Raw genomic sequence first — 57,671 nt, 5'->3', positions numbered from 1 at the left:
GAAGGTGGAGAAGCCGGTGGTGCATATTTCGCTCAACCCACATCCGGAGGATGTGTTGACCGATGCGGAATTGCAGGATATAGCCCGCGAGTATCTGGAAAAACTCGGTTTCGGCAACCAGCCTTATCTTGTTTTCAAGCACGAGGACATCGACCGCCACCACCTGCACATCGTGACGGTGCGGGTGGACGATAACGGGAAATGTATCAGCGACAAGAACAACTACTATCGTAGCAAACAAATCACCCGTGAGCTGGAGAAGAAATACGGGCTGCACGGCGCGGAGCGCAGGAACCGCCGGCTTGACACGCCGCTAAGCAAGGTGGACGCATCGGCAGGTGATGTGAAGAAGCAGGTGGCTGGCACTGTGAAGGCTCTGAACGGGCAGTACCGTTTTCAGACGATGGGCGAATACCGTGCGCTCCTTTCCTTATATAATATGACGGTGGAGGAAGCGAGAGGCAACGTGCGCGGACGGGAGTATCACGGGCTGGTTTATTCCGTCACGGACGACAAGGGTAACAAGGTGGGCAACCCGTTCAAGTCCTCGCTTTTCGGGAAGTCCGCAGGTTATGAAGCCGTACAGAGAAAATTTATCCGTTCCAAATCAGAGATTAAGGACAGGAAGCTCGCCGACATGACGAAACGCACCGTTCTTTCCGTGCTGCAAGGCACTTATGACAAGGACAAATTTGTATCCCAACTCAAAGAGAAGGGCATCGACACCGTACTGCGCTACACGGATGAAGGGCGTATCTATGGAGCGACGTTTATCGACCACCGCACAGGATGTGTACTGAACGGCTCTCGCATGGGCAAGGAGCTTTCGGCGAATGCCTTGCAGGAACACTTCACCCTGCCATACGCCGGACAACCGCCGATACCGTTATCCATCCCTATGGATGCTGCGGACAAGGCATACGGACAGACCGCATACGACCGTGAAGACGTATCGGGCGGAATGGGCTTGCTCACTCCCGAAGGTCCGGCGGTAGATGCTGAGGAAAAGGCTTTCATCCGGGCGATGAAGCGCAAAAAGAAGAAAAAGCGCAAGGGCTTGGGTTTGTAATCGGAGTATCAACAATTAAAAAATCAATGTATGTCACAACAAGAAGACGATTTGAGGGCATTGGCGAAAATCATGGATTTTCTGCGTGCCGTGAGTATTATTTTAGTGGTTATGAACGTGTACTGGTTCTGTTACGAAGTCATCCGGCTGTGGGGCGTGAACATCGGTGTGGTGGACAGAATCCTTCTGAACTTCGACCGCACGGCGGGGCTGTTCCATTCCATACTGTACACAAAGCTGTTTGCCGTCCTGCTGCTTGCCCTGTCCTGTCTGGGTACAAAGGGGGTCAAGGGAGAGAAAATCACTTGGGGAAGAATATGGACGGCACTCGCCGCCGGGTCCGTGCTGTTTTTCCTAAACTGGTGGATACTGGCTCTGCCGCTTCCGATTGAGGCGGTGATGGGGCTGTATGTCCTTACCATCGGTACGGGCTATGTCTGCCTGTTGATGGGAGGTCTGTGGATGAGCCGTCTGTTGAAACACAATTTGATGGAGGATGTTTTCAACAACGAGAACGAGAGTTTCATGCAGGAAACAAGACTCATCGAAAGCGAGTATTCGGTCAATTTGCCGACACGCTTCTATTACAAAAAGCGTTGGAACAACGGTTGGATCAATGTGGTGAATCCCTTCCGTGCGTCCATCGTGTTGGGTACGCCGGGCAGCGGCAAGTCATACGCCGTGGTAAACAATTTTATCAAGCAACAGATTGAAAAGGGCTTCTTGATGTACGTGTATGACTTCAAATTCAGCGACTTGTCCACCATTGCCTACAATCATCTGCTGAACCACCCTGACGGCTACAAGGTGAAGCCGAAGTTCTATGTGATCAACTTCGACGACCCGCGACGCTCTCATCGGTGCAATCCCATTCACCCGGATTTTATGGAAGATATTACGGACGCCTACGAGAGTGCCTATACAATAATGCTCAACCTCAATAAAACGTGGGTGTGACCTGTAAAGTCGCGTAATTGATTGTTAAACAGTGATATTAGTTGCATGATTTAACCCGCTGTTCCGTCAGCGGTAGCCTACTATAAGGTGCATCTCCAGTGATGGGTTGTGCCAAGCTTATAGGACAAAGTACACTCTCCGAAAGGACAAGACTGAACCGTGAGGGAACGTCAAGGGCGGTTAGTATCATACTGCCGAGTGGCGAGGCTGGATAGCATGGTTAACATAAGTGAACTGTCTTTAGCCATCGTGAGGTTTGAAGGAGCGGAAGATACTTTAGCTCTCACCAAAAGGTAAGCAGTCGGATAACCCCTGCCCATGTTGGGGTTACACGGACATGGCACTGCCGGTGGACTTGACAGAACCTAAACTATCCTTTTGTCAATTACGTGGAACAGGGCAAGCCTGTATCTCTCTCGTAACAACGCGAGTAAGCGAACCGCAAGGCAAGCCGAAAGGGGTGCAGGTATGAGATAACGGAGAAAGCGAACGCCTCCCTGTAATGGGGAGGATACGGATTGAATCGACATCACGGGCTGATTGTGGATAACATCATCCGACACGAAAGTGGGCAGACTTCCGTATATGGTAACTCTTTACAAGATAACTTTTAGAACTTTCAAAAGGAGGAAAGCAAATGAACGAAACTAAGACATCGTGTGCGCCTGCTGACAACAGGAATCTGACTTGGGACGGTATGAACTGGTCCAAGTGCGAAGCCTATGTCCGAAAGCTTCAAGCGCGTATTGTAAAGGCTCAGAAAGAAGGCAGACATAACAAGGTGAAAGCCTTGCAATGGATGCTCACTCACTCTTTTTACGCCAAGGCATTGGCTGTAAAGAGGGTTACTTCCAACAAAGGGAAGAAAACGTCTGGAGTAGATAAACAGCTTTGGGACTCTCCCAAGCGCAAGTACAAAGCAATCAGTGAACTGAAACGCCGTGGCTACAATCCGCAGCCACTCCGTAGGGTTCACATCAAGAAAAAGAACGGTAAACTCCGACCGTTGGGAATACCGACCATGAAAGACAGGGCGATGCAGGCTTTATATCTCATGGCATTGGAACCGATAGCCGAAACGACAGGCGACCGTTTCTCCTACGGCTTCCGAAAGAAGCGCAGGACAATGGACGCAATCCGTCAGATTGATACGGTTTTAAACCGCCAACATTCTCCCGAATGGATTTTGGAGGGAGATATAAAAGGCTGTTTCGACCACATCAGCCACGACTGGCTCATTGAGAATATCCCTATGGATAAGACAATACTCAGAAAATGGTTGAAATGTGGAGCTGTGTTCAACGGAAAACTATTCCCGACAGAAGAGGGTACGCCACAAGGAGGTATCATATCACCGACACTTGCAAACATGGTACTTGACGGGCTTCAGCCGCTCTTGGCTAAAAGATTCAAAAGACTATGGCGTAACAACAAGACATTCCATTACAAGGTAAATCTTATTCGCTATGCTGACGACTTTATAATCACAGGCCGAGATAAGGAACTATTGGAAAACGAAGTCAAACCAATAGTGATAGAATTTCTCAAAGAAAGAGGTCTTACCTTATCCGAAGAGAAAACTACTATTACGAACATATATGACGGATTTGATTTCTTGGGTTTCAATGTAAGGAAGTTCGGCAAAAAGCTATACACATCTCCGTCCAAAGACGCACAGAAACGCTTTAGGGCAAAAATCAGTGACATAGTCAAAGGACATAAGATGTGTAAGCAGGAATCGCTGATACGAATGCTCAATCCTGTAATCACAGGATGGGGTAACTATTACCGATATGGTGCATCGACCGATGCTTTTCATGGTTGCGACTACCACATTTATAATCTCACGAAGAAATGGGCCTTACGTCGTCACCCTAAGAAACGCAAGTCTTGGGTCGCAGACAGGTATTGGCATGAAATTCGGGGACGCAAATGGACGTTTGCGTGGAAATATGAAACGAAAAGTATGAAAGTGAACTACCTGACCCTTAAAAGATTGTCGGATATACATTATACTCCGTACAAGCAAGTCAAGGGAGAGGCAAATCCTTTTGACCCGGAATACGATGATTATTTCTCTCAGCGTAAGGAGCAACAAATGCTGGAATCTCTCAAAGGACGTAAGTCTCTCTTATATTTATGGAACAAGCAGAACCGGATTTGTCCGTTATGTGGCAAGGAAATAGACTGTACAAAAGCATGGAACGTCAACGAAATATCTGTTGGTGGTTCGATTGTACGGCAACTTGTCCACAACAACTGCTACAAGCGAAATAAACGAAAATGTTGAAAGTATGAGCCGATTTCTAACAACAAATAGAAATATTGAGTTGCTTGAGCCGTATGAGGGGAAACTCTCACGTACGGTTCTTAGGGGAGAAGGGGGCAGCAATGCCCTTGACTTACCCGATGTGCAAAAGCAGGGTGACTTCTTTGTGGAATCACCTATCATTTTGTTCGCCAGTATTATATGGTATCTTAAAATCTATCAGAACGGGAAATATTGCACGTTTCCCCATGCCATCGAATTTTTGAACCGCCGCTACGAGGATATTTTTCCGATACTGACTTCCTATCCCGAACTGGAGAACTACCTTTCCCCGTTCATGGATGCGTGGCTCGGAGGGGCTGCGGAGCAGCTCATGGGGCAGATAGCGTCGGCAAAAATTCCGCTTTCGAGGATGATTTCACCGCAGCTCTATTGGGTGATGTCGGACAGCGAGTTTACGCTGGACATCAACAATCCCGAAGAGCCGAAAATCCTATGCGTGGGCAACAATCCCGACCGTCAGAATATCTACGGGGCGGCTCTCGGATTGTATAACTCCCGCATCGTGAAGCTCATCAATAAGAAGGGGATGCTGAAGTCGTCGGTCATCATAGACGAGCTGCCGACGATATATTTCAAAGGGTTGGACAATCTTATAGCTACCGCCCGAAGCAACAAGGTTGCCGTGTGTCTGGGATTTCAGGATTTCAGCCAGCTGGTGCGCGACTACGGTGATAAGGAGGCGAAAGTGGTGATGAATACGGTCGGTAACATTTTCTCCGGGCAGGTGGTAGGTGAAACGGCAAAGACACTATCGGAACGATTCGGTAAGGTGTTGCAGAAACGGCAGTCTATCTCCATCAACCGGCAGGATGTTTCCACCTCCATTAACACGCAGATGGACGCGCTTATCCCGCCCAGCAAGATTTCCGGTTTGACGCAGGGAATGTTTGTCGGTTCGGTGTCCGACAACTTCAACGAGCGTATCGAACAGAAGATTTTCCACTGCGAGATTGTGGTGGATGCCGATAAGGTAAAACGGGAGGAAAGTGCCTACAAGAAAATCCCCGTTATTACCGATTTCACTGACGCAGACGGCAACGACCGCATGAAGGAAACGGTGCAGGCAAATTACCGGCGCATCAAGGAGGAGGTGAAGCAGATTGTTCAGGAGGAATTGGAGCGCATCGCGGGCGATGACAACCTGAAGCATCTGTTGCAGCAGAAGTAACCTATTAAAATAAGGGAGGATAGCTAAAATCCTCCCTTATTTTAATATTCCTCCAAAAGTTTATTTTGACGTAAATCTTCAATGTAACATGCTAAGTTACTTGAAACTTTATTAAATACTTTATCAAGATATGGGATGATATTTTCCAAATTCAATTCCAACTCTAACGGGAAACTATGATATTGATGTAAAAACCTTGTGATGTCATTTCTTTCTGAAACAGATAAAAGCAAAAATGGATTACTGTTTTTATAATATACCATTGCTGAAAGATGAATAAAAGCGCATCCTAATTTATAAACAAAAAAAGGCCAGCCATAAAATTTATCAGCTAAATCCACCATTTGTTTATCGGTCACGACTTTCTTTGTATTGGGATAAGACCATTTTATTCCCTCCAAAGTTTGGTTTATAAAATGCTCTCTAAGGTTTAAGTCGCTAATTGACAACAAAAACATAACTCTTACCATAGAATCTAATTCTTGACGCAGAATAGATATTACCTGCCCATATAATTGTTGTTGCAACAAAATATTTATAGCGCAAGAATGTTCTCCTGACCTTTGAGTAACTATATCGCAAAATAAATTAATATTATTTGTTTTCATTGTTGAGTGATTTCGCTTATAAGATATAGGATTTACTATTGGTTGCCACATATATCTGATGCGGCATTTCTTTTTCGTTGTATATTATTGTATGGTTGTCGCACAAGGTCATTCCCAGCCTTTCAACCACACGGATGGATGCCACGTTTTCCGGTCGGATACTGCAACAGACAGTTTTCAGTTCCAGCTCTCCAAAGGCGTATTCCAAACACGCGCGGGCGGCTTCCGTACCGTAACCGTTATGCCAGTATGTGTTATCGAGTATATAGCCAAGCTCGACAGTCTCGTTCCCGTTTAGGGTACTATTCATCAGACCGGCTTGTCCTATCAATGCGCCGCTTTCTTTCAGTATGACGGCAAAATATCCGAACCCGTCCTTGCGGTATCGGATGAGTTGCCTGTTTATCCATTTGCGCACGTCCTTTTTGGTAAAGCCGTGTTCCCAAGCGTACATGACTTCCGGCTTTCCCATTATGGCAAGGAGTGCGTCCATATCCTTACGGGTTATCCTGCGGATAAGCAGCCGTTCCGTTTCCATGACGACCAGCGATGCGGAATAGGTCTTTATCTCAAATCCGTCCTCTTTCCATTCCTTCACAAGCCTGTTGATCGTTTCTTCCACCAGACTGTCATAAGCGGCATCGGGAATAACCTTTATAAAAAAGGTGTCACGGGTTTCTTTCATGACCCATTCGTTGATGTCTTTCAGTTCCTTGCCTTCGGGAATGTAATTCTTGTGTATCATGAACTCGTTGATGTTGTCCGCCAACAATTCTTCCAACTGATAACGGATGTCATCCTCCAGTTCGGCAAATGGTATGGTTTCCTCTTCATAGATGCCTTCTATTAAAACATCATCCTCTTCCATATCCTCGTCCGGTGTCTGATTGCCCCGTTTCATGTCCAACATATCCTGCGCGAACTGCCCGGATTCCTTGTCCTTGTACTTCTTGGCATATTTTTCCAGCAGTTCCCAGTCCTGACGGCTCATCGGGCATTTGAAAACGGCTCGTTCCACCTCGTTACAGCGCACCATGTCCGCCTTCACATCATCGGGAAGCGACCGGCATTCCTTGCAGATATGCCGCGAGTGTCCTTTGCCGCTGAATTGCTCGTTGGCTTTGTACTCGCTACAAATCCGACAGTAATGCCCCTGTTGTTTCTTCTTTTTCGCCACCATACCCCGTTATTATATCAACAGTTCTTTTCCTTTATCGGTAAGACGATATTTCTGCCGGGGATGTTTCGGATTTTCCGGGTAAATAGGCTCTACCAAATTCTGCCTTATGGCTGGATACAGATATAGTTCTAAAAAATTACTTTTGTCCTTTAATCCTATCACACACATAATCTCTTTGGTTGAAAGTGTCTGTGTGCCGATTGCAGACAACACCTTTTCCACCTGTGGGGTAACTGTGGGGTGACTGTGGGGTAACTGTCGGGTAATTGTCGGGTCGTGCCCCACAGTTTTTCGGGTATAGCGGAAAATAACCCATACACTATTTCCATCTGTATGAAACTCCGGATCGGGAATGCCGACACGCCGGCATTCGCTTATCATAAGCCCGATGCCTCGTCCCCAGCTTTCCAGAACCTCGCTTTTATACAGAACATTCGCAATAATCAGGTTTTGAGGTTCTGAATTATGCCCGCTCAATAACTTTTCCATTGTTATATCCGGCGGAAAAGTTCCACTGTTCTCAATCTCCACACGGTCATCATAGATGGCAATTCCTACCGAACTGCCGGGACGGTGGTATGAGCGGTGGCAAAGGGCATTTGTGCAGCATTCCCTCAATGCCTTGTAAGGAATCTCAAGCTCTTCCTCCCGATACAAGCCTTCAACTTTGCCCGAAAGGGAAAGATGCTTGAAAAAGAACGACATTGCAGTGTCCAGCAGTGTGTAGATATTGCCAGTGGTACGCTGATTGTCTATAAACTCGTCTTTTGTAGTTCCTTTGAAACGCGCCAACCGAAGCAGGCACTGGGGATAGAAGTAAAAATCACGACCGAACAAGACTGCGGAAGCATTATTCAGTTTTCCGTCATGTAACAGGTTGAATTTTTCGAGTATGGTCGGCAAATCCTCCCTTATGGTGGCTTCGGGTAGGCGACCGCACCGGATGCCTCCACGTACCGCTCCCATAATGGCATGTTCATCAAGGTCAGTAACTTTGATGTCGGGATTCGTCATCGCCTCCCAAGCGTATTTCCCACCTCGCTGCATAAGCAGTTGGTTATATACGTCTTGCGGCATGGAGGATGTCACGCTCTCCAATCGAAGATAAGCCCGTCCCTTATAGGAGAACGGACGCATATAACGTTGGCTGTCCGCAGACAAGGCTATCACACTCTTGTCTGTATTTTGGATACTGATATACGAAACTTCGAGTGTGGCAAATGGTTCAAAACGCCGGATGGCTTCCGCAATATCACGCTTCGTCTTGTCGCTCACTTCCTGCCCGATGATCTTTCCTTTGTCGGTCACACCGAACAACACCGTGCCACCTTCGCTGTTAAGGAAAGCGCAGAGCGTTTCCATGCCGCGCTCCAACTGCCCGGTGGTTTCCTTGAACTCCACCTGCCCGTTTTCCTTTTCGGCTATCAGTTGTTTTACTATATCGAGGTTGTCTATGTTCATATTCAATTCGTAACAATTGTACAAAGATAGCGTTTTTCGCTGAAATTCGGGGCAATAGCGCGCCGAAAACGCCCTTTTTCGTATAGATTTTACTCAAACGGGAGAACAGCATGATACCATTCTCCCGCTTATACCTGATTTTATCTTCTCATACGTTCCAGCTCTTCATCGCGCAGCATTCTCTCGTTCAGTTTCTCCTGCATCTTGTCGAGGAAATAGGTACGGCTTTCGTTTTTCCGACGTTTGATGTCGGTATAGAAGCGGTAGCAATCCTTCGACTCAATACCGAATATCTTGTAGAGAATCGGGGCGAGCTGTTTTAGCGGCATATTGCCGTTGTTGATACAGCCCATCTCGTCTATGCCGTAGATAAGTTCCACGAGGTCGATGGCGTTGCCCGTCCAAAGAAGGCTGGCGGTGGTTTCTGTTGCGTTGTTGGCGGATATTAGTGGTGGCACTTGGGGCGTGGCAAGGAATTTCTGCATCTTTCTTACGAAAGACAGAGCCTTGCTGACGTAGGCGGCAATCTCTCTTCTTTCTTCTGACAGATTACGCACCGGATGGTGCTGCAACTCGATTTCGATGTAGGCAAGCGCGATGACGGTAAGGTTCATGTCCATGCCGCCGTTGCACAGTTCTATTACTTGGGTGGCGAAAGCCGTGTATGCTTTTTCCATATTGCAGTCTCCGGCTTCGTTTATCCGGCGGAAGAACTCGGTTTCCGCCAATAAAAAATAATTCATGTCCTGTCAATTTTGAAATTTTACACTCTGTTTTCGGTATGCGCACATGAATATAATTGGCAAAAAACGCGGCAGAAAACAAAAAATCCAACGCTCAATTTTACAAAGTGTTGTATTTCAGTGGTATAAAATTCAATATTTTTTCACAGGGACAAATTATCTCCGACTTAAATTGTTTGTAATCAGAACATTTATTCTATTCTTGAAAATAAAAATGTATGCTTGCCGCACATTTTGGCTATCTTGCTTTTTTATCAAGGATGTAGATAATGCGGCATACACCGTTGGGAAAACTTTTCAAAGAGGAAAGCGTCCAGTGTTGCTCTGGCAGAGCCGACTTAAAAAAATGTCGTCCGCTTCCGGATATGAAAGGAACGGTGTATAGTATGATTTCATCCACAGCGTGCATACGCAGTAGTCCGTTTATATAGTCTGCCGTGTCCGGTGTGGCTTCCGCGAGGTAACGGATGTTTGTGCCGTCTTTTCTCCATTCGTGCAGCATTGAAATGGAATAGTCTGGTGTCACGCGGTAAAGGGCGTTCTTCCTGATTTCATCAAGACCGCAACGGTCAAGGCACAAATCCTGATGTGCTTTATAATATAACTCTGAAGAAAGACATCCGTCCATCGTCAGTACGGCGAGAATCTGAACTTTACCCATAATCGTTACCTTTCATTAGGCAAGGGCAAAAAAGTAGCGTGCAATTCACACTACCTTCAAGCGATGGCTCTGGTAAAGCCTTTACGGAGAGTACGTGAATGCACGCTATGCGTAAGCATAGCATAAGCATCACGCAATCGTCTCCGTAGTTCCAATTTACCAGATTTTCGCTTGAAACGCCTTGCGGTCTTATCCTATATGTTGGCGGCGAAAAGCTCCTGCCAATCGCCGTTTTTCTCAAATGTTATGCAAAGATAGCCAAATTCAGTGAATTACAGGCTATGATTGCTTGAATTTATATTTAAGTCCATACTCTTCAAGTTTGCTGTATAGTGTTGTCCTGCCTATTCCGAGCAGTTCGGCGGCGACACTCCGGTTGCCGTTTGCCTGTTTCAACGCACGCAATATCCGCTCCTTATCCTCCGCGTCATTGCGCAGGGCGAAGTTGACAGTAGAGGTCGGTTTCGTCACGGCAAGTTCCAGATGCTCTTTCATGACAACACCTTCCTGCGCCTGCAATACAGCACCCATAACTTTCTGCCGAAGTTCCCGCACGTTGCCCGGCCATGCGTGTGTCAGCAACGCTTTACGTGCTTCGGAACTGAACCCGCTCACGCTACACTCCAGCTCTCTGTTTGCCATATCACGGAAGAACTCTGCCAGCGGCATGATGTCTTCCTGACAGTCACGCAACGGAGGAACGGTTATCCCGAAGTCGTGCAGGCGGTACAGAAGATCCTGCCGAAAACGCTTTTCACTCACTGCCGCTTCCAGATCCTCGTTGGTGGCGGCGATGATGCGGACATTGAAACTCCTGTCTGCCTTGTCTCCGACCGGGCGATACCGCCTCTCCTGTATGGCGCGGAGCAACATCTGTTGGGTTTCCAACGCGAGGTTTCCTACCTCGTCCAGAAACAGCGTGCCGCCTTCCGCCTCATGGAAATATCCTTTCTTGGCACAATCTGCTCCTGTAAACGCTCCCTTGACGTGTCCGAAGAAGGCCGAGGGCGCAAGCTCTTTGGTGAGTGAACCGCAGTCCACCGCCACGAATGGCTTGACTGCCCGCTTGCTCTTGTCGTGCAGGTGGTGGGCAATATGTTCCTTACCCGTGCCGTTCTCTCCGAATATCATCACGCTCATATCGGTAGCGGCTACCAGCCTTATACGGTGCATGATTTTCTGAAATGCGGAACCGTCACGGGCGAACACAGGCATACGGCGTTGTCCTGCCTGACGTTCTTTCAGTATGGAACGGATCAGGGGGACAAGTTTATCCTCCACAAGCTGTTTGGGAATATAGTCTATCGAGCCGAGTTTCATGCTTTCCACGGCGGTATTAACTTCGGCGTAGTCGGTCATAATGATGAAGGGCTGCATCTTTCCCTCCTTTCGCATCCAGCGCAAAAGGTCAATGCCGTTACCGTCAGGCAGGCGCAGGTCGGCAACCACGATGTCATTATCTGTCGCCTGTTGTAGATGTTTCTTCGCGGTTGAGAGGTGGTAAGCCTTCACGGTGCGGTAGCCCTCCCGCGCCAGCATGTTGCAGACAAACTCGCAGTACACGATATTGTCTTCTACCACAATTATTGTTGTCTTATCCATCTTCGTATTTTCTCCTTTCCTCTTCTGCCAACCGGATTATTTCCGCTCCCTTATCCAGCACGGCAGTCACGGCATGGCTTAACGCTTCACCATCCGGGAGTACATCGCCATGAAGCAATCTGTAAAGTACATTTAGCGGTTGGTCGGCACGTAGCACCTCCCACGAGCTGCGCAGGTGGTGTGTCAGGGAATCCAGCTTTTGCAGGTCTTTTTCTGTTGCCGCTTCCCGTATTGTCTGCATCTCTTTTTCAGTTTCCGTCATCAACTTTTCCAGCATAACGGCTTCATTGCCGTAAGACAGCAAAGCTGAAAAATCCGGTTTCCCGTCCGGTGTTTCTTTTATGGCACACCTGTCGGAAACCTCCATCAACTCCGATATGGAGAACGGCTTGAACAGGCATCCGGCAAAGCCTTTTGCCAATAGTTCCCCTTTGTTACAACTGCCCGAAGCGGTTGCCACAACCACCGGGATTGTTGGTGAATTGCCCACGTTGGACGAACGCAACAGTTCCAGTAATTCGAAACCGTTTATACCGGGCATATTCAAGTCTGTCAGCAACAGGCTGTATTCTTTCTGGCGTATCATTTCCATCAGTTCCGCAGCATCGGTGCAAGTGTCGCAGTGTATTCCTTCTTAGGAGTACATCTCTTTCAGCATCAGAAGTAATACCTCATCATTGTCAATGGCGACAACATCATGGAATTTATTGTTATGATAAACAGGTGTATTGCTTGTATATCCAAGCTGTTCTTCAGCTTCCTGCATAGAAATTTCAACTGTGAAACGACTGCCTTTCCCTTTCTTGCTGTCCAAACGGATTGTTCCGCCAAGCATCGACACAATATTACGCATTATGGCAAGCCCAAGCCCGAAACCCTCCTTTGCGGCGGCATTTGATAGACGTTCAAACGCACCGAACGCTTGTTTCTGTTCCTCTTCTGTCATGCCTGTACCTGTATCTTCAACGACCAGTGTCAGAACTCCATTATCATATTCAGTAATCAAAGAAACACCGCCTTCTTCTGTGAACTTGACTGCGTTTGACAGCAGGTTATTCCCGATTTGTATTATTCGCTCTTTGTCGGTCAATACAATGGCATCGTGTCCAGTCTTCACGGACAAGGACAACCCTTTGTTCACTGCAACAGGAATGAACTCCGTTTCAAGTGTGTGCGTGATTGCAGAAATCCGGCAGGGTGACAGACGGGGCTGTTCCTTGCCGTTGTCCAGGCGGAAGAAGTCAAGCAAAGTGTTGAGCATATCCCGCATACGGTCGGAGGATTGCAGTATATTTCGGATATATTGCCCATTATTACCGCTATTGCATTCTTTCCGCAAAAGTTCGGTATAGCCAGTTATTGCCGTCAGTGGTGTACGCAACTCATGGGTAATAGTATGTACCGCTTTCTTTCGGGAGGTTATGAGTACCTCATTTTGTTGCACGGACTGTTCCAATTGCTCGATCAAATCCGTTGTCTTGCGTTTGTATCGTTTAATGTTCTTTGCATCACGGTGTATGATGATATAGGAAATGACCAACAGCAAAAGAACAAATCCCATCAAGCCGCCTATCTGCATAAATGATTTTTTACGCATCGCTGTTATCTCGCTTTCTCTATTTTGTAAATCAGATTGTACCTTCTTTTCGATTTGGCAAATCAATCCTTGCAGTTGTCTGTTAAGTTCTGCATTACGGGCAGCAAGACTATCGGCTTGTTCTGACAATCGACGGCTCTGCGCTTTCTGTTCGTTGACCATGTTTCTATTGGATGAACGGAGCGTAGTCGTTGTTGTCGTTGGCTTCGTTCCCTCTTTTTTGCCAAAGATGCCCAAGAAACCTTTTCGTTTTGGCTTTTTGGACTGTTCCTGCACACTTTTCTGCACAATAACCGGAATTTGATTGGCTATCTTCTTGTTAATAGATTGTTGTTCATCCATTAACCGGACTATCTGGAACATCTGTCGTTCCTTATCCTCTAAAAGACTGCGCACACTATCGATGCGCTCTGCTGGATAGGTGGCCTTGAAACGGCAGAGCATACTGTCCATTGCCATACGCCGTGCATGGTAATGCTCGATATCTTTATCGTTCCATTCCAGTATTGTTTCACCCAATAGAGAAAATTTTATCATTTGAATATTGATATTGTTTATTTCTTTTCGGAGCTCGTCTATTTTTTTATTGCCAAGTTCTAATGCTTCTATCTCCTGCCATTCATAGAGGCTATTATATGCCATACATCCGATAAGAATGGAGATAAGTATATATCCCAACTGTATTGCCTTATAGAAATTTCCTGACCGCTCCATTATTTTGATGACATTGATTTTTGGAACATGAATAAAAGTTTATCTTTTTCGTTCATGCGGATATTATCAGAATAATCGCCTTTTGTTATTTGATACCCGCATGGCTTGACCATAAAAACGCCTAAGCCCTTAGTGTATGAACTTACTTCTGAGGCGTAGTCTTTACTTGTATTTAATGGAACTTTCCCTTTAATATGACACCACTCATTATTGCAACTGATGTCTTCAATCTCAGACATCATTTTTTGCAAATCTGTAATAGCTTTGGAACTTGCCGCTTGGGGTATCTGCAACTCAAAATAGAGCATCGGTTCGAGAATGTCCACACCTGACTGTTGCAAGGCCAGCCTGAAGACATAAGGGGTCAGCTGTCTGAAATCAGCAGGTGTACTTACCGGGCTATAATACTCGGCTTGAGTAAAAGTTACTTTCAGATCAGTCACTTCCCATCCATGTAAACCAGATTGGCAAGACATACGAATCCCTTCAAAAACGGCATTTTGAAAAGAATGGTTCAGATAACCATAGGAGATGTCACTTTCGATTTGCAACCCTGTCCCTAACGGCAAGGGTTCAAGCGTCAGCCCTATTGTGGCCCAGTAAGGGTTGGGTGGCACTTCGATCTGAATAATCTTATTGACCTTTTTTACAGGTCGTTCTTTGTAGATAGTCTTGATCTCATCAAAATGGACCTTTACGGAAAATCGTTCTTCCAGCAATGTCTGTATGATTTCCTTTTGTGTCAAACCATATAACGAGATTTCCAATTCATCACTATATGAGTTTATGGAAAAGGACAAAGACGGGTCTTCAATCCACAATGTATTCAGAGCGGATATCACCTTGCTTCTCTCTTCGGACCTGTCTGGCCGGACGGAGGATTTGAGAGCGGGATGCTGATGAGATAACCCTTGAATCAAACAAGGTTTAGTACCTAAATAATCTCCGATTCGAAAATCTTCCATATCTTCTACAATCGCGATATCATTGGCCCCCACTTCATCAACATTTATCTCTCTGCCCTGATAAATAGTCTTTAGATTTTTAATCTTGATGAATTTTTCCGAATCGTTGATTCTTACAATGTCTCGAAGTCTCAGACTTCCGTCAATTATTTTTAGAAAACTTCTTTTATGTCCTTTGGGGTCATGCTCTATCTTATAGAGATAAGCTGAAAGTCTGTTTGAGACTGATTCTGGAGGAAGTATAAAAGAAGAGATGGCGTCCAACAACTCATTGATACCGATATTGAACATTGCTGATCCATGTAGTACCGGATAGACTTTGGCTTTTGCCACAAGATCGATTATCGTATTCCAATAATCAGCCGGTGAAATTTCGCTATCCGCCAAATATCGTTCTAATATATTGTCGTCATGGTTGCATACAAATTCTTTGTATTCTTCCTTTATATATGTTTGGGAGCAAATCGGATAAACCAATCCATCGACAACAGTTTGCATAAACAGGACATCTTGAGACAGATTTGTTTTTATATCCAGATACAAACGCTCTAAATTCACACCGTCACGGTCAATTTTATTGATAAATATAATTGTCGGGATTTGCAGTTTTTGTAAAGTATTGAACAGCAACTTTGTTTGCGCTTGTATGCCTTCCTTTGCGGATAAGATGAGGACTGCTCCATCAAGCATTTTGAATGTCCGCTCCACTTCCGCAATAAAATCCATGTGTCCCGGAGTGTCAATGATATTGCATTTCACTCCATTCCAGATAATAGATGTCGTAGAAGCCCGAACAGTAATTCCTCTACGTTTCTCTATATCCATAGAGTCTGTTATGGTGTCACCATTATCCACACGGCCGCACTTTTCCGTTGCTCCACTGGCAAACAGCAGATTCTCGGTTACGGAAGTTTTTCCTGCATCAATGTGAGCAAGAATTCCTAAATTTATAATATTCATTTGGATTAAGCAATAATATACTACAATAGATGCATTGTCGAAACGCACCTTTTAATACCTCCTCGTAGCATGTGAGAACTACAGGATTACTAACTCGTATTAATATGTATATTATTACTGCCGCATAACGATTACAAAATTACACAAAAAAATATATCTAACAAAAGTGGGAGGATTTTTTAACTTTTTACCATAGACATTTTATTAGGGAAGCGTAGGTTCAACTGGTAAGTACAAATAAGTAGAAATGTTTGAACAACAACGTTTTAGGAAGTTGAAAAAAATCAAGTTTCTCTCTCGGTATAACGTTTATTTTGGCCAATATCTTCTTTAGTTTGGCATTTGAGTATTTCCCATTCGTGTTCTATTTAGCTCCTTATTATGAGTATGTAGCAAGTTGCTTATCAAATTCAGCCTCTTTGAGGGTCAAATATGGTTTTGCAAATGGTGACTGACAAGACATAAACAAGGTCAGCAGGATTTTTTACATAAATGGACATGAATGTATATAACCTAAAATAAGAATAAATTTTAATAAGGGCTGCCCAAAAAGAAAAAAAATGCAGTTGCCATCCTACAGATACTTGCAGAAAGGATAAAATTTACTTTTAGACCTTTTGGGATAGCCCTTATTAATACTTCAGATAAAATTCCTAAGGTTATATTTTCAATCCTTTGGACCGGGTTTCCTCCTTGGCATACAGCCCCGGATGCCCAGTTATGGTGTGATTGGCGATAATACTTTCCGATGGATTGCGTATTTGCGGTGATGTATCTTCGGGATATTGCCTGATACCGTTTCGCACACCTTTCGCTTCCGGTTTGACCTGTTGCCCTTCATGCTCCTTTTCGGTGATTTCGGGTGTAGGCGGCGCAAGTTCCAGCTGTATCTTGCGGTCAAGGGCGGCAAGTTCGGACTTCAACTGTTTCAGTTCTTCCTCCTTCTTCCACACCTTGCCTGCTATCTCCTGCAACTGCGGTATCTCACGTTCCAAGACCTCATTCTTCGCTTTATACTGGTCGATGATGGAGGGGATTCTCTCAATCGCGTTGAGGAAGTTGCGGGCGGCGGCCAACGGGTCAGCCAGCGCCAGATGCCCGTTGTTGTAGGTGTACTTGTAGTTCCCCTCGACCACGAAGCGGTTGTCGGTAAACTCCAATCCCTCTTTGAGTATCCTTTCGCTGACCACCTTTATCGGGAAACCGTAAAACTCTCCAACCTGCGTGTACAACCCTCCGGTCGTGGCATTCTTGGCTATCTCCTGCAAACGCTTTCCGATGACTTTCTCATCGGCGGAATCCACTCCGTCCACCTTTATTATATTAAGGTGATTGCCCTCCTTGTCGGTCTGCACCACAGAGAGGAAGCGGTTCCAGTCCTCCGTCATGGCATCTATGAAAGCTGTGTTGTTGCCCAGCTCGCGGGTCTTCGATTCCAGCTTGAACTCCGAATCACGCTTGCCCTTGTTGAACGACTTGCGTTCCCCTTCGAGCGAGGCGATACGTTTTTCCAGTTTCGCCTTGTCCAGCAGGTCGGTGTTGCCGGATAGCAACGCCATATATTCCGAGAAGTTCATGCCCGATTTCTCGTCCATTGCCCCCTCGTCGATGGTACGCGCTTCCATAGCACCGCTTTTAAGCTGGCTGATGAAAGTCTGCTTGCAGTGCAGGAGGTTGAACTTGTAACTGTCCAGTGATTTTTCCACCGCGTAGATTATTACGTCCACGTTGTTCCCGGCGAAATGCTTGGCTATCTCGTTGCCTGCTCTAACTCCCCGTCCGTCACGCTGTTGCAGGTCGGACGGTCGCCACGGCGTATCAAGATGATGAATTGCCACACACCGTTTCTGTGCGTTCACACCCGTTCCGAGCATGGAGGTGGAGCCGAACAGCACACGCACCGTCCCGGCGTTCATGGCATCTATCACCGCCTTCCGAGCCTTGTCGGTCTTGCACTCCTGAATGAAGCGCACCTCGCTTGGCGGTATGCCGTAGTCCTCCGTCAGTTTGCGCTTGATTTCCGAATAGACGTTCCACCCATCGCCCGGCTGGTAAGTCCCCAAGTCAGAGAAAACGAACTGCGTGCCTTTCTGCGCGTCGTATTTTTGATAATACTCCGCGATTATTTTGGCACAGTGGCTCGCCTTGTTGTCGGGGTGGTCTTCGTAATGCGGGTCTATCATGCGCATGTCGAGTGCCATCTTCCGGGCATAGTCCGTGGCGATAAGCATCTTCGCCTTTTCCTCCGTTTCCGAAAGCGGCAGTCTGCCCAACAGGGTGGCGTCGCCCGTCTTGGCGAATTGCATCAGCTTCTGTATGAAGTCCTCCTGCTCCGGCGTGGGCGGTATGTGGTGCAGTATCTCGTTTTTGTTGGGACGGTCCACGCCCACATCCTCCGCCGTGCGGTAGTCCGTGATTTCATTATAGAAGGCGGCAAGCTCCGGCACTTTGATGAAGTAGCGGAAACGCTCCTTCTGCACCACGTTGTTCGTCACGTTGAACTCAAAATCCGTTGTCTTCTTGGCAAATATCGCCGACCACGCATCAAAACATCGAATGTCCTGCCGTTCCAGCTCCTTCGGGCGCAGGTACTTGAACAGCAGGTACAGCTCAGTCAGCGAGTTGCTGATAGTCGTGCCGGAGAGGAAGGTCGCCCCCAAGTCCTTGCCCGTGCGCTCCTGTATGGTGCGGATAGCAAAGAGCATGTTCAGTGCCTTCTGGCTTCCCTCGCTGTTCCCCAATCCCGCCACACGGTCGTGGCGCGTGTTGAAAGTCAGATTCTTGAACTGGTGCGATTCATCAATGAAAATGTGGTCGATGCCCATCTGCTTGAAGTCCACCACGTCGTCCGTGCGTGACTTTATGGCGTGTTCCACCTTCTCCAATTTCGCTTCAAGGTTATGCTTGCGCTTCTCCAGACCTTTCAGCATCGCCCGCGATACGTTCTTTCCCTGCTGGCGCAGCACTTCGAGGTTTTCCTCCACCGTGTCAAGCTCCGCTTGCAGGATGCGCTGCTGCAACTCCGGCGACTGCGGTATCTTGCCGAACTGGTCGTGCGACATAATGACACAATCGTAGTCGTTGTTCTTGATGTTGTTGAAGAAACGCACGCGGTTGGCGGTCGAAAAGTCTTTCTCCGAAGCGTACAGAATCCTCGCGTTGGGATATGCCGCTTGATAGGTGGCGGCAATCTCCGCAACATTGGCTTTCAGCCCGATAATCATCGGCTTGTGCGCCAAGTTCAGACGCTTCATTTCATGCGCGGCGATGCACATTATCAGCGTCTTGCCGGTTCCAACCTCGTGGTCACAAATTCCGCCGCCGTTCTGTTTCAGCATCCAGACGCAATCCATCTGCGAGGGATAGACGCTCCTGATGCCCCGGCTTGCCAGCCCTTTCAGATTGAGGTCGGGAAAAGTCTGATGCGAGCCGTCATACTTCGGGCGCACGAAACAGTTGAACTTGCGGTTATACATCGTCGTCAGCCGCTCCTTGAACTGTGGCGACTGCTCTTCGAGCCATTCGGAGAAGCCGTTTCGTATCTCGTCAATCTTGGCGTTGGCGAGCTGTATTCCCTCGCTGTCGCGCACCTTGATGTCGTTGCCATGCTCGTCCCTGCCGATGGACTTCATCATGTCGGGACAGGTGTTGTGCAGGGCGTGTTTCAGAAGGTGCATGCCGTCATAGTTACGGTAATACCCCTTCACCAGAAACTCGTCCGTGATTTTCATGGTGCGGTAGCCGCACGCCACCGAAAACTCGTCCATGCTTGCAGAGTAGGCGATTTTCACCTCCGTGTCGAACAGCCGGCTCATGTAGGCGGCATAGACACCCGTCGGAATCCAGCGTTCCCCGAAATTGAAATCAAGGTCTTCAAAAGCGATGCGCGGCGGTTCGGCATCTTTCAGAGCCTCCAACGCCTGCTTCACCTCCGGCATACGTTCACTTTCGGGGTTTTCGCCCATCCAAGCCTCTATGCGTTCCGCTTTCTCTATCACGTTTCCGGCAATAAAGCGGTCCTTAATCTCGTAACCGGTTACGAGCGGATTGTAATAGATGCGCCCTTGCAGGGCTGTGAGCAAATCCTCCGCCGTACTGTCGGTTATCTCCCGCATATAGTCGAGATCGACAGTGCCGAACTTGTTGAGCGACGCGGACAGTGCTTCTTCGGGTGAGCCGACGTTGGCATGGCTCTCCACGGAGAAGGAAACGGGACGCTCGAAGATGTCCGCCTTGACAAACTTCCCGTTCTCCGCCCGTTCCAGCGAAAGGATGTCACGCCCGCTCGCGTCCATCATCACTAACTTCACGTTCTGCTTGGCGTTGAGGTTGCCGTAGCGCATGACAAACTCATCGTAACAGGTGTTTAGATGCTCTCGCCACGGGACATTTGCTTCATGCAGGTTCGATTCATAGCGGTACAGCCGCTCGTAGGCGTCACGGAGTAAAACATACTGTAACGCCTTCTCCTTCTGGTAGCCTTTCAGGTCGAGCGGCTGGAATGTCGCCCCGTATGGCGTGATGTCCTTCAGGTAGCCGATGTTATGACGCCCCCTGTCAGCCACCAGCGACCCTTCGCGCAGGTGCATCTCCGGCGTGCGGTGGTAGGCACGCGGCGAAAGGTCCACGACTTCTTCCTTCGGCTTCTCCGCTTCGATGTCGGGGAAAAGGGAGGTCGCCACCGCTTCCGGTGGGGTATCTGTAACGGCAGGTGCGGTGACTGCTTCCGGCTGTGTTTCCTCCTGCCGTGGTTGCTCACGGGGAGTGTCCGGCACGGCTTTCACTTCCATCTTTTCCGCCGCCGCTTGTTTCTCGTTATGCTGCCTTGCCAGTTCCCGAAGTTCCTTCCTGCGTTCCGGCGTCAAATCCATCATCATCTCGTAGAAGCCGTTGATGGGAGGATTGGTATCCCAGTCCAACGTGGCATAGATGTCGTCCGGGTCGGCAGGCTTGGCGGTGTTCTCCGTTTTAGCCTCCTTGTTCTCTGTTACAGTCTTAGGGGTGGTAGCCGTCGGCACAGCCGTAACATTTTGTGTGACATGCACCTGTGGCTTGGGTAGAACGCGCCTTGCCGAGCTTTCCTTTTTCGCCTCCTTTTTCTTTTTGGCGGTTTTCGGTTGTTGGCTGACTTCTTCCGTCATCCCCCAGAGATCGAGCAAGGATAGCTGCACACCGTCAGAATATTTCGGACGTGGCTCTATCTCCGGCTTTTCCTCTGTGGGTTGCGGTTTCTCCGTCGGAGTTTCCACCGCCTGCATCGAAGATGTTGTTTCCATCTTTATGGCAGTACGCTCCACCTCCTTTTGAACGGTAACTTTTTCTTCCGTTCCCGACTGCCGGATTGAACCCGAATACAGACGCATGGCGAGCCTGTAATGGAAATCCTCGTCGAGCATACGGTGCAAATCCCCGGCGATGCCTGCTGCCTTGCCCTCGTGCAGATAGACCATAGCGGGCTTCCCGTATGGGTCGGTGTCAAGTTTCGCCGTCGTATGCACGATGCGTTCCGGGTGGTGGATGAAATAGGCGTTGTCGGTCAGGTCGGTTTTCGTGTCCGTCTGTATTACGGTCATCAGCCGCTCGTCCTGCGACATTTCCTTCTTGCTGAGGTTCTTTTGCAGGACAATCAGGTCACTGCCCACTTCTGTCCCCGCGTTGTCCGTGAACAGGTTGTTGGGCAGGCGTATCGCGGATACCAGATCAGCCTTACTGAACAGCTCGTTACGCACGGAGGTCTTGGTGCTGTTCAATACCCCTTGCGAGGTGATGAACGCCACGATACCGCCGTCACGCACGGCATCCAGTCCTTTGAGAAAGAAATAGTTGTGGATGGCTTTCTGGGCGGAGCGTCTGCCGAATGAGTCGCTCCGCTGAAACTCAGGGTCGAACACGGCTATGTCTCCGAACGGAATGTTGGACACCGCCAAGTCGAAATAATTGTTGAACGGTCTTTCGATTTTCTCAAAACCGCAGGTGCGCGTTTTCTTGCCGGGATAGAGATGCCTCAGGATTGTACCCGTGAGCAGATCCTTCTCGAAAGCCATCACATCCGCATTGGGGTTGTGCCGCAGCATGGAATCCACGAACACGCCAACCCCCGCCGACGGTTCGAGCATACGGGCGGGGCGGACGCTGTAATCTGCCAGCACGTCCGCGATGGTGTCGGTTATCTCTTTGGGGGTGTAGAAAGCGGTCAGCACGGACGCTTTCAGCGAATCCACAAACCGCTTGTACTCTGTTTCGTCCTTGCTGTTCTCACGGATAAGCCTGTGCAACTCCACTGTCGGGGCGAACAGTTCGAGGTCGGATTTCGCCCACCGGACGGCATCCGTCAGTTCCTTTGCAGGGTTGAGGATACATTTCAGACCGCCGAAACCGCAGTACCTTTGAAGTATGGCACGCTCTTCGGTTGTCGCTGTCCTGTTTTCCCTGTCAAGGATGAATGCCGTCCGTATCGCCTCGATGTTGTCCCGCAGTTTCTGTTTGCGGTTAAACGCCATATTCCCCGATGTAAAGGACGGTTGCCCCCGTCAGCTCCGTGTAGAGCAGGTCGTAATCGGAAGACAGGGCGAAGTTGTCGTCCGAAAGGTCATAGACGGAGAACACGTTGCCGACAAGCGGCATGAGTTTCAGAATAAAGGCTTCTTGTTTCTCTTCCGGCACTTCGTCGAAAAACTCGCTCTCCACGACTTCACGGAGAATGGCGTACCGGGAATAGCGCAGCCCGCGCAGCAGCGTGTCCATCGCCTGCTCTTGCGCGCCATCGGCGGGATAGCCTTCGAGCCGCGCCTTTTCATACGTTTCGGCGGCACGGTCGGCCCGTTCCCGTATGAAAGCGGTGTCAGTCGCCTGTTCAAACTTGTTCGTGCGGAGGTAGTCCAGCAGGTACAGACCGTAATAGGAAAAGTCGGTCTGACCCTCGTTTTTCTTCTTGTTGTTCATTACTTTGGAGTTTAGTGGATTGATATTTAACGGGATAATTGATTGGAAAAAGGAAGAAAAAGGCACTCGGTATCCCTCCGAGTGCCACCACTAAATCCAAAGTATGAGTGTAATCCGGTATCGAAGAACAATTCATTACTCTGAACAAGTGGCAAAGTTAGTGCAAATCGAAGACAATACGAAAAAAACTTGTTTGTTTCTATTGTTGAGATGCAGCCTAACTTATCAAAAGTTAGTGATTATTTCCTTTTTTTCGGATAGGAAGACTTGCATTTCTTTTCCGGGAACACGAACGTCGTGTTATATTCCCCGTCAAAGGCGACTATGGCATCGAAGTTCTTGCCCTGCTTGCTCTTGAAGCCTTTGAGCGGCTTGGTGTGCCCGTCGGTGAGCAGGTCTTTGATTTCGTCGTCGGACAGGGTGCGTCCCGCTTTCTGCCGGAACACGGGCAGTCCGCACTCCGTGTTGTCGCAACGTACCACCTTGCCGTAGAACCGCATCCTGCCCGTGCCGCACTTGGGACACGCGCAGCCGGAATCACGGCTGCCGAAGAGCTTGTCGCACGAGAGCAGTTCGGAGGTGATTTCCCGTGTGTACGCCTCTATCTCCTTGCGGAAAGTGTCGGCGGGCAGTTCCCCGCGCTCGATACGTGCCAGTTCCTTTTCCCATTCGCCCGTCATGGCTACATCGGCGATGCGCATCGTCTTCACCACGGAATTGAGGGCGAGTCCCTTTTCGGTGGGAACAAGCGACTTCTTGCAGCGTTCCATGTAACCGCGCTTGAAAAGCGTTTCGATGATGGACGCTCGTGTGGCGGGAGTGCCGATGCCGCAGTCCTTCATCGCCTGCCGCAGCGCGTCGTCCTCAATTTCCTTGCCCGCTGTTTCCATTGCCGAGAGCAGGGTGGCTTCGGTATGCAGCGGCTTGGGTTTGGTCTTTCCTTCGGTGATGGAGGTGGCTTTCAGCGTGAGCGTGTCGCCATCCTGCCAGCCGGGGATGGTAGTTTCCTCCTTTTCCTCGCCATAGACGGCACGCCATCCGGCTTGCTTCACGACACTGCCTTTCACGGTGAACTCCACTCCGGCACATTCTGCCGTGACAGCAGTCACGTCCTTGACGCATTTTTCGGAGAATGCCTCTATCATTCGTCCGGCAATCATCTGATAAATGGTGCTGTCCTCTTTGGAGAGGAAGAGCGGTTTCTCTCCCGTGACGAGCAGGGCATGGTGGTCTGTTACCTTGCCGTCATCCACGCTACGGCGTGTCGGGATGGCTTTTGCCCGCACCTTGTCTTTCCATTCGGGCTGCGTGCCGATAAAGGCGAGTAGCTTGGGGATTTCAGCGAACACGTCTTCGGGGATGTAGCGGCTTCCCGTTCTCGGATAGGTTATCAACTTCTTCTCGTAGAGCTTCTGCGCGATTTCAAGCGTCTGTTCCGCCGTGAAGCCGTGCTTGGCGTTGGCTTCTTTTTGGAGCGTGGTCAGGTCGTACAGCAAGGGAGTTTCCTCCGTCTTCTCCTTACGCTCTGCTTTCGTTACCGTTGCGCTGCCTGCCGCCTTTACCTTATTATATAGCTCCGTTGCCGGTTCTTTCGACTTCCATTTCTCGGAGGATGAGAGTTTCACGACCTCGCCGTCGCAACCGTCTGTTGCGATATGGAGCTGCCAGAATGCTTCGGACGTAAAACGGCGGTTCTCCCAATAGCGTTCACACACCATCGCCAGCGTGGGTGTCTGCACACGCCCCACCGAATACGTGCCATGTCCGGCGGCTATGGATAACGCCTGAGTGCCGTTGATGCCCACGAGCCAGTCGGATTCGCTCCGCGCTTTGGCGGCGAGGTATAGGTTGTCGTACCTGCTGCCGTCTTCGAGGTTGCGCAGTCCCTCACGGATAGCCTTGTCGGTGAGCGAGCTGATCCACAGACGCACGAAAGGAGTGGTGCAACCCGTATAGTGGTAGAGGTAGCGGAAGATAAGCTCTCCCTCGCGTCCGGCATCGGTCGCCACGATGATTTGTTCGCTTGTGTCGAACAGTCTTTTGATGACTTTTATCTGCGACACCACGCCGCTGTCGGGCTTGTAACCTTTCTCCGTCCTGACCTGACGGGGGACGAGCGTGAATGTGTCGGGAATAATCGGGAGGTTGTCACGGACAAATCCGCGCACGCCGTAGCCGTCGGGCATGGCAAGCTGAACGAGGTGTCCGAATGCCCATGTCACGGCATAGCCGCCTCCTTCGAAATATCCTTCCTCTCTCTTTGTCGCGCCCACGATGCGGGCGATTTCACGTGCCACGGAGGGCTTTTCTGCAATGATTGTCTTCATGTTTTCTTGCTTTTTTGTTGATACTTTGGATTTTATTTTGGATTCAGTGGCGGACACGGGATTACATTTTCATGCCTTTGTTGTTCTTCTTTTTCGGCTTCTCCTGCTGCTGTTGCTGGCGGTCGTCCTTTGGGGCGGTCTGACCTTTCTGCAAAGGCTCTTTCAGGTTCTTTGTCGCCTCGTTGGTTTTGCCCTCGTTGTTCACCGCCACCTGTGTGCGGCTCTCGTTGGACGGGGCGACCTGCTGGGCGTTGTCGGGGTTCGTTTCGTAGCGGTACGGGCGGCCCTTCTCCGGGTTGAACTTGATATACATCGTGGCATGGAAGCCCTGCTTGTCGGTCACGTTCTCCAGTTTCACGGCTTTACCCGCCACGTAGTCGGCTTTCTGCTTGTCGGTGAAGTTCACGCCGCTCCATTTGCTGATGGGGCGGATGCTGCCGTCCTCGTTCATCCACGTGTTGCGGCGTTGCTCCTTCTTGGTCTGTGCGGCATTTTCCCCGCCTTGCGCCTGACTTTTCGAGGTGTCACCTTTGGCTTCCTGCGTCTGTGCGGTACGGGGCGACCTTCCGGTTCCCGGCACGAACTCCACGCCGCGCTGCTCCACGTTCACTTGAAGGGTGGTGACGAACTTCCTGCCGTCGTTGCGCTCGATGAGCTTGTCGCGCACGGGCAGTCCGGCGCGGAGCATGTCCTGCTCCTGTTTGGTGATTTCCGTCTTGCCGATGCGCTCCGGGATGCGCACCTTGTTTGCCGGAATGTCCGTGATTTCATTCGTCTTGCGGTCGATGCTGATGTAGGAGGGGATGATTTCGCCCGTTTCCCTGTCCACAATGTCCACGACCCTGCCGAGGTTGCCCGTTTCGCGCAGGTTCTTCCGGTCATCGTCGGAGAATTTGTGTTCCTTGTACTCATCTAACTTCTGCTCCTTGCGGATGAAGTGCGGCACGAGGCTGACATTTCCCTCGCCGTCCTTCTTGAAGGAGAGGCGGGCGTCCAGCTCGAATGATTCGCCGCCGAAGGTGGGCTTGACCTTTACCAAGTCGGACTTGCCGTAGTGGAGCATCTTCGTAAGGTCTCCGGACTTTTCAAGGTCGTCACGCTTCACGCCCCATCTGTCCTCCAGCTCCTGCCAGTTGATTTTGCTCTCGTTGATGGGTTGGTAGCCCTGTCTGCCCTGCGTCTGTTGCGGGCTTTCCTGCTGTTCTTTCTGTTGTTCCATGTTTTCCTGTTTTTGAGGTTCTTGTTTCTCTGTCTTTTGTGCCGCCATCTCTTCCTGCACCTGCTGTTGATAAGGGAAGGTGTCGATTTTGTGCGGTGCAAGGATTTGTTTGTTCTGGTACGGATGCTGAAGCAGGTCTTTCATCACGCCAAGCATGGAATCCACTTGGTCTGCCGCGATGCGGTAGAAACCGAAGCGGCTGGGTTCCTTGCACTGCCGGAAGAAGTTCTTGAAGAAGTTGTCCAGCACGTCGCCGTGTCGGTCGAATTGCAGGAAACTCTGCGCGTTCTCAGCTTTCGCAGGGGTACGCTTGGGTGTGTCGTCTGCATTCAGCCCGGCTACCACGCTGATCTCGCCCGTCTTCTCGTCACGGACTACCAGCACGTCCTTTTCGTCTTTTTTCTTTGCCATTTGAAAAATGTTTTAATGGGTTATTTATGAAAGAAATTATGGATACGAGCCTTGTAGAAGGCTATATCTTCTTTTTTGAAGTCCTTGATATGGTTGGAAAGGAATGTCAGCACATCCTCCTCGCTGTAATAGGTTTTCTTGCCCAGTGTCTTGTAGGGCAATGCGCCGACACTGCGGTAGCGTTGCAGTGTGCGCTTGCTTATCTGGAGCAGCATGCACAAATCCTGATTGTCGAAAAGGCGGATGCTTTCCGTGATAGTAGGCTGTTTCCCCTCAGCCTTCATCGCCAGCAGCAGTTCGTCCTGACGGTCGAGCCGTTCCATCAGCTTCTGCATCCAGCCCTCGAAGTTGTTTCGTGTGAGCAGTTCCATGACCTATGTCCTCCTTCCTTTTGGTTTGCCGCCAGTGCGCAGCGTGTGGTTGCGTTTCAATTCCTGCGGTGTCGCCGCGTCCTCGTTGACGGCACACGCTTCAAGCAGGCGGTCTATTTCCGACTGCCGGTAGCGGCATTTACCGCGAAGCACGACATAACCGATGCGTTGCTCGCTGCGCATACGCTGGAGGGTGCGGGTACTCACGTTAAGCAGGTGCGCCGCCTCGCGTGTGGTGAGCAACCTGTCGGGCGATGCCGCTTTCTTGTCGCCGGAGGCGGCACGGACGTGTGCCGCAATCTCCGCTATCTGTTCCGTCAATGACCGGAAGGCAGAACTTTCCATCGTTATCACTTTCATATTCAGTCCTTTATTTTTGTTTATTTTCATGAACATAGGCTGCGCCTCGGCATACCGTTCAAGCAAGTTTGACGCTCTACACTCGGCTTGCTCTATGTTTCTGCGACAAAATTCGGCAATAAACAAAAGGGGCTTTAACAACTCACTACGTGACTCACGTAAGATTTTTACGGAAGATGGCTCCGTAACCCGGTCAAACGGTGCAACAGGCAGCCTTTCAGCGGAAAACGGTACGTGTTAAGGGCTGCATCGTTACCTTTGCGGGCAAACCGATAATTGCATGAATATGGAAATAGTATCTATCGAGAAAAAGACTTTCGAGATGATGGTGGCGGCATTCGGCGCACTCTCGGAGAAGGTCGCCGCCCTAAGGCGCAAAAGCGACACGGGGCGCATGGAAAGATGGCTCACGGGCGAGGAGGTCTGCGGGCAGTTGAGAATAAGCCCGCGCACGTTGCAGACGCTGCGCGACAGGCGGCTTATCGGCTACTCGCAGATAAACCGCAGGTTCTATTACAAGCCGGAGGAGGTTAAGAGGTTGATACCGCTTATCGGCACGCTCTATTCGCACGGCAGATGATTTGATTTATTCACCCACTGAATCCGAAGTTATGATGAACGAGACCAACGATGTTTTTACGATGGAAGACGAGCCGATAGCCTCTGTGATGCAGGATATGCGCAAAGGCTCGAAATGGCTGTCTGTATTTCTGGAAAGTTACCGCCCTCCGCTGGACGGGGAACGTTACCTGACTGACGGTGAGGTGGCGGAACTGCTCCGTGTCAGCCGACGCACCTTGCAGGAATACCGCAACAACCGCGTGTTGTCCTTCATACTTTTGGGAGGGAAGGTGCTTTACCCGGAAACGGGGCTGCGCGAGGTGCTGGAAGCGAACTACCGCAAGCCGCTGGAGTGAGGCGGCCAACATGAAAAAGGAAACGGGCGACATTTTGTGGTGCTGCCCGTTTACTTTTTATATACTTGGGTGTTTTAATGACCTTAAAACCAGTTTTTTGATTGATCCAACCAATTTCTATCGTTAGAAATTCATATAGTTAATAAAAAGTTGTAACTTTGCATTTAACGCAATCTAAAAATTAATTGTAATGGCAATTTTAAACAACATTAAAAATGTACTATCAGAAAAAGGAGTTATGAGCAAATGGTTGGCAAAACAATTACAGAAAGATCCTGCAACAGTATCTAAATGGTGTAATAATCATTCTCAACCTGATTTGTACACATTTGTTCGTATTGCAAATTTGCTTGATGTTGATGTTCATGAACTTATTTGTCATACAAAAAAATAGTATCTAAAGGAATATAGATGTTTCACCATTTTTAAGCATGTAAATAAAGTGTATGAGCAATAAAATTTGGAATTTTGATATATTAGTTGATGATTGTTTTGTTAATTTTAATACAAAAAAGCAAGAAATAAATCCAGATCATAATGACAGGTTATTATCAGTTGCTAATGGCTTTGAAGATGGCAGTTGGAGATATCGTCAATTCAAAGAATTTGTTTTCAGTAATATTGCAGAAACAGCTTTGTCTGCACAAGAACGAGAGAAATTAATAGATAATGATTACGGTAGGCTTATTGAGGCTGCCAAACATTTACGACTTGTTGACAAAGAGCAGAATGGAAAGGGAAGTGAAATAGCGGAAATTATTCTATATGGCATAATGAAGAACCATTATAAAGCCTTATCTGCAATACCTAAAATTTTTTATAAACAGAATGATAATGATAATGCAAAGGGCTCTGATTCTGTACACATTGTAATTGACCCAAATGGAGGCTTTCAACTTTGGTTAGGAGAAGCTAAATTTTATAATTCTCTTGAGGATGCGCGATTATACGAACCAATAAATTCTGTTGAACAAATGTTGCGCAAACCTATTATGAAAAAGGAATGCGGAATAATGACCAATCTCAATGAACTTGATAAACAAATTGAAAACCAAACATTACTTAAAAAGATAAAAGAATGTTTCGATGAGAATACTTCCATTGACGAAATAAAACCCAAACTACATATACCTATTCTTTTATTACATGAATGCCAGATAACAGCAAGTACTACTGAAATGAGTGATGAGTATAAAAATAGTATTATTTCTTTTCATAGAGATCGTGCTCATTCGTTTTTTAAGAAGCAGATCAACAAGCTTAGTTCTGTTCATAAGTATTCGGAAATAAACTTTCATTTGATTCTTTTTCCTGTTCCTGATAAAACAAAAATAGTAAACTGGTTTATTTCACAAGCAAAAAATCTCAAAAATGATGCAGACGAATGATATATATAATACATGTTTAGATATAAGTAATGTTCTAAATGCTGGTGATATAAGTAATGCAAGATCCAAAGTAATTACATTACTTCATGAGATTAATGGTACTAACAATAATTCATATATGGAATTAGTCAACCATCTTATTCGTGAAGTGGGGCTTTTACCGTATATTGATACATATACTGCATCTTGGGAAGATCGGTTTGTATGTGAAGTTTTTAAAGTTAATATTGGAGAAAGAAAACCTTGTGTCTTACATACTGCTCAATCACAGGTATTAAAGAAGTTATTAGAAGGGAAAAGCGTTGCGGTGAGTGCTCCTACAAGTTTTGGTAAAAGTTTTGTTATTGATGCATTTATTGCGATTAAACAACCAATTAATGTTGTAATATTAGTACCTACGGTTGCTCTTGCAGATGAAACAAGAAGACGAATTTGCCGAAAATTCTCTCATCAATATAAAATAATTACAACAACAGATGTAGAACTTGCGGAGAAAAACATATTGGTATTTCCGCAAGAAAGAGCTTTTGCCTATATAGATAAACTTCCTTCAATTGATATTCTAATCGTTGATGAGTTTTATAAGGCAAGTACAAATTTTGATCTTGAAAGAAGCTCCACTTTACTCAGTTCAATGGTAGAACTCGGAAAGAAAGCTAAACAAAGATATTATCTTGCCCCAAATATCCATGAAATAGAAGAAAATGTATTCACTGAAGGGATGACATTTCTGCGTATGGATTTTAAGACCGTTGTAACGCATGCATGGCGGTTATATAAAAGCAGACCAAAGAATGAAGATAAACAGAGTTTTAAGACACGTAAACTTATTGAATTAATAAATACAGGTATAGGTAAAGCTTTGATATATACCGGCACATATAAGGGAATTGAAGAAGTAACAACAATTCTTAACAGAAATTTATATAATAAAGACTCTGAACTGCTTGCTAATTTTTCTGATTGGCTGGAATGCAATTATGGAGAAAAGTATATTCTTAAAGATTTAGTCAAACATGGTATTGGTATTCATAATGGTCAGCTACATCGTTCTCTTAGTCAAATTCAAATAAAACTATTTGAAGAACAGAATGGGTTAGATTATTTGGTATCGACCTCGTCTATAATTGAAGGAGTAAATACTCAAGCAGAGAGTGTCGTTTTATGGTCAAATAAGAACGGGGCTCATAAGATTGATTATTTTACCTTTCGCAACATCATTGGACGCGCAGGCAGAATGTTTCGTTATTTTGTAGGTCGTGTCTATATGCTTGAAGAGCCACCAAGTCAAGAAAATACTAAATTGAGATTAGAGTTTCCTGATGATGTAGTAAAAAAACTTGATGGAAATGACCCCGGTATAAAATTGAATAATGAACAATATGTAAAAATTCAACGATATCAAGATGAAATGATAGAACTTCTTGGAACGGATATTTGGCATAGAATTGAAAGAATACCACAAATCAGAAGTTGTAAACCATCAATGTTAAAGATAATTGCGGAAAAATTGAAAACTGATTCCAATTGGCCAACAAATTGCGATGCTTTACAAAACAATAATACATGGGAATGGAGGGATGCTTTAGGAGATATCATAGAAATTTTGGAATATCATCGAAAAGGACATTTACGGTATTATGCATGTGCATGTAGTAATGGATGGAAAATGACTATAAAAGAGCTATATAACACAGTAAAAGATTATGGTATTACATATGAGGATATATTTACATTTGAAAGATATGTATCCTTTAATCTCTCATCTATTATTGCGGTAATTAATATTATACGTCAAGAACTTTATCCTAATTCCTCAAATATCGCCAATTTTGTATATAAAGCATCAAATGCCTTTTTACCTAAAATTGTATTTCAACTTGAAGAATACGGATTACCGAGGATGATTAGTAAAAAGATACAAAATGCAGGTCTTATAAATCTTGAAGACGATTCTAAAGAGATTACAATCGTTATACAGGAATTTAACACGATAGGAATTGAATACCTTGAACAAAAAATACCTAATCTCCATTCATTTGACAAATATATATTAAAACATTTTATGAACGGAATTCGTTGCATAACGACAAATCAAAAGAATTAAATAATAGCCATATTATTACCTCTATATTTTTTGAGATATGATATGGCTATTTAGATAAGGATCCATATAGAAATTCTTTCGTATAATTTTCATTTGATATCTTCAACAGTACGCAGTTTTTCCGTTCTGTATAAACATCACGTATGTTTGCCGCTTCTCTTGTGAGAGAACCTTTCCTACCAGCCACATGCGGAACAGGTAGGTGTTGTAGGTGTTCAGCCGAAAAGCAATCAGAATAATGATTTCAGGCGCGTACACGTCCGCGTACAGCCCGTTTTCAAGCTGCATGTAGCGGCACACCTTGTAGTCGTTCAGCACGTCAGACTTGCGGACGGCTTTGATGACGGCGTTCACTGCCGGGACGGTCGTATGGAACAGTCCGGCTATTTCGGTGGCGGTCATCCACACATCGTTACCGGTTACGCTGACCGCCTTGTCCTCTATGATGATTATGTCACGTTTCATGGCTCCTCTTTTTTAGATGGTGCAACCTGCAAATTCCTCGACGTTGTTTAACCTTGCGGCAAGGTTTTCCATATCCTGATTGAGTTTTTCTTTGGTTATCTTCGCGTAAATCTGCGTCGTCTTTATGCTCTTGTGTCCAAGCATGGAGCTGACCGTTTCGATGGGTACGCCGTTGGAAAGGAAAACTGTCGTGGCTGCCGTGTGGCGGCTTTGATGCCACGTGATATGCTTGGTGATGCCGCAACGCTTGGCGACGGCACGGATACCGGCAAGGCACGTGTTATAATGCGGAACGGGGAATATCCTGCCGTTCTCGCATAGCCCACGGTATTTGCCGATTATGCGGTTGGCGATGTCAAGCAGGCGGATGTTGGACACCACGCCCGTTTTCTTGCGGTTGATGTTTATCCACTCGTGTTCGTCGAAATAGGTACGGATATTCTCTTCCGTGAGGTTGCGCATATCCGCGAACGACAATCCGGTGAACGCACAGAACAGGTAGAGGTCGCGGTACAGTTCCTGTTTGGCGTTTTTCAGTTTCCCCTCCATCAGCAGGCGTATTTCGTCTTTGGTCAGGAAACTGCGTGTCGTTTCCTCCTTCTTGATTTCATACTCGCGGAACGGGTCGCGTGTCAGCCACTCGTTGTTGATGGCTATGAACACCATTGTCCGTAGCGGGCAGACGTACAGCCACACGGTATTGGTGCAGCAGTGCTTGTCCGTGCGCAGGAACATCTCGAAGTCGGAGATGAAAGCGGGAGTAAGCTCTTTTAGGGCGATGTCCTTCACATGGTAGCGGATGTCGAGGAACTCTTGCAGGTGCTTGTAAACGACACGGTACTTTTCCAGTGTACCTTTTGCTTTCATGCCTGCTTCCACCTGTTTCTCATAGTTCTCGTTGTGCCGACGGAACACCTGCATCAGCGTGTGGTAGCGGTGTTCCAGTCCGAGAAAGGCGTTCTTTACCTTCTCCGCCGTGACGAAGTTGTCACGCTCCATGATTTCCTGATAGTGTCTGTTGATGCGCACCCGCATCTTGTCAAGCATACGGTTCGTTTCGAGTGCCGCCGCGCTTCTGCCCGTGACACGTCCCCCTTTGGTGTCCCACAGCTTCGGATCGACACTCAACTTGCAACTGAACTGCGTCTGGCTGCCGTCCACCGTGATGCGTCCCATGACGGGAACCGTCCCGTCCTTTTTCACTACCTGACGCTTGAGGTAGTAGATTACTGAAAATGTACTCTTCATCGTTCTTAATTTTTGGATTTCAAAATTAGTTGGTGAAGAGTCCGGTGTCGGTACGCAAAACGGGGAGGAACGGCGCAATCTTTTTTCCGTAACCGTATTTGTTACGTGAGTTGTGGGTAACTCACTATAACATAGTGTCTTGTTTCGCCATTCGTACCCGTTTGTCGCATTTTCGGACATGGTTACGAACAAGTAACGTTGCGGCGTCAAGATTTGGCTTCGGCAAGGATTGTAATGGCTTCACGAATTATCGCCACTTTAACTAAAACCCTTGTAACTCAATTCTATCACTATATCTTTCCGCATTTCACTTTTTTGTAGTAACTTTGCGCACCCAATATAAAGATTAACGCTAACCGCTTCATGCATTTAAAAATTTCCGGAGAAGAACGCTGTGAGGCGGGAAGCTTTGGTGCGAGTTAGCAACAGGGGCGGTGCGAAGTGATTCGTGCCGCTTTTTCATGAATATGGGTACTGCTCTTGAAAAAAATGTCTTTTTGTTTTGCGGGAATAAAAAGAACTATTACTTTTGCCGCCGATAAACAGAGTATTCACCCTTTAAATAATCAGAAAGGGTTTTAATTATGTCAGAGAAATAATATCTTCAAAATTGGAACTGAGTTGACCCGTCGGGAGGATGGGGCTTTGCAACTTTGTTTTTTTATACGCATCGCAATTCTGCTGCTGGCGATGCAGGTTGATTAGTTCCACAATCACGTTTAATTTATTTATTATTCACTTCAATGCTGTGAACAGGATGTGTTATATCCTTTTCTAAAGTATTGGTATCCCGCATATTGTCTGTTGCCTGCCCGTGGCAGGTAGCCGGTATTGTATGCGAAAGAAAAACAGTATGGGAATACGTTTGAAAGATTTAAGCAAACTGGGATATAGAGACAACGTGGCCCGTAGTCTGGCCGTTGCCCTCGTCAACAAGTATTGTAAACACGAGACAAAAGAGCGGATATTGGCTATCCTGGGCGATGTACTCGGAAATCCCGAAATATATAAAAACAACGAAGTATGGAGTAAACTGGCCGAACAACTTTCTCCTACTTTAGTCGAAAAAAGTTTTACGTCGTATGATTTGCTCGACGAGCCTTTGGCTTATAAAACATACGGAAGCAAGCATATTGAAACATTGGCCAAACAACAGATGAATCTGGCTATGCGCCTTCCGGTCACTCTTGCCGGAGCGTTGATGCCCGATGCACATGCCGGTTACGGATTACCCATAGGCGGAGTATTGGCTACGGATAATGCAGTCATTCCGTATGCGGTGGGAGTTGATATAGGTTGCCGGATGAGTCTTACCCTGTTTGATGCCGGGGAAGACTTTCTAAGGCGTTATTCGCATCAGATGAAAGAAGCGCTGAAAGAATTCACTCATTTCGGCATGGATGGCGGGTTGCCTTTTGTTCAGGAACACGAGGTACTTGACCGGGAAGAGTTCCGAATGACTGAATTGCTGAGAGGGCTGCATGGCAAAGCGGTGCGACAACTGGGAAGTTCCGGTGGTGGAAATCATTTTGTGGAGTTTGGCAGGATCAGCTTGCAGGCGGACAATGTCTTAGGAGTTCCGGAGGGTAGTTATGCGGCTTTGCTTTCCCATTCCGGTTCACGGGGGCTGGGTGCTGCCATTGCCAAACATTACAGTCTGCTGGCCCGTGACATCTGTCGCTTGCCCCGTGAGGCCCAGCACTTTGCCTGGTTGGGATGGGATACGGAAGAGGGGCAGGAATACTGGCTTAGTATGAATCTGGCAGGCGATTATGCCCGTGCCTGCCATGAACGGATTCATCTGAATCTGGCCAAAGCTCTGGGACTGAAACCTCTGGCCAATGTGAACAACCATCATAACTTTGCATGGAAGGAGGAACTTGCTTCCGGACAAACTGCCATTGTACACCGTAAAGGAGCAACTCCGGCTCAGAAGGGCCTTCCGGGACTGATTCCCGGAAGTATGGCCACCCCCGGTTATTTGGTATGTGGAAAAGGAGTGGGTGAAGCCCTTTGTTCCGCTTCTCATGGAGCAGGACGCGCCATGTCCCGCCAAAAAGCGAAAGACAGTTTTACCCAGTCAGCACTGAAGAAGTATCTTTCGCAGGCCGGCGTGACACTGATTGGCGGTAGTGTCGAAGAAATGCCGTTGGCTTACAAAGACATTGACCGGGTGATGCAGACTCAGGAGGCATTGGTGGAAATTCAGGGTACCTTTATGCCCTGTATCGTACGAATGAATAAAGAGTAGAATGATGGAAAAGACGTATTTACAAATCACTTCGGGACGTGGTCCCGTGGAGTGTTGCCGTGTAGTGGCATTAGTGCTTGAGAGAATATTAAAACAGGCCCAGACCCGGAAACTGAAAGTGGAAATAGTGGAAAAAGAAGCCGGTCCTGCCAACCGTACATTGCTGTCGGCAGTCATTGCACTTGAAGGTGCAGGTTGCGATACACTGGTGGAAGAGTGGGAGGGAACCGTGTTGTGGATTGCCCGTAGCCCGTACCGGATTCATCACAGACGCAAAAATTGGTTTGTCGGTGTGCAGACCTTCTTGCTGTCCGAAAGCCGTGAGGCAACCGAAAATGAAATCCGTTATGAAACTTTGCGGGCTTCCGGACCCGGCGGACAGCATGTCAATAAGACGGAATCTGCTGTAAGGGCTGTCCATATTCCCAGCGGAATCAGTGTAGTGGCATCCGACCAACGTTCACAATGGCAGAATAAGAAACTGGCCACCGAACGATTGCTGGTCAAGCTGACTGCTTGGAATGTAGAGCAGGCAATGATTCAGGCACAGGCTAACTGGAGTAACCACAACAGCCTTCAAAGGGGAAACCCGGTGAAGGTCATTCAAGAAGAGCTCCGGTTTTGAGTATTAACGATTAAAAGAAAAAGCTATGTTATCAGAAAAATATGGTCGTACCTACCACTATCCGTTCTCTCCCGGGACGACGAGTGACGACCGAATCAATCATACCTATTGGGAGGATATCCGGGAGATAAACACGCTGGTCCATACCGAAAAACTGGATGGGGAGAATAATTGTTTAAGCAGATACGGGGTTTTTGCCCGTTCGCATGCTGCTCCTACCACTTCACCATGGACGAGCCAGTTGCGTCAGCGTTGGGAGTTGTTGAAGAATGACTTGGGAGATATTGAACTCTTCGGCGAGAATCTGTATGCTGTTCATTCCATCGAGTACAAGCGGCTGGAAACCCATTTTTATGTGTTCGCAGTCCGCTGTCTCGACAAATGGCTGTCGTGGGAAGAGGTGAAGTTTTATGCTGCTTTGTTCGATTTGCCTACTGTACCCGAATTGCGTACGGAGCGTGTAAACGGACTAACAGCCGAAACCCTGAAACAGCATGTCATCTGCCTGGCCGGGGAACCAAGTGTCTTCGGATCGCGCGATGCGCTGACAGGGATGGACTGTACCCGTGAAGGGGTAGTAACCCGCAATGCCGACGAGTATCTTACCGCAGACTTTGCCCGTAATGTGTTTAAGTATGTCCGTCAGGGGCATGTGCAGACAGACGAGCATTGGACACGGCATTGGAAGCGTGCCCGCCTGGTGTGGGAGTCGAAACAAGAGAAAGGAGGTAACGAATGATTTGGAGATTGACAGAACGGAAAGATTGGGATTCACTGGTACAGCAGTTCAGCTGGGTGCGGGATATGGATCTGGTTCCCCAGCACGCTTTGCATCATGCCGAGGGAAGTGTAGCCGTACATACCCGCATGGTACTCGAGGCATTGCAGCAACAGCCTTCCTATCTGAGGCTTGCGGAGCAGGACCGGGAGATCCTTTGGGCAGCCGCTTTGCTTCACGATGTAGAAAAGCGTTCGACTTCGGTCGATGAAGGCAATGGGCAGATCACCTCCAAAAATCATGCGAAGCGGGGGGAAGCTACTGTACGCACCCTCCTTTACAGGGATATTTCTACGCCTTTCGGTATTCGCGAGCATATTGCCTCTCTGGTACGCCATCATGGTTTGCCTATCTGGCTGATGGAACGGGAAGATCCCTTGAAACATGCTTGTGAAGCTTCGCTGAGGCTGGACACTTCGTTACTGAAACAGTTGGCTGTGGCCGATATTTGCGGGCGTATCTGCACGGACAGGGAAATACTGCTGGAAGCTACCGAATTCTTTGAAATGTTTTGCCGTGAACAGCAATGCTGGGGGAAAGCCCGGGCATTTGCCGGTGATACGGCCCGCTTCCATTATTTTCATACGAATCAGGCTTATATCGATTATGTCCCCCACGATGATTTCAGATGTGAGGTTACTTTGCTTGCAGGCCTGCCCGGTATGGGGAAAGACTATTATATAGAGTCTCGATGTGCCGATATGCCGGTTGTCAGTCTGGATGCTATCCGACGTGAACATAAACTCAGCCCCACGGATAAAGCGGCTAACGGCTGGGTGGCACAAACGGCCAAAGAGCAGGCACGGGGCTACCTCCGGAAGGGACAGGACTTTATTTGGAATGCCACCAACGTGACCCGCCAAAGACGTGCCCAGTTGGTCGATTTGTTCATCACCTATGGGGCACGGGTGAAAATAGTCTATATAGAGAAACCTTACTCCGTCTGGCGGCGGCAAAACGGCATACGCGAATATAAAGTGCCGGAGCCGGTTCTGGATGCGATGTTGGATAAACTGGAGGTTCCCCGGTTGACAGAAGCGCACGAAGTGGTTTATGCCGTGCAGGAACAATAGGACTACACCCAACCGGGGGGGAGGGTGTAGCCTTAGGTACCTTGGGGTGTAGCTATCCGGACCGGATGGCTACACCCTGTTTATTTTCCGGCGGTGTCTGTATTTTGTTTGTAATATTGTAACGGCGTTTTTCCGGTAAAGCGTTTGAAACTCTTGATGAAATGATTTAGGTCACAATACCCATTATCGACAGCAATACCCGTTAAGTCATTCTCCCCGTTAGCCGGTAGTTCGCTGTAGGCATGAATCAAGCATCGGATGCGGCCGGAACGAGAAGGGATAAATAAACGCCGATACTGTTGAGGATTTATCATTATGTGTTTATCTTTGTGCCCGGTGAATTGATAACTAACGGTAAGGAGGGATTGCATCATGATAAAGATACTGGTTGTGGAAGATGAACAGCGTGTGGCGGAACTGTTGAAGCGCGGTCTCGAAGAGTCCGGCTATCAGGTGGAACTTGCCTACGACGGAGTTTGGGGGTTGCGCCTGTTCCGTGCCGGAGAGTTTCAGATGGTCATTTCCGATGTAATCTTGCCGAAGATGAGTGGTTTCGAACTCTGTAAAGAGATACGGAACATCAATAACCGGGTTCCGGTACTGATGCTGACAGCGTTGGGCACAACGGATGATAAGCTCGACGGTTTCGATGCCGGGGCTGACGACTATATGGTGAAACCTTTCGATTTCCGCGAACTCGATGCCCGTATCAAGGTATTGCTGAAACGACGACTTCCCGGTATACCCGAAACACAACTTACGGAACTCGTCTATGCGGACTTGCGCATCGACCGGCAGACAAAAACCGTCTATCGGCAGGAGAGGGAGATCAAACTCTCTCCCAAAGAGTATAACCTGTTGCTTTATATGGCCGAGAACCCCGAACGGTTACTTACCCGTGTTGAAATAGCCGACAAGGTGTGGAATACCCATTTCGATACGGGCACCAACTTTATCGATGTGTACATCAACTATCTCCGCAAAAAGATAGACCGGGACTATGATGTGAAACTGATCCATACCAAACCCGGTATGGGCTTTATATTCAGACAGGAGTTATGAAGATAGGTACCCGGCTCACTCTCCGCTATACCGGTTTCACGGCAGCCGTTTTTCTGTTGCTGGTAGCTGCTATCTATCTGTTTTCGGAGCGGAACCGGAGCAATGAATTCTTCCGTGACCTGAAAAAGGAAGGCATCACCAAAGCCAACCTTTTCCTCGACAACCGGGTGGATGCCAAGACCATGCAGTCCATTTACCTCAACAACCGCGAATTTATCAATGAAGTGGAGGTAGCCATCTACGATACTACTTTCCATTTGCTTTATCATGATGCCAAGCAGATCGACCTGGTGAAAGAGACCCCTGAGATGATCGACCGAATTTTGCAAAATAAATCTATCGAGTTTTATCAGGACGGTTATCAGGTCATCGGGCTCCTTTACACGTTCCATGGTAAACCTTACGTCATCACAGCGGCTGCTTTCGATGGTTACGGATATGCCAAGCAACACTCTTTGCAGACCATGCTGATTGTTCTTTTCTTTTTAGGTATCGCTCTTTTGGCGGGAGTCGGTTACCTGCTTTCGCGGAGTGCCCTGGCTCCTGTGTCCGATATTCTCGGGGAGGTGGAAGCTATTTCTGCTTCCCGTCTCGACCTGCGTGTGCCGGTGAAGGACGAAAAAGATGAATTGGGCGAACTTGCCACCACCTTCAACCGGATGCTGGAAAGGCTGGAACAGTCTTTCGATTCTCAGAAAATGTTCGTCAGCAATGTGTCCCATGAACTGCGTACTCCCATGGCTGCCCTGATTGCCGAACTTGAACTGGCTCTGCTGAAAGAGCGTTCTTCCGAAGAATATCGCCGTGCCATCGGTAATGCGCTCGACGATTCGCGTAAGTTGGTGAAACTTTCCGAAGGGTTGCTCAATCTGGCCAAGGCCGATTATCTGCCCGAGCAGATCAAATTGGAAGAGATCCGTCTGGACGAGCTTCTGCTCGATGCCCGTGAGATGGTGATGAAAGCCAACCCCGACTATACCATCGAATTGATATTCGGCGAAGAAGCCGATGACGACTCCGTCCTCACGGTGTTGGGCAACGGCTATCTGTTGAAAACAGCTTTTGTCAACCTGATGGAGAACAATTGCAAGTTCTCCGCCAATCACACTTCTTTTGTCCAGATCAGCTTTTGGGAGCAAAAGTCTGTTATCCGCTTTTCGGACACGGGTATCGGTATGAATGCCGATGACATGCAACACCTGTTTTCTCCTTTCTATCGGGGAAGCAATAAAGACTATGCCCGTGGAAACGGCATCGGGATGATGTTGACTCAAAAGATCATACATACCCATAAGGGTGAAATCACCGTCAATAGCCAGCCGGGTGAAGGTACGGTCTATACGGTGGAAATTCCTCATATCTGAAGAAACTCTAATAAAACTCTAATAGTACTCTAATCGTTCTCTAACGCCCCTTTTGCGGGGAGCTCCCTACCTTTGTACTGTAAAGGCAAATGAATGAATGGGATTCTTCCAATAGGGAGCGGCCCCGTATCTCTAAAAAAAATGTACTATGATGATTTTTAGAAAGAAACAAACAGACAAGACTGTGCAGTTCAATACCGAGAAGGTATTTCTGGCAGCAACCCAACCGCTGAAGTTGGTGTATGGCTATTTTTGTACTACCCCCCACGGACTCTCGGAGGAGGATGCGGAAGAGCGGCTTAAAAGCTGCGGTGAGAATAAAATCGTGCAAGAGACGCACCCCAATCCGCTTCTGATGTTTTGCAAAACCTTTATCAACCCCTTTATCGGTGTACTGATGGCACTTGTGCTTGTGTCGTTGGTGCTCGACGTCTGGATGGCCCGGCCCGAAGAGCGGGAGTGGACCAGTATCCTTGTCATCGGAAGTATGGTGATGCTGAGTGTCGTGTTGCGCTTCTCGCAGGAGTGGCGCTCCGGCAAGGCTTCGGATGCTTTGCAAAAGATGGTGAAAAATACCGCATCCGTCATTCGTAGCGGTGCCCCGGAGTCGTACGAGATCAACATTACAGATTTGGTGCCGGGAGACATCATCTGTCTGGCTGCCGGAGATATGATTCCGGCCGATGTCCGCGTCATCGAGTCGAAAGACCTGTTCGTCAGCCAGTCCTCGTTGACCGGAGAATCCGATGCCATAGAGAAGTGTGCCGTATTGGCGGAGGATCGTCACCGTTCCGGTAGTGTGGTCGAGCTTGATGATATTTGCTTCATGGGCTCCAATGTAGTGAGCGGTTCGGCACGTGCCATTGTTTTCGGTACAGGGCGAGATACCTATCTGGGCACCATCGCCCGGAGTATCGTCGGCGTACGTGCGCAGACGGCATTCGATAAAGGAATCAGCAATGTCAGTCTTTTGCTGATCCGTTTCATGCTGGTGATGGTGCCTCTGGTGTTTCTCATCAACGGAGTGACGAAAGGCGACTGGTTCGAAGCCTTTATTTTTGCCATTTCCGTAGCCGTGGGACTGACTCCTGAGATGCTTCCGATGATTGTCACCGCTAACCTGAGCAAAGGAGCTGTCTCTATGGCTAAGAAAAAGACCATTGTCAAGAACCTCAACGCCATCCAGAATTTCGGGGCGATGGACATTCTTTGCACCGATAAGACCGGGACACTGACCCGCGACCACATTGTGCTGGAAAAGTTTATCAATGCTGACGGGAGCGAGGATCACGAGTGCCGCGTACTCCGTCATGCCTATTTCAACAGTTATTTCCAGACGGGGCTGAAGAATCTGATGGATCGTGCCATCCTTTCACATGTTCGTGAGTTACAGTTGGATTATCTCAGGGATGCTTATACCAAGGTAGACGAAATCCCATTCGACTTTACCCGCCGACGTATGTCCGTGGTGGTGGAAGACGAACAGAGGAAGCGTCAGATCATCACCAAGGGAGCGGTAGAGGAGATGCTTGCAATCTGCACTCATGCAGAGTTCGGCAAAACCGTTCACGAGTTGACCGATGAGCTGCGGCGGAAAGCCTTTGTCATCAGTGAGCAGATGAACAAAGAAGGTATGCGTGTGCTGGCGGTGGCACAAAAGAGTTGGGTAGAAAAAGAACATGATTTTTCTGTCGAAGACGAATCCGGAATGGTGCTGATCGGTTATCTCGCTTTTCTCGACCCTCCCAAACCTTCGGCAGCCAATGCCATCCGGCAGCTCCATAGCCATGGAGTCGATGTGAAAGTGCTGTCCGGTGATAACGAAGCGGTCGTACGTACCATCTGCCGTCAGGTGGGAGTCGATACGGCCTGTACGCTGAACGGTACGGAGATAGAGCGGCTGACGGATGAAGAACTGAAGTTGAGAATACGGCAGACTACCGTGTTTGCGAAGCTGGCTCCCATGCAGAAGACCCGTATCATTACCTTGCTGCAGGAATTGGGACATACGGTGGGCTTTCTGGGTGACGGCATCAATGATGCTTCCGCCCTGCGCCAGTCCGATGTGGGTATATCTGTGGATACGGCTGTGGACATCGCCAAGGAGAGTGCCGACATCATTCTGCTGGAGAAGGATCTGATGGTGCTTGAAGATGGAGTGATAGAGGGACGCAGAACGTTTGGCAACATTATGAAGTACATCAAGATGACTGCCAGTTCTAACTTTGGCAATATGTTCAGCGTGCTGGCTGCCAGTGCCTTTCTGCCTTTCCTGCCTATGCTGCCTGTTCATCTGCTTGTTCAGAATCTGCTGTACGATACGTCGCAGTCCACCATTCCGTTCGACCGAATGGATCCGGAGTACCTGATGAAGCCGCGCAAATGGGATGCATCCGACCTGAGCCGTTTTATGATTTTTATCGGTCCGGTCAGTTCTATTTTCGACATAGCCTTATTTCTGGTCATGTGGTATGTGTTCGGTTGCAACTCTCCCGAACATCAGACTCTCTTTCAGTCCGGTTGGTTTGTAGAGGGCTTGCTGTCGCAAACGTTGATTGTACATATGATCCGTACCCGCAAGATCCCGTTTATTCAGAGTACGGCATCCTGGCCGGTATTAGGACTAACGTCCGTCATCATGGTTCTGGGAATCGTCATTCCCTTCACGCAGTTTGGGGCTTCCATCGGGTTGATGCCGTTGCCGCTCAGTTATTTCCCCTGGTTGGCAGGCATCCTGCTGAGCTATTGTGTGCTGACGCAGCTTATTAAACAATGGTATGTGAAGCGGTTTACGAAGTGGCTGTAAACACGAATAAAGACCTTAAAAACGGGTCATCCTGTTGTTATAGCAGGATGATCCGTTTCTGCATAATCTCTTTGAGCTGTGCCTGTAACTGGCGCGCATTGATGGGTTTGGGCATGTATCCGTCGAAACCGCTTTCCATCACCCGCTGTTCGTCCGAAGCGTAGGCAAAGGCCGTAACTGCGATGATAGGTACTTTGGCCGAATATTTACGGATCTCTTTAGTGGCTTCATATCCGTCCATGACCGGCATGTTGATGTCCATCAGGATAATCTGCGGATCTTCTTTGCGGAATATTTCTACGGCTTCGCGGCCGTCCCAGGCATGAAGCAGGCGGTAATCCTGGCGGAGGATGGACTCAAATAACCTGAAGTTGCTTTCGTTGTCTTCGGCAATCAGGATGGTCAGTTTGTCTTTCTCTACCGCAATGGGCTGTATAACTGTTTTCCGGACAGGTTCAGCTGTCGATGCGGCTTCGTAAGGGAGGGTAAACCAGAATGTGGAACCTTTACCTTTCTCAGACTCCACACCGATGTGTCCGCCCATGTGGTTGACCAGTGTCTGGCAGATGGATAGTCCGAGCCCTGTGCCTTGTGCGAAACTGTTCAGTTTGACGAATCGGCCGAATATGCTTTCCTGCTCGTCCTTGGCAATGCCGCAACCGGTGTCGGCAACGTAGAAATAAAGCTCTTTTTCGCGAAGCTCGTAGCCAAAGCGGATACTCCCTTTCTCGGTGAACTTGATGGCATTGGTCACCAGATTGATGATCAGCTGGGAAACACGGTTCTTTTCCAGATGAACCAGGCAGCGGTCTGCCGGAGGTACGAATTCCAATTTCACGGCTTCGGATTTCATCTTGAGCTGCAACGTGCTTTCCAGCTCTTTCATTACGGCATTCAGCTCGACGTTGGAGTATTGGAACTCAAGGGTGCCGGCTTCTATTTTCGACAGGTCGAGGATGTCGCTGATCAGTTGTAAGAGCAGGGTGTTGTTATTTTCGATGATGTTGACGTATTCCCGTTTTTCTTCTTCCTCATCGGTAGATGCCAAGATACCCGAAAAGCCTACGATGGCATTCAGCGGAGTACGGATTTCATGGCTCATGTTGGCAAGGAAAGCCGATTTCAGACGGTTGGATTCTTCGGCGCGGTCTTTGGCCGTGGTAAGTTCCATCTCCATCTTTTTTCGTTTGGTAATGACCAGTGAAGAGCCTACCAGCGTGGTAGGATTTCCGTTTTCGTCGCGGGATTCTACGGCGGCCTGAGCTTCTACCCATTCCACTTTGTGGGTGTGGTTCTGTACGTTGATAACCCGGTATTCCTCCTTTACCTTGTCCGTGCGACCTTCAATCAGGTCTTTGTATGCCTGTTCCACCCGTTTGCGGTCTTCTTTGAATATCTTTGAGAAGTATTGCGTGTCCGGCACGGCCAGTTGCTCGTCGTTCACGCTGTTGCCGGGTGAACTGAGTTCGATGGGTTTGTTGATGTCACACAGGATGGTTTTGCTGAGCAGATCCCATTTCCATGGAATGATATTTGCCACATCCAATGCCATCGACAGCTTGTGGTTGGTGGCGGTCAGTTTTTGTTGTGCCAGGTGTAATTCGGTACTGTCCAGACAAAAAATATCAACCACGTTATTCTGATGGGTACCTTTGAGGACGATATCATAGAACCGATTGATTTTCTTGAAATAGTATGGGAAAGTAACGACCCGGTTTTCCTTGAGTGACATCTGGATGAAGTGCAGGAACTCGGGGAGGGATTCGGGAAACATCTCACTTGCTTTCTTGCCTACCGCATCTTCTCTGCGGAAAAAATTCTGTTCGAAATGGGGGTTTACGTTCAGGTAGATCAAATCTATGCCTATACCTTGTTCGTTTGTTATCAGCTTTTCCTGCATATAGAGGATGGGCATGTTGTTGATCAGGTTTTTATAGCTGGTCATGGTCTCTATCTCTTTCAACTGTGTTTTCTTGAGCCTGTTCAGTGTGCGGATGCGGTACTGGAAAAACAGGACGAGCAGGACGATGGAGATGCATGTACCTATAAGGAAGTAGCTGTATTGTTCCCAGAAGGTGCGCGGTTTGTTGATGAAATACGTGTTGGCCGGACATAAGTCGGGAGAAAATCCTTTATGGATCAGTGTCTCATAATTGATGATGGGCATACCGTCCAGAGGATAATAGTAAGGGAGGGTGCGGGGTTGCCTGCCATTCAGTACATAGGAAAATATACCGAGAAGCCGCTTGTCGAATTCTGTCTGATTGTAAGAATATCCTCCGGTCATCCCGCTGCTTTTGTCTTTTACGTCAATGGTGCTGAGGGCAAACAGGGGAGGTGAAACAGTAGAAACAATTTTGGGTGATACGATAGACAGTGAAGTGTTGCCCGCAAACTTCCGCTTATAGAACCAGGAAGAAAACAGGATGCCGGTGGTCCGGGGATCGACAAAGTTGAGAGAGTCGATCAGTTGGTTGGTTTCCAGAATATTCTCAGGAGATAAAAAAGTATATTGGACCCCGGGATGGCTGGATTGTAATACTTCCTGTATTTCTATACTGTTCGTTTGATTGACGAATCTCTGATCGCCTACATAAATCAGCTTTTTCATATCGGGAAGGATATGAAACATTAACTCCAGGTTTTCACGTATGTATTGGTTGGAGTAAAGAAGGACGAGGTTATAGGGTTGGGCCAGTTCGGTCAGCGGGATTCGTTCGGACGGAGGGACGGGGTGTTTCCTCAAATAATATTCTCTGGGACCGATGTAGTCTTTTTCGGAGCAGAGTATGATCGGGACATCACCCCATACCTTTCTGAAGTCGTCCCGCAACATCAAGGTGGAATTACCCAGCAATAATAGTGCGCGCGGAGAATGGGAACCATACTTCTCGAACAGGTTGGTCTTGAATTCACACAGTGTACTGTCATTATCCATCATCAAGAGATTCATGTGTTCGGCATAAATGGCTAAGTGAGGATCATCCTTGACAAATTCGGTTGCTGTAAAGATCAGGCGGTTGCTCCATGCGAAGGCTTCCGTATAGGTGTTAATGACCAGAATATAGTCTTTGGTATTCATTGCCTCTTTTTGGGCGGATACAGGGATTACTGATAGGAAACATGTGAAAAGAACCAACAGTTTTCTCAGTAATGGGGTACAGAAAATGGATGTTACTCCAAAGGAAGTAGTCATAAAATTCTATTGAATGATGGCGATGTTTTGTTTATTCGACTGTAAAAGTATTAATAATAAATGAATTATGACCTGTTTTTACTTGATTATATGAAAAGGTTGAGGCAGAAGATCGAGTGAGGGTGGAAAACACAAAGTGTGCCGGGAAGCAGACGGGGCGTTATGAATAGCTTCCGGCACACTGTCGTGATAAGTGCTGTAACGGAGGTGTCCAGCGTTACTTCTTCAGAGCCTCAATCAGCTGAGGCATCATTGTCCAAAGGGTGTTTTCATCTTGTGCGGTATAGAAGTTACCGTCAATTTCCGATTTTCCGTCAGTCGCCTGTCCCGTCTGTATAGCGGGTTTGGCAAGCGGGTGGACGGCCAGCCTCTTTCCGGCGGTGATTCCGGTGAAATTGAACATCATGGCGGCGGCACAATGGCCGATCATAAGTTTGCCTTTTTCGCCAAATGCTTTGATTACTTCCATCAGGTCTACATTGTAGGCCTTTCCTGCATTGTCTTTGAATACCGGCACTGCGTCGCCACAAGCGAATACAAGTGCGTCAAATTCGTCTTCATGCCCTTTGAGATTGGCTATCACGTCATCGGCAAACAGGGTGATGCCGGAATTGGTCTTGATCTCCCGGGTATCTGACACCGCGAATACTTTGTACGGAATACCATTCTCGAAAAAACTTTCCAGATACTGGAACAAACCGAATCCGTTGACCGGATTGACTGCTAATACTGCAACTTTCTTTGCCATAACATAAATTATTAAGTGAAACAATAGTTATCTTTCGTAAGTTTATTACTTTTGTGCTTGCAAATGTATGTTTCTCTGTGCGGATAAACAAGAACGAACTTCAGAATAAGGAACTTACATAGAGATAACTATTGCTGGAACTCAATGGAATAGAAAAGATTAAAAAATGAAAAATTTTCATCCTTCAGGGACATGTCCTATCAGGGACGTACTGTGCCGGCTGGGCGACAAGTGGTCGATGCTGGTATTGGTGACGCTGAACGCGAACGGAACGATGCGCTTCAGTGACATTCATAAAACGATTGATGACATTTCGCAACGGATGCTGACTGTCACGCTTCGAACACTGGAAACCGACGGATTGGTACAACGAAAGGTGTATGCGGAGGTGCCCCCACGAGTGGAGTATTGCCTGACGGAGACGGGACGCAGTCTGATTCCGCATGTAGAGGCGTTGGTAGGCTGGGCACTGGACCACATGACGGTGATTCTTGAACACAGGGAAGGAGAAAGGAAATGAAGGTAGAGCAAGTGTTTTCTGACAAGAAGCGTTTCCTCGATTTGCTCCTGCTGGCAGACGAACAGGAGGATATGGTGGACCGCTATCTGGAACGTGGGGAGATGTTTACCTTGTACGACGGGGGAGAGCTCAGAGCGGCTTGTGTGGTGACCAACGAGGGGGAAGGTATTTACGAACTGAAGAATATCGCGACTTATCCGGAGAGCCAGCGCAAGGGCTACGGCAGATATCTGGTTGAATTCTTGTTCCGTCACTATTCGGACAGATGCTCGGTTATGTTTGTGGGGACGGGCGATACTCCACACTCACTTTCGTTCTATCAGTCTTGCGGATTTGTCCCTTCCCACCGCGTTGAGAATTTCTTTACCGACCATTATGATCATCCCATCTGTGAAGATGGAATTTTGCTCCGGGATATGGTTTATCTGAAGAGGGAAAAGTTATAATAGTCGATGTTTTCTTTGGTCAGAAGGTCAATTGGCATGTAGTTGGTGCATGTCACCTCCTTTTTGAATATCAGGTGGTCACATAGAGTCCTGATACTGTTGAATCCTTGCAACTCCGGTTGCTGGGCAATCAGAAAAGAGACGGTGCCATCCTTCAGGCAAGCCACATTCCGTTCGAGCAGGTCGTAACCGATCAGGTTGATATTGTTTTTCCGACGCATTTTCAAGTATTCACCGATGATGTATACTTTCGAATTGAACGTGATCCCGTTCTTCACTTCCGGATGTTCGCTGAAGAAATCGTCCAGCATACGGTTGTCTTCAATATTCGGGGCGGCGTGCAGGTCGAGTTCAAGGATATTGCAGTCGGGATGATGCTCCCGCATATATTGGCGGAAACCGATTTCACGGTTTTCCTGCTGGTTCGATCCGATCACCCCTTCGTGTATCTTACGGAAAATCACGATCTCCCGGTCGTTTCCGGCAAGCAGCATCAGCATACGTGCCGCAAAGTATCCGCTTTGGTGGGAGTTCTGACCGAAGAAGGCGAGGGGAGGGACATCTTTTATTTGTGAATCGATGTATATATAAGGTATACCCAACCCGTTCAGTGCATCGGTGAATTCTTTTGTGTATTGCGGTATGGTAGGAGCAAACATCACTCCGTCCGGGCGTTCTTCAATGACAGCCCGGCTGGTTGCTGCAAACGAATTGTAATCATAAGGATCGTAGTGAGTGATGTCCACTGAGATATTGAAATCGGAATATGTGCTAACCGCTTCACGGATACCTTTCTGCACGTCTGTCCAGTATTCACCTTCCAGATGCTTGGGTAACAGGCAGGCAAAAGTGTATTTCTTGTTGGAGGCCAGTGCACTGGCATACATATTGGGCTGGTAGTCCAGTTGCTTCAGGATTTCTTCCACCCGTTTCCGGCTTGCTTCCGATACTCCGCTACGGCCGTGGAGCACGCGGTCGACAGTTCCTACAGATACGTTTGCCAAACGGGCAATATCCTTGATTCTGATTCTTTCTGGCAATTTATTCATGCGTCTTCTTTATTTATGCGGGGTTTTGTGCCCGGACACAATAATAGTTTTATTTCTATGGACACAAATATATAATAATTTTTGTAATCATGAAAATCTGTGTATCTTTGTGTCCGCACACGGACTTTGCCGGTGTCTATTTTATACATTGCTATTGTTCATATATCCAGTATGTTATTGAGAAGATTGGGGGGTGAATAATAAATTGTAACTGAACAATTAAGATCGATCGTTTTAGAATAGAAACAAATTAAACTCAAAACTAACTAAATATAGAATTATGAGAAAGAAAGTCGTTACGTTAGGCGAAATTATGCTCAGGTTATCTCCTCCGGGAAATACTCGTTTTGTTCAATCGGACTCTTTCGATGTGGTGTACGGTGGGGGTGAGGCTAACGTAGCTGTGAGCTGCGCTAATTATGGCCATGATGCTTATTTTGTAACCAAGCTGCCTGAACATGAAATAGGGCAGTCGGCTGTAAATGCACTCCGCAAATATGGTGTGATGACAGATTATATTGCCAGGGGAGGCGACCGTGTCGGCATCTATTATTTGGAAACCGGTGTTGCCATGCGTCCCAGTAAGGTGATTTACGATCGTGCGCATTCCGCCATTGCCGAAGCCGATACGGTGGATTTCGATTTTGACAGGATTATGGAGGGAGCCGACTGGTTTCATTGGTCGGGTATTACTCCCGCCATTTCGGACAAAGCAGCCGAATTGACCCGTTTAGCATGTGAGGCTGCCAAGCGTCACGGGGTGACCGTGTCGGTCGATCTGAATTTCCGTAAGAAGCTGTGGACAAAGGAGAAGGCACAATCCGTGATGAAACCTTTGATGAAGTATGTAGATGTCTGCATCGGTAATGAAGAAGATGCGGAGCTTTGTCTGGGATTCAAGCCCGACGCGGATGTGGAAAGCGGACATACGGATGCCGAGGGGTATAAGGAGATTTTCCGGCGTATGTCGGAAGAGTTTGAATTCAGCTATGTTATCTCGACACTGCGTGAATCTTTCTCCGCGTCACACAATGGCTGGAAGGCCATGATTTATAATGGTAAGGAATTCTACGTTTCCAAGCACTATGACATCGATCCGATTGTCGACCGGGTAGGTGGTGGGGATTCGTTCTCCGGAGGCATTATCCATGGTCTGCTTACGAAGCCTACACAGGGTGAAGCGCTTGAATTTGCCGTGGCGGCATCGGCATTGAAGCATACCGTCAGCGGAGACTTCAATCTGGTTTCTGTGGCAGAAGTCGAGGCGCTGGCCGGAGGCGATGCGAGTGGACGTGTACAAAGATAAATTCAATTGTAAATAAATAGATATGGCTAAATTTGATAAAATGGCTGTCCTGACTAAGATGGGGACAACGGGCATGATTCCTGTATTCTATCACGAAGATGTGGAAGTGGCAAAGAAAGTGCTAAAGGCCTGTTATGAAGGTGGCGTCCGTGCTTTTGAATTTACAAACCGGGGGGATTTTGCCCAGGAGGTATTTGCCGGAATCGTGAAGTTTGCAACCCGTGAGTGTCCGGAAATGGCTATGGGTGTCGGTTCTGTAGTCGATCCGGCTACTGCGGCTTTATATATACAGTTGGGGGCTGACTTCGTGGTAGGGCCGCTATTCAATCCGGCGATTGCTAAGATATGCAATCGCCGGCTGATTGCATATACACCGGGATGCGGTTCGGTTTCGGAAGTGGGCTTTGCGCAGGAGGCCGGTTGTGATCTTTGCAAGATATTTCCGGGAGATGTATATGGTCCGAATTTTGTAAAAGGCCTGATGGCTCCGATGCCATGGTCCAAGTTGATGGTGACCGGTGGGGTGGAACCTACGAGGGAGAATCTGACGTCTTGGTTCAAGGCAGGTGCGTTCTGCGTAGGCATGGGGTCCAAATTGTTCCCGAAAGATAAAGTAACGGCCGGAGACTGGGGATATGTCACCGGGAAATGTGCCGAAGCCTTGGCTTACATTGCCGAAGCAAGGAAATAGGTGAAGTTTTCCGGTGTTTTTTTCACCACAGATTACACAGATTCCCACAGATTTTTGATTGTTCTTATCCATAAGATAAATCATTAATCTGTGGGAATCCGTGTAATCTGTGGTGAGCCTTTCTGTCAGGCCTTCTTTACCAGTTTCTTCAGTAAACGTGTAGCTGTGAATGACTGGCGGTGGAAGATAAATACCGGTATGGCAGCTCCTACAACCAGGGCAAACAACACAAAGATAGTGGTACTGCCATTGTGGAAGAAATCTACCAGATATTGCAAGGAGGCAGTTTCATCCTTGGTCTGCATAAACTTTGTCAGTGCCAGGATACTTTTATAAGCGAACATTCCCGGAATCATCGGCAGGAGAGACGGGAACGAGAATACCTCCGCCGGACAATGGATTGCCTTGGCAAAGGGGATGGCTAACAAACCGATGGAGACGGCAGCAAAGAAAGAGGCTGTGGCGATGTCCATCGTGAACAGATGCGTATGCATCAGGAAGTAGCGTAATCCGTGCCCAACGGCCGCCAGAAAAGCAGAGATCAATATGGCTTTCCGGGGTGGATTGGAGATGATGGCAAATCCGATGGCGGCAATGGCGGCGAATGCGCCGTCGAGTATAGTGGCGGTTATAAATTCTATATTCATCATAAAGTGCTGATTCCGGTGATTAAAAGGGTCATTGAAAGGCCGATTGCTATACAAATGATAAGCAGACAGGCATTAATAAATCTCGATGTTCCCGCCAGTACATGTCCGTCGATGATGTCCATGATGGAGTTGATCAGTGGTACACCCGGGATCAGGTAGAGGACGCTGGTACCCAAAGCCATATCCGGAGTGGTTCCCCAGTGCATCAGGTAGCCTGTGCTGCCGATCATCGAGGCGATGAACGAAGAGATGATGAATACTGCCAGATGATTCCAGTGACGTCCCATTAGTTCGGTACGGACGAAGAAGCCTGCCAGGGTGGCGGCGAATACGATCCCCATAGAAATAAAGTCACCTTGGAACAGGCGGCAGAATGACGCATTGGCAAAAGCAACGAGGATCAGTACGAGCCATTTGCTTTCGCGCGGCTTGCTGACTATTTCGTGATAACGTCGCTGGAGTTCAGTGAGAGACAGATGCTCGTCATACGCTTCCCAGCTCAGGGTGCTGAGGGCGGAGTTGATGGCGAAATTCAGCCCCATGGGTTTGATTTTGTTTACTGTGCTGTACGAGTGTGAGTTATCGGCGTCGCGTAACGTCATGATGATGGTTTTCTGAAAGATGGTCATGTCACAGAAAAAGCCGAAAGACTCGGCAATTCGCGATGTGTTTCGTACGATGCGTGATGTCTGTACACCTACGGCCATCAGGCTGGTGGAATATTCAGACAGGAATTTAGATAGTTCTTTTAATTCTTGGTGGATGTCCATAAGGTTTTGATCTTTTTACTCTTTCTTAAATCAGTGATACATACATGTTGCTTTTCCACATTTCCGGTGAAGGGAATGCGGTTGATGTGTCTGTATAGTGCTTCGATTCCGGTTTAGGTCTTAGATGGGGGATACCCTTTTTAACGGGTGAATTGCGTCTTTTCGGGGGACAAAGGTAATCAAAAAAATTGCAGGCAAAAGGAGAAGCAGGTTTCTTTTTGGAGAGTTGTTGATCTGTTTCAATTGAAAGGAAATGATATTTGCATAAAGGCGGAATTCCCGGAAAGTTTGTTTCCGGTTGTTATTCAGAGCCGTGAGACAGCATTGGGCTTTTGATTCGTGGGGGGGGAGAAAAAGATTTAAGAGTTTCCGAAAAAGACTTAAACGTTTTCTGAAAAGACTTAAACGTTTCGCTGAGAATGCTTAAGTGTTTCACTGAAAAGACTTAAATGTTTGAGGGCAAAAAGGTTCAGGTCTTTTGTTTGCCGGCCGACAACCGGATACTGAAATTCCCGTCTGCAGAGTGCCGGATGGGTATATCAGCAGTTCACCACAGAACAGCAGGCTACACAGAGAAGATAATTGCTTGGATTATCTGTAAACCGCATCTCTGTGTGATTTGCTGCTCTGTGGTGAAACAGACTCTTGACATGCCCTTTTATACGCTGTTTGCCAACTTTCGGGGGACAGTCCTGTCGAGAGTACTTATTCTTCCGGGACGTAGATGATTTCCCCGTTATCCAATTCATAGGCAATACCTACCTTCTTTCCCTTCTTGCCGCTTTTCTGCTGGTCTTCCGAAGGAGTATAACGGTTGATCTTCTGTCCTTCTTTGGTGATGATTTCCATATTCTCTTTTCCGGGGTTTTTCACCATGGTGTAGTCTTCCTGAGAGAACACTTCGGTCATGTTGTAGCGGCTGACAAGAGCTACCATCAAGGCTACGGCAAATACCATGGCTACATCGAACAGGTTCGATACGACGCTGATCGGGTCGGCATCTTCTTCTTTTCTGAGCAGGTTTCGTTTCATCGGGCCGCACGTTTTTCGTTCAACAATTCGGAAAGAAACTCCAGATTGGTCATATCCTGAAGATACCAGCGCTGTTTCACCTGTTGAGTGAGGAACCCTACGGCTCCAGCTACCAGTCCGACAACGGTAGTGGCAAAAGCGATCTGCATGTTATAGGCCATCGAAGCGATGTCACCGCTTGCCAGTCCGGCAAGGGCGGGACCCATCGGAATAAGTGTGCCCATCAGTCCGAGGATAGGGCCGAGCTTGGTCAATGTTTTAGAAATGGCGAGGTCTTTGTCGGCTGCGATCTCGAAGTTGGCGAGCAGGCGTTGTACCTGTGCCGGACTATCGTGTGCTTCGAGTACCTGGCGGATATAGGATATGACGAGGGATGATGATTTCTCCGGCAATTTGGCTGCCAGTTCAGTAACAGTGGCAGGAGTGAGTGCGTTCAGTTCGTTGCGGAGCAGTGCCTCTGTCTTGCGTATCGAAAGATACTGTCCGTAGAAACTGCCGACCAACAGAAGTGCACGGCCGAATAATACGATAAGCAATACGATAACAGGAACGAGCAGTCCTGTAGAAATCCAATATAAAATGTCTGATATGATATTCATTGTCGATCAGTTTTAAAAAGTTGATTTACCTGTTGTTTTTATGATTGATTACTTTTTTTCTTCAGTCTCCACCATCCGAGTCCGATGGCGCTGCCGATGACGGTTATTCCTCCGACGCCGGCCAGTGCTCCCCAGTTCACTTCACTGACTCCGGCTACGGAAGTCCGTCCGTTCACGGTAGCGACAATCCCCAGGATGGCTACCAATGCGTTAGTGAGGAAGAAGAGTTCCAACCGCAGTTCTTTCTCTGGAAGGAGATAGAGCAGCACCCGGCGTCCCACGGGGATGGCTATTAACACACAAGCGGCATACCCCCACGCCACGGTGGTGAATGGTGTCCCCGGGAAAGCAAAGATAAGATAGACCAGCCCGCTGAATAATACCGGGAAGATAAGCAGTCCCGGAAACCATCTCAGGAATCGGTAGGTGAGCAGCGTGCGGGGCTTTACCGGATAGGCACTGGCAACGTGTACCGCCAGCATGGCATAGGCCATCTGGAGGCTGACCTCGATAGTCAGTAAAACGGAAGTGTCCAGCATCAGGGCGGTGTTGCCCAGCCAGTCGGCAATCTGTGTTTTCGACTGCTCGATGGCATACGGCCACATCAGTCCCGCAAACAGGGCGGCAACGGCAGCGATGATGCCTACCGCTACTGCTTTCCAGAAAGTCTGTTTCAGCAGAAAGTTGAATGCTATTAACAGCATTAATACAAGTACGACTGTATCCATACTCCTGATTATTCTGATGTTTTACGACGTTTGCGGACAAAGAGTACGAGTGCCAGTATCACCACTACTACGGCTGCACCCACGGCAATGTTGCTCAGGGTTGTCTTTTGTTCTTCCGGTGTCTGGTTTATCTCTTCTTTCTTCATCACCATTCCTTTGGCATCGCCCGAAGCTTTTGCTTCACGTATCCTGGTGATGTTTTCCTTGTACTGTGCGGCAGCCGGAGCATCCGACTTGGAAGCGATGTATTCGCGCAGTTTGGCATTGTCGCATACAAAACCCGAGCACGACGGACGATACTTGTTTACCGTTTCGGTATGGAGTTTTGCCAGTTCGGCAACCTGCTCGGCGCTTGCTTTCCACAGACCTTTGCGGGCACTTTCGAGCATGACGGCAGTCATCTCTTCAAGGGCGGCGGGACTTTGTGTTTCGAAGAACTCTTTCACGTTCAGATTGTATTCGTCTTTTACGTATACATTGTAAATGTTGTCCCAAAGTTCTTTGTCGATGGCGGCAGGTTTCATCACGTTCCAGCCATATGTATTGGTTACAGTTTCGGCAAACTCGGCGGCAGAGGAAGAACCGCCTTTCATCTTCTCTTTGATGTAAGCGGGGTTGAGGATGGTGGTGCGGCTTTCTACACCGACAGCCTCTTTGACTTCTTGCATGCGCATGTGGTTACGGTTGCGATAATCGCTCAGGTAAGCGTCGGGGTCCTTGCCGGTCACGTTGCGTACGGCAAGGTTCATGCCTCCCATAAACTCGTATACGTGGTCGAGACTCAGTGCCCCCCATGTATTGCTCTGACGAGGCTGAACCACTACATCCGTACGGGTCAGTGCGGCTTCAAAAGCATATTTCCGGAAGGCCTCCCAGTTCTTTTCGCTACCGTAGTAAGCACCCATATTATTAAGGTAAGTGGCGGCTATTTCTGATTCATTTTCCCAGCGGTCACCGGATTCGACCATCTCCTGGATACCTGTGCCGTACATTCCGTTGGCACCGCCGAACACACGGAAAGCAGCCATCTCACGGGCATCCTTCGGGCTTACCCCTTTCTCGGTCAGTGCCCGTTCGGCTTCTACCACACTTGCCGCTACCTGGTTTTCATATTTGTCGTCTTTGGCAGCCGCGGCCATCTCTACCGCACGGTTGATCAGGAAAAGGCGGGATGCTGCAATATCACGGAGCTGTCCCGATGTCTGTACCACTACGTCGATACGGGGGCGCCCCAATTCGGCCGATGGAATCAGCTTCAAGTCACTGACACGCCCGAAGGCGTCACGAACCGGCTCTACACCGAGCATATACAATACCTGTGCGATGGTAGCTCCTCCCGTTTCAATGAATTCGGCAGACCAGAGTGTGTAGCTGACTTTACGGGGAATGCTGTCGTTATGACGGCTTCGGTAAGTTTCGATGGTTTGTTTGGCCAGTGCCACTCCTTTTTCCCAGGCCGACTCCGAAGGAGTGGCTTCTGCGTTGATGGCGTACATGTTGCGTCCTGTAGGCAGAGTGTTGGGGTTTGCAATCGGATCACCACCGGGTGAAGGCGCAGTGTATCCGCCATTCAGGGCATTGACCAGGCTGGCGAGCTCTTTCTCGGGACTGTCGGCCAACTCTGTCTTATAGTTACCCACGTTTCGGATGGTGCGTTCCACCTCCGTCAAGGCAAGGGCGAAGTTGATTTCCTCTTTGCTGTATTCTTTTTGGGCAGGTTTCTTTCCCACTTTTTGAGGATTCATCTTTGCTTCCATCTTCTTCAGGGCTTCCGGACTGGCACCCATTTTCTTTGCCATTTCCATGGCCTTGGACGAATCCATGTGAGCACCCATCTCTTTCATTTTCTCCTTCATGGCTTCCGGCATCTTATGTGTTGCCTTTCCGGTCTTGTCCTCTGCCTTGTTTTTGGCAGCGGCAGCCATCATCATCGCCATCATTCCTTTCGGAGCATTGCGTGAAGCTTCTATTTCGCGTGCTTTCGCCAGTTCTTCGGGGCTGACACCGGCTGTACGGCAGATCAGTTCGTCTGTTGCCAGTGCAGGGTTGCTTATCAGTTTTTCTACCAAAGCACGGGCCGGATTCAGGTAACGCTGCGTAAAGAGGGAGCGGTGCTTCTCTACATCGGCTGTCGCTTTGCCACGTTGTTTGTCGAGTGACAGGAGGCTGTAAGCTATCGGCTCGGTTGCCATGGCAAGTACGGAA

At 48.0% G+C, this 57,671-nt stretch carries 44 protein-coding genes and 2 pseudogenes (2 of these 46 cut by a window edge); 20 read left to right on the top strand and 26 right to left on the bottom strand.

The window, feature by feature from the left end:
• From mobB to R3O62_RS17425, 4 genes and pseudogenes are all read left to right on the top strand, one after another.
• A protein-coding gene (mobB, locus tag R3O62_RS17440; RefSeq protein WP_002560989.1) for a conjugal transfer protein MobB crosses the window boundary here: on the top strand, positions 1-1,069 show its 3' portion. It extends 179 nt beyond the left edge of the window; 1,069 of the gene's 1,248 nt are visible here — the last part of the coding sequence; its start codon lies beyond the left edge, outside the window; the stop codon is at positions 1,067-1,069.
• A 30-nt stretch (positions 1,070-1,099) separates the two neighbouring features.
• Positions 1,100-2,023 (top strand): annotated as a pseudogene (locus R3O62_RS17435) (YWFCY domain-containing protein); the annotation flags it as partial.
• Between the two features lie 640 nt (positions 2,024-2,663).
• On the top strand, positions 2,664-4,316 hold the full coding sequence (gene ltrA / locus R3O62_RS17430) for a group II intron reverse transcriptase/maturase (protein WP_005647985.1): 1,653 nt from the start codon (positions 2,664-2,666) through the stop codon (positions 4,314-4,316).
• A 4-nt stretch (positions 4,317-4,320) separates the two neighbouring features.
• Positions 4,321-5,526, top strand: a complete 1,206-nt coding sequence (locus R3O62_RS17425) for a TraM recognition domain-containing protein (RefSeq protein WP_083434161.1) — start codon at positions 4,321-4,323, stop codon at positions 5,524-5,526.
• A 41-nt stretch (positions 5,527-5,567) separates the two neighbouring features.
• On the opposite strand, the gene R3O62_RS17420 is transcribed toward R3O62_RS17425, so the two are convergent.
• From R3O62_RS17420 to R3O62_RS17355, 14 genes and pseudogenes are all read right to left on the bottom strand, one after another.
• Entirely contained in the window at positions 5,568-6,134 is a 567-nt protein-coding gene (locus tag R3O62_RS17420; RefSeq protein WP_002560991.1) for a hypothetical protein, read from the bottom strand.
• Positions 6,135-6,150: 16 nt separating this feature from the next.
• Entirely contained in the window at positions 6,151-7,314 is a 1,164-nt protein-coding gene (locus tag R3O62_RS17415) for a GNAT family N-acetyltransferase (protein WP_002560992.1), read from the bottom strand.
• Between the two features lie 9 nt (positions 7,315-7,323).
• On the bottom strand, positions 7,324-8,775 hold the full coding sequence (locus tag R3O62_RS17410; RefSeq protein WP_002560993.1) for an ATP-binding protein: 1,452 nt from the start codon (positions 8,773-8,775) through the stop codon (positions 7,324-7,326).
• 140 nt (positions 8,776-8,915) lie between these two features.
• Positions 8,916-9,518 carry an RteC domain-containing protein gene (locus R3O62_RS17405; protein WP_002560994.1) on the bottom strand — a complete coding sequence of 201 codons (603 nt, stop codon included), beginning with the start codon at positions 9,516-9,518 and terminating at the stop codon, positions 8,916-8,918.
• Between the two features lie 238 nt (positions 9,519-9,756).
• Complete coding sequence (locus R3O62_RS17400; protein WP_002560995.1) at positions 9,757-10,179, bottom strand: dihydrofolate reductase family protein; 423 nt, start codon at positions 10,177-10,179, stop codon at positions 9,757-9,759.
• A gap of 279 nt (positions 10,180-10,458) precedes the next feature.
• Entirely contained in the window at positions 10,459-11,781 is a 1,323-nt protein-coding gene (locus R3O62_RS17395) for a sigma-54-dependent transcriptional regulator (RefSeq protein ID WP_002560996.1), read from the bottom strand.
• Positions 11,774-14,092, bottom strand: a pseudogene (locus R3O62_RS17390) (ATP-binding protein). The gene R3O62_RS17395 and the pseudogene R3O62_RS17390 overlap by 8 nt, the downstream one beginning before the upstream one ends.
• Positions 14,092-16,017, bottom strand: a complete 1,926-nt coding sequence (gene tet(Q) / locus R3O62_RS17385; protein ID WP_002560998.1) for a tetracycline resistance ribosomal protection protein Tet(Q) — start codon at positions 16,015-16,017, stop codon at positions 14,092-14,094. Before tet(Q) ends, R3O62_RS17390 begins: the two are co-directional and overlap by 1 nt.
• 659 nt (positions 16,018-16,676) lie before the next feature.
• A complete protein-coding gene (locus R3O62_RS17380) occupies positions 16,677-22,517 on the bottom strand; it encodes an N-6 DNA methylase (RefSeq protein WP_317472529.1) in 5,841 nt (1,946 codons plus the stop codon).
• Positions 22,507-22,959: a DUF1896 domain-containing protein gene (locus tag R3O62_RS17375; RefSeq protein WP_002561000.1), complete on the bottom strand. Its 453-nt coding sequence runs from the start codon at positions 22,957-22,959 to the stop codon at positions 22,507-22,509. Before R3O62_RS17375 ends, R3O62_RS17380 begins: the two co-directional genes overlap by 11 nt.
• Before the next feature lie 239 nt (positions 22,960-23,198).
• The gene (topB, locus tag R3O62_RS17370; protein WP_002561001.1) at positions 23,199-25,286 is read right to left on the bottom strand and encodes a type IA DNA topoisomerase; all 2,088 of its coding nucleotides are present in this window, start codon (positions 25,284-25,286) and stop codon (positions 23,199-23,201) included.
• A gap of 61 nt (positions 25,287-25,347) precedes the next feature.
• Positions 25,348-26,916, bottom strand: coding sequence for a DUF3945 domain-containing protein (locus R3O62_RS17365; protein WP_002561002.1), 1,569 nt, complete (start codon positions 26,914-26,916; stop codon positions 25,348-25,350).
• A 20-nt stretch (positions 26,917-26,936) separates the two neighbouring features.
• On the bottom strand, positions 26,937-27,287 hold the full coding sequence (locus R3O62_RS17360; RefSeq protein ID WP_004291454.1) for a helix-turn-helix domain-containing protein: 351 nt from the start codon (positions 27,285-27,287) through the stop codon (positions 26,937-26,939).
• 3 nt (positions 27,288-27,290) lie between these two features.
• Complete coding sequence (locus R3O62_RS17355) at positions 27,291-27,647, bottom strand: helix-turn-helix domain-containing protein (RefSeq protein ID WP_002561004.1); 357 nt, start codon at positions 27,645-27,647, stop codon at positions 27,291-27,293.
• A gap of 280 nt (positions 27,648-27,927) precedes the next feature.
• Between R3O62_RS17355 and R3O62_RS17350 the strand changes: the two genes are divergently transcribed.
• From R3O62_RS17350 to R3O62_RS17330, 5 genes are all read left to right on the top strand, one after another.
• Positions 27,928-28,227 carry a helix-turn-helix domain-containing protein gene (locus R3O62_RS17350; protein WP_019131010.1) on the top strand — a complete coding sequence of 100 codons (300 nt, stop codon included), beginning with the start codon at positions 27,928-27,930 and terminating at the stop codon, positions 28,225-28,227.
• Between the two features lie 31 nt (positions 28,228-28,258).
• Positions 28,259-28,564 carry a helix-turn-helix domain-containing protein gene (locus tag R3O62_RS17345; RefSeq protein WP_002561005.1) on the top strand — a complete coding sequence of 102 codons (306 nt, stop codon included), beginning with the start codon at positions 28,259-28,261 and terminating at the stop codon, positions 28,562-28,564.
• 190 nt (positions 28,565-28,754) lie between these two features.
• Positions 28,755-28,958, top strand: coding sequence for a helix-turn-helix transcriptional regulator (locus tag R3O62_RS17340; RefSeq protein WP_002561006.1), 204 nt, complete (start codon positions 28,755-28,757; stop codon positions 28,956-28,958).
• Between the two features lie 52 nt (positions 28,959-29,010).
• Positions 29,011-29,952, top strand: coding sequence for a HamA C-terminal domain-containing protein (locus R3O62_RS17335; protein WP_002561007.1), 942 nt, complete (start codon positions 29,011-29,013; stop codon positions 29,950-29,952).
• Positions 29,936-32,059 carry a DEAD/DEAH box helicase gene (locus tag R3O62_RS17330; RefSeq protein ID WP_004355287.1) on the top strand — a complete coding sequence of 708 codons (2,124 nt, stop codon included), beginning with the start codon at positions 29,936-29,938 and terminating at the stop codon, positions 32,057-32,059. Before R3O62_RS17335 ends, R3O62_RS17330 begins: the two co-directional genes overlap by 17 nt.
• A gap of 102 nt (positions 32,060-32,161) precedes the next feature.
• Here R3O62_RS17330 and R3O62_RS17325 read toward each other — a convergent pair whose 3' ends face one another.
• Positions 32,162-32,524, bottom strand: a complete 363-nt coding sequence (locus R3O62_RS17325; RefSeq protein ID WP_002561010.1) for a hypothetical protein — start codon at positions 32,522-32,524, stop codon at positions 32,162-32,164.
• 12 nt (positions 32,525-32,536) lie between these two features.
• The gene (locus tag R3O62_RS17320) at positions 32,537-33,772 is read right to left on the bottom strand and encodes a site-specific integrase (protein WP_002561011.1); all 1,236 of its coding nucleotides are present in this window, start codon (positions 33,770-33,772) and stop codon (positions 32,537-32,539) included.
• 853 nt (positions 33,773-34,625) lie between these two features.
• On the opposite strand from R3O62_RS17320, the gene R3O62_RS17315 reads away from it, so the two are divergent.
• Genes R3O62_RS17315 through R3O62_RS17300 form a run of 4 tightly spaced genes read left to right on the top strand, consistent with a single transcriptional unit; the run spans position 34,626 to position 38,499 of the window.
• A complete protein-coding gene (locus R3O62_RS17315; protein ID WP_227559636.1) occupies positions 34,626-36,023 on the top strand; it encodes an RtcB family protein in 1,398 nt (465 codons plus the stop codon).
• Positions 36,024-36,027: 4 nt separating this feature from the next.
• On the top strand, positions 36,028-36,648 hold the full coding sequence (gene prfH / locus R3O62_RS17310; RefSeq protein WP_005820657.1) for a peptide chain release factor H: 621 nt from the start codon (positions 36,028-36,030) through the stop codon (positions 36,646-36,648).
• A 25-nt stretch (positions 36,649-36,673) separates the two neighbouring features.
• A complete protein-coding gene (locus R3O62_RS17305; protein ID WP_317472779.1) occupies positions 36,674-37,387 on the top strand; it encodes an RNA ligase family protein in 714 nt (237 codons plus the stop codon).
• Positions 37,384-38,499, top strand: coding sequence for an AAA family ATPase (locus tag R3O62_RS17300; protein ID WP_032540467.1), 1,116 nt, complete (start codon positions 37,384-37,386; stop codon positions 38,497-38,499). Before R3O62_RS17305 ends, R3O62_RS17300 begins: the two co-directional genes overlap by 4 nt.
• Before the next feature lie 80 nt (positions 38,500-38,579).
• Here the strand turns inward: R3O62_RS17300 and R3O62_RS17295 are convergent, their stop codons facing one another.
• Positions 38,580-38,813, bottom strand: a complete 234-nt coding sequence (locus tag R3O62_RS17295; RefSeq protein ID WP_032540469.1) for a helix-turn-helix domain-containing protein — start codon at positions 38,811-38,813, stop codon at positions 38,580-38,582.
• 58 nt (positions 38,814-38,871) lie between these two features.
• Here R3O62_RS17295 and R3O62_RS17290 point away from each other — a divergent pair, with 58 nt between their 5' ends.
• From R3O62_RS17290 to mgtA, 3 genes are all read left to right on the top strand, one after another.
• Positions 38,872-39,561, top strand: a complete 690-nt coding sequence (locus R3O62_RS17290; RefSeq protein WP_044300268.1) for a response regulator transcription factor — start codon at positions 38,872-38,874, stop codon at positions 39,559-39,561.
• Positions 39,558-40,925 (top strand): sensor histidine kinase, encoded by a 1,368-nt coding sequence (locus R3O62_RS17285; RefSeq protein ID WP_032537024.1) that lies wholly within the window; start codon positions 39,558-39,560, stop codon positions 40,923-40,925. The genes R3O62_RS17290 and R3O62_RS17285 overlap by 4 nt, the downstream gene beginning before the upstream one ends.
• A 151-nt stretch (positions 40,926-41,076) precedes the next feature.
• The gene (gene mgtA / locus R3O62_RS17280) at positions 41,077-43,731 is read left to right on the top strand and encodes a magnesium-translocating P-type ATPase (protein WP_122130455.1); all 2,655 of its coding nucleotides are present in this window, start codon (positions 41,077-41,079) and stop codon (positions 43,729-43,731) included.
• Positions 43,732-43,768: 37 nt separating this feature from the next.
• Here the strand turns inward: mgtA and R3O62_RS17275 are convergent, their stop codons facing one another.
• Both R3O62_RS17275 and R3O62_RS17270 read right to left on the bottom strand, forming a co-directional pair.
• Positions 43,769-46,813: an ATP-binding protein gene (locus tag R3O62_RS17275; RefSeq protein ID WP_317472782.1), complete on the bottom strand. Its 3,045-nt coding sequence runs from the start codon at positions 46,811-46,813 to the stop codon at positions 43,769-43,771.
• A 331-nt stretch (positions 46,814-47,144) separates the two neighbouring features.
• Positions 47,145-47,675 carry a DJ-1/PfpI family protein gene (locus R3O62_RS17270; RefSeq protein WP_005778427.1) on the bottom strand — a complete coding sequence of 177 codons (531 nt, stop codon included), beginning with the start codon at positions 47,673-47,675 and terminating at the stop codon, positions 47,145-47,147.
• Positions 47,676-47,841: 166 nt separating this feature from the next.
• Here R3O62_RS17270 and R3O62_RS17265 point away from each other — a divergent pair, with 166 nt between their 5' ends.
• Both R3O62_RS17265 and R3O62_RS17260 read left to right on the top strand, forming a co-directional pair.
• Positions 47,842-48,195, top strand: a complete 354-nt coding sequence (locus tag R3O62_RS17265; RefSeq protein WP_186992688.1) for a winged helix-turn-helix transcriptional regulator — start codon at positions 47,842-47,844, stop codon at positions 48,193-48,195.
• Positions 48,192-48,641, top strand: a complete 450-nt coding sequence (locus tag R3O62_RS17260; protein WP_005806711.1) for a GNAT family N-acetyltransferase — start codon at positions 48,192-48,194, stop codon at positions 48,639-48,641. The genes R3O62_RS17265 and R3O62_RS17260 overlap by 4 nt, the downstream gene beginning before the upstream one ends.
• Here the strand turns inward: R3O62_RS17260 and R3O62_RS17255 are convergent.
• Positions 48,617-49,690, bottom strand: a complete 1,074-nt coding sequence (locus R3O62_RS17255; protein ID WP_234058619.1) for a substrate-binding domain-containing protein — start codon at positions 49,688-49,690, stop codon at positions 48,617-48,619. The genes R3O62_RS17260 and R3O62_RS17255 overlap by 25 nt on opposite strands.
• A 280-nt stretch (positions 49,691-49,970) precedes the next feature.
• Between R3O62_RS17255 and R3O62_RS17250 the strand changes: the two genes are divergently transcribed.
• Positions 49,971-50,996, top strand: a complete 1,026-nt coding sequence (locus R3O62_RS17250) for a sugar kinase (RefSeq protein ID WP_317472778.1) — start codon at positions 49,971-49,973, stop codon at positions 50,994-50,996.
• Positions 50,997-51,018: 22 nt separating this feature from the next.
• The gene (locus R3O62_RS17245) at positions 51,019-51,687 is read left to right on the top strand and encodes a bifunctional 4-hydroxy-2-oxoglutarate aldolase/2-dehydro-3-deoxy-phosphogluconate aldolase (protein ID WP_044300264.1); all 669 of its coding nucleotides are present in this window, start codon (positions 51,019-51,021) and stop codon (positions 51,685-51,687) included.
• 125 nt (positions 51,688-51,812) lie between these two features.
• Here R3O62_RS17245 and R3O62_RS17240 read toward each other — a convergent pair whose 3' ends face one another.
• From R3O62_RS17240 to R3O62_RS17215, 6 genes are all read right to left on the bottom strand, one after another.
• Positions 51,813-52,337, bottom strand: coding sequence for a threonine/serine exporter family protein (locus tag R3O62_RS17240; RefSeq protein ID WP_080783798.1), 525 nt, complete (start codon positions 52,335-52,337; stop codon positions 51,813-51,815).
• Entirely contained in the window at positions 52,334-53,107 is a 774-nt protein-coding gene (locus tag R3O62_RS17235) for a threonine/serine exporter family protein (RefSeq protein WP_005778412.1), read from the bottom strand. The genes R3O62_RS17240 and R3O62_RS17235 overlap by 4 nt, the downstream gene beginning before the upstream one ends.
• Positions 53,108-53,812: 705 nt before the next feature.
• Positions 53,813-54,139: a DUF2149 domain-containing protein gene (locus tag R3O62_RS17230; protein ID WP_005778408.1), complete on the bottom strand. Its 327-nt coding sequence runs from the start codon at positions 54,137-54,139 to the stop codon at positions 53,813-53,815.
• Positions 54,136-54,738 carry a MotA/TolQ/ExbB proton channel family protein gene (locus R3O62_RS17225; RefSeq protein ID WP_005778404.1) on the bottom strand — a complete coding sequence of 201 codons (603 nt, stop codon included), beginning with the start codon at positions 54,736-54,738 and terminating at the stop codon, positions 54,136-54,138. Before R3O62_RS17225 ends, R3O62_RS17230 begins: the two co-directional genes overlap by 4 nt.
• 38 nt (positions 54,739-54,776) lie before the next feature.
• Positions 54,777-55,466: a hypothetical protein gene (locus tag R3O62_RS17220; RefSeq protein ID WP_032540478.1), complete on the bottom strand. Its 690-nt coding sequence runs from the start codon at positions 55,464-55,466 to the stop codon at positions 54,777-54,779.
• 8 nt (positions 55,467-55,474) lie between these two features.
• Positions 55,475-57,671, bottom strand: partial view of a cobaltochelatase subunit CobN gene (locus tag R3O62_RS17215; protein ID WP_317472777.1) — the 3' portion only. The gene runs 2,069 nt beyond the window's last position; 2,197 of the gene's 4,266 nt are visible here — the last part of the coding sequence; its start codon lies off the right edge, out of view; its stop codon occupies positions 55,475-55,477.

The organism is Bacteroides hominis (assembly GCF_033042785.2).
GTDB classification, from domain to species: domain Bacteria; phylum Bacteroidota; class Bacteroidia; order Bacteroidales; family Bacteroidaceae; genus Bacteroides; species Bacteroides hominis.
This window is presented reverse-complemented; position numbering and strand designations above follow the sequence as displayed.

Coding starts and splice junctions, on each gene's coding strand:
- ltrA (WP_005647985.1), top strand. CDS start 2,664: ATGAACGAAACTAAGACATCGTGTGCGCCTGCTGACAACAGGAATCTG.
- R3O62_RS17425 (WP_083434161.1), top strand. CDS start 4,321: ATGAGCCGATTTCTAACAACAAATAGAAATATTGAGTTGCTTGAGCCG.
- R3O62_RS17420 (WP_002560991.1), bottom strand. CDS start 6,134: ATGAAAACAAATAATATTAATTTATTTTGCGATATAGTTACTCAAAGG.
- R3O62_RS17415 (WP_002560992.1), bottom strand. CDS start 7,314: ATGGTGGCGAAAAAGAAGAAACAACAGGGGCATTACTGTCGGATTTGT.
- R3O62_RS17410 (WP_002560993.1), bottom strand. CDS start 8,775: ATGAACATAGACAACCTCGATATAGTAAAACAACTGATAGCCGAAAAG.
- R3O62_RS17405 (WP_002560994.1), bottom strand. CDS start 9,518: ATGAATTATTTTTTATTGGCGGAAACCGAGTTCTTCCGCCGGATAAAC.
- R3O62_RS17400 (WP_002560995.1), bottom strand. CDS start 10,179: ATGGGTAAAGTTCAGATTCTCGCCGTACTGACGATGGACGGATGTCTT.
- R3O62_RS17395 (WP_002560996.1), bottom strand. CDS start 11,781: ATGGATAAGACAACAATAATTGTGGTAGAAGACAATATCGTGTACTGC.
- R3O62_RS17380 (WP_317472529.1), bottom strand. CDS start 22,517: ATGGCGTTTAACCGCAAACAGAAACTGCGGGACAACATCGAGGCGATA.
- R3O62_RS17375 (WP_002561000.1), bottom strand. CDS start 22,959: ATGAACAACAAGAAGAAAAACGAGGGTCAGACCGACTTTTCCTATTAC.
- topB (WP_002561001.1), bottom strand. CDS start 25,286: ATGAAGACAATCATTGCAGAAAAGCCCTCCGTGGCACGTGAAATCGCC.
- R3O62_RS17365 (WP_002561002.1), bottom strand. CDS start 26,916: ATGGCAAAGAAAAAAGACGAAAAGGACGTGCTGGTAGTCCGTGACGAG.
- R3O62_RS17360 (WP_004291454.1), bottom strand. CDS start 27,287: ATGGAACTGCTCACACGAAACAACTTCGAGGGCTGGATGCAGAAGCTG.
- R3O62_RS17355 (WP_002561004.1), bottom strand. CDS start 27,647: ATGAAAGTGATAACGATGGAAAGTTCTGCCTTCCGGTCATTGACGGAA.
- R3O62_RS17350 (WP_019131010.1), top strand. CDS start 27,928: ATGAATATGGAAATAGTATCTATCGAGAAAAAGACTTTCGAGATGATG.
- R3O62_RS17345 (WP_002561005.1), top strand. CDS start 28,259: ATGATGAACGAGACCAACGATGTTTTTACGATGGAAGACGAGCCGATA.
- R3O62_RS17340 (WP_002561006.1), top strand. CDS start 28,755: ATGGCAATTTTAAACAACATTAAAAATGTACTATCAGAAAAAGGAGTT.
- R3O62_RS17335 (WP_002561007.1), top strand. CDS start 29,011: ATGAGCAATAAAATTTGGAATTTTGATATATTAGTTGATGATTGTTTT.
- R3O62_RS17330 (WP_004355287.1), top strand. CDS start 29,936: ATGATGCAGACGAATGATATATATAATACATGTTTAGATATAAGTAAT.
- R3O62_RS17325 (WP_002561010.1), bottom strand. CDS start 32,524: ATGAAACGTGACATAATCATCATAGAGGACAAGGCGGTCAGCGTAACC.
- R3O62_RS17320 (WP_002561011.1), bottom strand. CDS start 33,772: ATGAAGAGTACATTTTCAGTAATCTACTACCTCAAGCGTCAGGTAGTG.
- R3O62_RS17315 (WP_227559636.1), top strand. CDS start 34,626: ATGGGAATACGTTTGAAAGATTTAAGCAAACTGGGATATAGAGACAAC.
- prfH (WP_005820657.1), top strand. CDS start 36,028: ATGGAAAAGACGTATTTACAAATCACTTCGGGACGTGGTCCCGTGGAG.
- R3O62_RS17305 (WP_317472779.1), top strand. CDS start 36,674: ATGTTATCAGAAAAATATGGTCGTACCTACCACTATCCGTTCTCTCCC.
- R3O62_RS17300 (WP_032540467.1), top strand. CDS start 37,384: ATGATTTGGAGATTGACAGAACGGAAAGATTGGGATTCACTGGTACAG.
- R3O62_RS17295 (WP_032540469.1), bottom strand. CDS start 38,813: ATGATAAATCCTCAACAGTATCGGCGTTTATTTATCCCTTCTCGTTCC.
- R3O62_RS17290 (WP_044300268.1), top strand. CDS start 38,872: ATGATAAAGATACTGGTTGTGGAAGATGAACAGCGTGTGGCGGAACTG.
- R3O62_RS17285 (WP_032537024.1), top strand. CDS start 39,558: ATGAAGATAGGTACCCGGCTCACTCTCCGCTATACCGGTTTCACGGCA.
- mgtA (WP_122130455.1), top strand. CDS start 41,077: ATGATTTTTAGAAAGAAACAAACAGACAAGACTGTGCAGTTCAATACC.
- R3O62_RS17275 (WP_317472782.1), bottom strand. CDS start 46,813: ATGAATACCAAAGACTATATTCTGGTCATTAACACCTATACGGAAGCC.
- R3O62_RS17270 (WP_005778427.1), bottom strand. CDS start 47,675: ATGGCAAAGAAAGTTGCAGTATTAGCAGTCAATCCGGTCAACGGATTC.
- R3O62_RS17265 (WP_186992688.1), top strand. CDS start 47,842: ATGAAAAATTTTCATCCTTCAGGGACATGTCCTATCAGGGACGTACTG.
- R3O62_RS17260 (WP_005806711.1), top strand. CDS start 48,192: ATGAAGGTAGAGCAAGTGTTTTCTGACAAGAAGCGTTTCCTCGATTTG.
- R3O62_RS17255 (WP_234058619.1), bottom strand. CDS start 49,690: ATGAATAAATTGCCAGAAAGAATCAGAATCAAGGATATTGCCCGTTTG.
- R3O62_RS17250 (WP_317472778.1), top strand. CDS start 49,971: ATGAGAAAGAAAGTCGTTACGTTAGGCGAAATTATGCTCAGGTTATCT.
- R3O62_RS17245 (WP_044300264.1), top strand. CDS start 51,019: ATGGCTAAATTTGATAAAATGGCTGTCCTGACTAAGATGGGGACAACG.
- R3O62_RS17240 (WP_080783798.1), bottom strand. CDS start 52,337: ATGATGAATATAGAATTTATAACCGCCACTATACTCGACGGCGCATTC.
- R3O62_RS17235 (WP_005778412.1), bottom strand. CDS start 53,107: ATGGACATCCACCAAGAATTAAAAGAACTATCTAAATTCCTGTCTGAA.
- R3O62_RS17230 (WP_005778408.1), bottom strand. CDS start 54,139: ATGAAACGAAACCTGCTCAGAAAAGAAGAAGATGCCGACCCGATCAGC.
- R3O62_RS17225 (WP_005778404.1), bottom strand. CDS start 54,738: ATGAATATCATATCAGACATTTTATATTGGATTTCTACAGGACTGCTC.
- R3O62_RS17220 (WP_032540478.1), bottom strand. CDS start 55,466: ATGGATACAGTCGTACTTGTATTAATGCTGTTAATAGCATTCAACTTT.